Here is a 57,671-nt window from a genome sequence, read left to right as displayed (position 1 = left end):
GTTTCTGCAGTTCTTGGGTGGGGAACTGGAGATACGGAAGCACTTCGTCAGCAAGTAGCAAACGATAAACTTCCATACTTCTCCGCTTCTTATTCGGAAAACTTGAAAGATCTTGAAGAAAGTCCGTATAACTTCTTAACAGCGGCATCTTATTCTGACCAAGGCCGTACGATTGTCAAGTGGATCAAGGAAAATCACGAAGGGGACAATCCGACCCTTGCATTACTATACAATGACACTGCATTCGGGCGTTCTCCAGTTGAAGATATTAAGGCGTATGCAGCTGAAATCGGTGTTGAAGTAGTTGACGAGCAAGTAATCGACGTACAGGCGACAGAAGCGCAATCTCAATTGTTGAACATGGAGAAGAAAAATCCTGATTATGCGATCATCCAACAAACTTGGGCTGCTACTTCCACTATTCTTCGGGATGCCAAAACACTCGATATCGATACGCAATTTTTCGGTTTGAACTGGGCATCCGGTGAAGGAGTTATTGATATTGTAGGCGCGGACATTGCAGAAGGTTACATGGGTATCCTTTCACATGCAATGCCATATGAGGACTTCCCTGGAATGGCTGAAATCGAAGAGTATCTTAAAGGGGAAGGAAAAACGCTAGAAGACATCGACCAAAAGTTCGTACAAGGATGGACTACAGCGAAAATCATGGCTGCCGGTATCGAAGCAGCTGCTAAACAGACGGATGGGGAGCTTGATGGTGAAGCGATCCGTGCCGGTTTGGAAACTTTGACTGACCTAGATCTTGGCGGCCTTGGTGCACCTGTTACTTTCAGTGCTGATAACCACGCAGGTACAGATAAGACTCGCCTTGGAATCGTTAAAAACGGTAAGTGGGAACAGCTCACTGAATACATTAGCCATAATGACTAATTGACATTCGGCGGGATTTCCCGCTTATAAAGGGACTCAGACGGGAGAAGCATCGGATTTTTCCATGCGATTTCCCGTTTGTCCTTTTCTGTAAGGTATCATTCACAAATACAAGAAGTGTATTTGATCGGGGAGGAGAAGTTCGATGCTCCATGTAAATAATATTGAGGCGGTTTATGACAAAATCATTTTAGCGCTTAAAGGGATGTCGCTTCATGTTCCAGAAGGAAAGATTGTTGCGTTGCTGGGGAGTAACGGTGCCGGAAAATCGACGACTTTGAAAGCCATTTCCGGTCTTTTAGCAGGGGAGGGTGGACTGATCACTGATGGGTCCATTGAATTTCTTGGTAAAAATATCGGGAATACGACACCCGATGTCATTGTCCGGAGCGGCATCTTTCTCAGTATGGAAGGAAGACGCGTCTTCAAAGACTTGACGGTTGAGGAAAATCTGATTGCTGGAGCTTATACGCGAAAGGACCGTTCCAACATTAAAAGGGATATCAACCAGATCTATGAGTATTTTCCGAAGTTAAAGATGCTGCAAGGCCGTAAAGCCGGTTTCCTTTCAGGTGGAGAACAGCAAATGTTGGCGATCGGAAGAGGTCTGATGGCTAAGCCGAAGCTCCTTTTGCTGGATGAACCATCCCTTGGAATCGCGCCATTGCTCGTACAGGAAATCTTCCAAAACATTAAGCAGATCAATAAAGAGGAAGGCATGTCCATTCTGGTAGTTGAACAGAATGCCAATGTGGCACTTGGCATTGCCGATTACGGCTACATAATGGAAGGCGGTCGTGTCGTCATGCAGGGCAATGCCGAGGATCTGTTGTCCAATGAAGAAGTTCGTGAACATTACTTGGGAATTGGCAAAGAAGACGAAAAAGATTACCGCAATAGTAAAGTATATAAACGTCGCCAACGGGTCGTCTGGTAATGCTTTGGGGGCTGCTATCCATAGGGGCCAAGTGCAGGAACAGTCGGAAGATTGTTTCTTTACTTGGCGCCTTTTGTTGTTCACACTTCGGGGTTTTATTTTCGTACTAACCATGTTATCCTTATAGAGTGTTAACGTACTAAAGTATTGCATGTAGCATACATAGATAGATGGAAGGGGAAACAGTACGATGAAACGATTTGCATTTGGTCTACTGATGATGGTGGGTATATTAGCACTTATCTCGGCCTGTGGGACGTCCAAGACGGAGGAAGACAAAACTGACTCCACATCTGGAACAACGGACACAGCTACTGAAGGCGAAGATAAGGCTGAGAAAGAAACAATCATTATTGGTATCGATGATAAATTTGCACCAATGGGCTTCCGTGACGAGAAAAACGAAATTGTCGGCTTTGATATCGACTATGCAAGAGCGGCAGCCGAGCATATGGGCATGGAGGCGAAATTCCAGCCAATCGATTGGAAGACGAAGGAAACTGAGTTGGCCAGTGGTCGGATTGATTTGATCTGGAACGGCTATACGATTACAGACGAACGTAAAGAGAAAGTCCTTTTCACAAAACCATATCTGCGTAATGCACAAGTTGTCGCTACGCTTGCGGACAATGAAGAAATTACAAAGTTGGCTGACTTGGATGGCAAAGTGATAGGCCTTCAAGCGCTATCCTCGGCATCTGATGCGCTAAGCGCGGATCCTGTGCATGAAAAAGTGAAGGATATTACAGAATTTGCAGACAACGTCTTAGCATTGACAGATTTGAAAACGGGCCGTGTGGATGCTGTCGTAATTGACGAAGTCGTCATTGACTATTACATGTCGAAGGAAGAAGGCACATTTAAAGTTCTTGAAGAATCCCTCGCTCCTGAAGAGTATGGCGTCGGCGTTAAAAAAGGGAACGAAGAGTTGCTGGAAAGCCTTCAAGCCGCACTCGATGCAATGAATGAAGACGGAACAGCTGCTGAAATTTCAAATAAATGGTTCGGCGAAGATAAAGTTGTAAAATAAGAAGTACAAATAGTGGACAAACAGGATTTCCTAGCGAAACCCTGTTTTGTTTTTGGAGGAAACCTTCATGTCGTTCGAATATCTAAACAATATATTGAAACCGATGCTAGAAGGGGCACAAGTGACCGTTCTCTTGTTCATCATTGCGATTGTCCTTTCCATTCCGTTGGGATTCCTCCTGACCCTTGCCGTACGGAGCAGTTTCAAGCCGCTTTCCTGGTTGGCCAGTACGTATATTTACTTGCTGCGGGGAACTCCGCTACTACTCCAACTCCTGTTTGTCGTATTCGGTTTACCGCTATTGCCGATCGTGGGCGAGTATTTGGTGCTGGATCGGTTTGTGGCGGCTTGCCTAGGTTTCGTCCTGAACTATGCTGCGTATTTTGCAGAGATTTTCAGAGGAGGCCTTCTGGCAATCGACAAAGGGCAATATGAAGCGGCTCAAGTTCTAGGACTCAATAAATGGCAGACGACGACCCGGGTCATCCTGCCGCAAATGTTCCGGATTGCCTTGCCGGCAGTGGCGAATGAATCCGTCACGCTCGTCAAAGATACCGCCTTGCTCTATGCAGTAGCGGTTCCGGAATTATTGCATTTCGCGCAGACTGCGGTCAATCGGGATTTCACCATCGTCCCGTTCTTCATTGCGGGAATCATTTACCTGATGATTACATTGACCTTGACGACATTCTTCAAATGGCTGGAGAAGCGGTTTAAATTTGACTAAAAGGAGTAGGAACCATGGCAATCATTGAAATACGCAATCTGAAAAAGTCATTTGGACCGCTGGAAGTACTGAAGAATATTACATTTGATGTGAATAAAAATGATGTGGTCGCTGTTATTGGACCATCGGGATCTGGAAAGAGTACAATGCTTCGAAGCCTGGTCCACCTGGAGTATGTCAATGGCGGCACCATTAGCGTAGCTGGTGATTATTTGGTGAAAGACGGGGTTTATTCCAAACCGCAAGACATCAAAAAGGTCACGTCTAAGATGGGGATGGTGTTCCAGCATTTTGATCTCTTTCCGCATCTGACGGTGAGGGAAAATCTCGAATTGGCTCCACGATTGACGAAGCGGGAATCTGTGATGGATTTTCAAAAGCGGAGTGCCGAGTTGCTTGCAAAAATTGGGCTGTCCGATAAGGCCACGGTCTATCCATCCAAATTGTCAGGAGGTCAAAAACAGCGGGTTGCCATCGCGCGGGCTTTGATGATGAACCCCGAAATCCTGCTGTTCGATGAGCCGACATCTGCACTTGACCCAGAGTTGACAGGAGAAGTGTTGGAAGTGATGAAGGATCTTGCGAAGGAGCATATGACGATGATTGTCGTCACGCATGAGATGGGCTTCGCACAAGAAGTGGCCAATCGGGCTGTTTTCATGGACGGCGGTGAAATCGTGGAAGCTGGTCATCCTTCAGAATTGTTCACGAAGCCGAAGCATGACCGGACACGGGCATTTTTGAATCGCAGTTTGAAATAGAGGAAGACGCCACTCTTTAGGGAGTGGTTTTTTCATGGTCTAGGAAATTGTAAAACCTTGGCATGTGGATAACCTTCGAATTGGATCTTGTTTCGCGTCTAGCTTCGGACGCTAGTTCATGCAGAATATCGTGAAGGTTCCTTACTTTCTGCAAAGTGCGCAGAAATACGGCAAATCGAACCCTTCGCTGTTCGATTGACAAATAGCCCCCGCTTTTTCACGAAATTGTGAACAACGGGTGTGGATTTTATGAAAAAGGAAAATAGGTGGGTGAAATTTGCCTTGCAGAAGTGGTATATTATTGAATAGGAGCAAGTATCACTGCTTTTTTCAAGCAAGGCTAAGGAGAGGTTATAGATGAATAAAGATGGAGTGCTTTCGGTTAGTGAAAAGCAAAATACGTCCACATTCATAGCCGACATGAAGTCGCTTTTTAAAGCGCCTGTCTTAATCGCTAACGTACTTCCGGTATTCACCGGTTTTTGGTTGGCACTTCATTTCACGGAAACGACGTTCATTTCTCAAATGGACCTTTTTTTATTGACGATCATCGGGAGCACCCTGCTAATGGCTGGAGCGCTTGTCCTTAATAACTGGTACGACGCAGATATCGACAAGGTAATGGCGCGGACCCAGAAGCGACCGACCGTGACGGGGAATATTTCCTTGCAGAGTGTCTTGATTATCGGGATTGCGTTATCGGCAATCGGGATGATCTTATTATTTTTCACGACATTTGAGGCAGCCTTTTACGGGTTTATCGGCTGGTTCACCTATGTCGTGCTCTATACGATGTGGTCGAAACGGAAATATACATTAAATACAGTGATCGGGAGTGTGTCGGGTGCTGTAACGCCATTGATTGGCTGGTCGGCCGTGACCTCGGCGTATCATATCGTGCCGATTATTCTGTTCATTATTTTATTCATCTGGCAAATGCCCCATACGTTTGCCATCGCGATGAAAAAATATGAGGAATATCGCGCTGCGAAGGTGGCCATGCTTCCGGTTGTCCGCGGATTCGATATGACGAAGCGTCAAATGGCTGTCTACGTAGCGTGCCTGCTTCCGCTGCCATTTTATCTCGTATCGCTTGGTATGACGTTCATCATCATCGCGACCGCCTTGAATATCGGGTATCTTGTCATCAGCATCATGGGCTTCTATACGAAGGATAATATGAAGTGGGCCCATTTAAATTTTCTTTACTCGGTCAATTATATGGCGATTCTCTTTCTTACTATGGTAGTCGTCACCATTTTCTAGGCTTCGGAACTTTTGGTTTCGGAGTTTTTTTATCTTTATTCAGCGGAAGACTCTCGGCTTTATGGGTGATCGGATGAATGCGGTTTTATCTCCTGTTCAACGGGTGTTCTCAAACTCCCGCTGAATAAAGATAAAGCCTCCGGCGGATGTCACGGATTTTTAAGGGGAGCTTTTTAAGAGGAAGGCAGTCTAAGTACGCGACGTCCTGTCGCAACGACTGCATGACCGACATCCTGTCGGCCTCAAGCTCGAAAAAATCCGGACGCAATCACGCCAAGGCGTGATTGATTCATAAAAAAACCCCCGCCTCCGAATCAATCACTGATGATGGATTCAGAGCGGGGGCTTCTATTTCACTTCAGTCAATCTTGAATTTATGGATGGCAGAGCGCAAATCATCGACCATTTCGGCCAATTGCCGTGTGAATGCGTTCATTTCTTCAACGGTTTGTAATTGGTTGTCGGTGGATGCGGTGACTTCCTCTACGTACTCCGAGGCCGTTTTGGCGGTGGCAGCCACTTCATCGATAGAGCTTGCGACTTCTTCAGAGCTTGCCGCCATTTCTTCGGAGACGGCGGTCATCTCTTCGATTTCGTTGCTGATTTGATGGACAGCTTGGACGATTTCATCAAACCGCATTCCTAACCGTTCAATGACTTCTGTTCCTTTCAATACATTGTCTTCTCCTTGTTCGGCCGCTTCGACCGCTTCCCGGGTGTGACGCTGGACCATATCGATCAGTTGGTTGATTTTCGCGGCGGATTCAGCTGTTTGTTCGGAAAGCACCCGCACTTCGCTTGCCACGACAGCAAATCCTTTGCCCGCTTCACCTGCGCGGGCGGCTTCAATGGAAGCGTTCAACGCCAGGAGATTCGTCTGCTCTGAAATATCCGTAATCATCTTGGAGATTTGTCCGATCTCCTCTGATTCTTTGGAAAGCAGCTTGATGATTTCCGTCGCTTTATTCGTACCATCTTGAATGTATTCCATCTGTTGAATCGTTTGCTGGACGGCATCATGGCCGTCACTCACTTTTTCTGAAATGAAATCCGTATTTTTTGCCACAGATGCAGAAAGTTCGGCAACACCTTGGATGCCGGCAGACATTTCCGCCACTGCTGATGCACTTTCTTCGGACATGGCCATTTGTGCTTCCGACCCCCTGCCGATTTGCTGGATGGCCGATGCGATATTATGGGACATGCCGTTGACATTGTCGGTCTCCCGGTTTAACTGAACAGATGCAGCATTCACACTCTCGGCGCTGCGGTCTACTTGAACGATCATGCTTTTCATATTTTCCGTCAACCGGACAAATGTGTTTGCCAATGTTCCGATTTCGTCTTTCCGTTTACGATAACGTTCGGGAATCGCTTGCGTAAAGTCACCATTGCCCAGTTGCTCCGCCATGTAGACAATCGCCTTGATCGGCCGGCTGACCGATAGGGAGGTGGTGATGGCCAATCCGATTCCAAGAATCATGATGATCAGGGCAACGATGAAAAATTGGACTTTCAATGTGTATAGGCCCGCGAGCATTTCATCTTCGTAGGCGATTACCCCAATTTTCCATCCGTTATCCAATTGATGAAAACCGAGGAGTTGTGTACCATTTTCGGATTCATAGGATACAATCCCTTCCTCTTGCGCTAACATCGCACTGATAACACGTGATTCTTCCGATTCAATTCCATCGGCTTTTGCCAATTCCACATAATTGATCTGGTCTTTTACCCGTTCGCGAAATTTATGGCCCAGATAGGTTCCCTCTGCATTAATGATGAAGGCATGTCCGTTTTCTCCCATCTTAATATCCTCGATGATTTCACTTAAATAATAGCCGTCGATCCGGGCGAGAAGTAGGGCGTCTTCTCCCGTTGTCGTGTCGATTGGGGTGGCCAGCATGATGACAGGTTCGTTCGTCACGCGGCTAATGATGATTTCCGACATTGTCGTTTCGCCGTTGAAGGCGTCGATGACATAATCACGATCTGATAAGTCGGCTGTTGTGCCATCCAAGTAATGCGAAATTCCATCCGAAGTGATAATGGCAAACGTTAGATAATCATCCGCCTCATCCAGCTTTTGCTGTAAGAAAGCTTGTTGAATGTCCGGATCCATGCTTTCTACTTCCGCATTGGTTGCTAAAGCTTGCAGTTCCACGAAACTACGGTTAAACCGTTCTTCAATGAAATGCGACATGTCTTTCGCCTTTTCCCCCAACGTCACTTCCACTTGTTCGATGACGGCCCGTGAACTGTTCAGATAGGCAAAAAATCCGAAAACCACCGATGCAGTCAATAAGAGGAGAATGATAGACGCTGTCAGTTTAGAGCCTATACTCCTTATACTTTTCTCATTTTGTTTCATCCCTATTGTCCCCCTCCAGTACAAATAACCTAAAAATAGTATGTATATACAACTATTGAACTAATTCAATTATCCCTAATCTTTGCAAAAACTGTCAATGCCATATTGTAGTGAGTTCGTAAAGTTTTATGACAATTTGGAGAAAAAAAGACCCGCATTGCTATGCGAGTCATCAAATGAATTATGATCTTTATGTGAACCGTTCCACCAATTCGTGCATTCGTTCCGCTTCGGTATGCAGTTCCAAGGAGGAATGCATGATGGATGTGATGGCTGCTTTTTGTTCATCGATTGATGCATTGACTTCCTCTGTGGCGGCTGCCGATTCGGTCGCGACACTTGCGATTTGATTGATTGCGCCGACGACGACGAGCCGGTTCGCGTCCATCTCTTGCATATCGGTATCCAGTGAATGCAGGTGGCCGGTGATGTTTTGGATAGATTCCGACAGGTGGTCGAACGCCTCCTTCGCTTCATTGATCGCTTCCACTTGAACATGCGATAACTTCAGCGTATGCGTCATTTGATTTTCCGAGGAAGCGGTATCTCCCTCGATCCGGACGAGCAGATCTCGAACCCGGTTTGTCGCTTCGTTCGTATCTTCGGATAGCTTCCGCACTTCATCCGCAACAACGGCAAACCCTTTTCCATGTTCCCCGGCCCGGGCGGCTTCGATGCTTGCGTTGAGTGCCAATAAATTAGTCTGTTCGGAAATCGATGTGATCGTCTGGACAATCGTTTGGATTTCACCCATCCCATCGGTCAATTGGGAGAAATTTTTCCGAAGCTCTTGGATCACGTCAGTAAATTCCTCGGAGTTGCGTTCCAACTCTTCCACCTTTTCGCTTCCTGTTTTCTGTAAATTGGTCATTGTTGTCATACCGCTGACAATCTCTTCGTATTTTTCGGTCGTATTGGAAATCAAGTCGGAAAGGTTCTCCACTTTTCCGATAGCTGTTTCCGCCTCTTCCGCCTGGATGACGGCACCGTTGGAAATTTCCGCAATGGCATGATGTACTTCATCCGCTGAGGCTGTCGTCTCTTCTGTAATGGCACTCAGCATTTCAGAAGAATTCCGCATCCGGTTAGACGATTCACGCGTATGGCCGACCATCTCATTCAAGCTGGATTTCATTTCATTTACATTCGTAGCAAGGATCCCTAATTCATCCCTTGATAAGATCGGGATGTCCTCTCCTGTCAGCTTCCCTTTGGCGATATCAGATGTCATGGCCATGATCCGCTTGATATAGGAAGTCATTCGTCCCGAGAAGATCCAGAACAGGCCGACCCCGATTACTGTGGCAATGATCATCATGACGATTGAGTTTTTCAGTACATTGACAGCCCCTGCATTGAAGTCCATTTCATATGTACCCGCTGCGATGATCCATCCCCAATGCGGATCTTGTAGACTGTATGTAATTTTAGGTGCCTTGGCGTCAGGATTTGTAGGTGTCGGCCAATCGTACCGGACAAATCCACCATTCGGTTTTTTCGCTTCTGCAATGGACTCCTGCATGAAATAGCGTCCGTCATCCGTTTGGAAGTCGATGACATTCTGTCCGTCCAAACTTGGATGTGCTTCTATGATCCCCTCTTCCGTAACAGCGAAGAAGTAGAAATTCTCCCCGTATTTTGCACGATTGGTAATTGCGCGTTTTCCCTCTAAATCTCGCGGGCCGACAATTAGGTCCCTGGCCCTGTCCTGTGCCTCCTCCAATGTCAGAGTACCCCTCTTCACTTCCGCATCCAGTACCCCGATCATGTCTAAGACCGCATAGGTTCCATTTTGGAGTCCGATTCGGCCGACTTGATCCAACTCCTTTTTGGTGACGATGTAATTCATCACCCCGACGAACAGGATTGGCAGTAAAATAACGATTATAGCCAATCCGACCAATTTGTTTCGTACGGATGTTCTCATATCTATCCCCCCAGAAATATGCAAATAAAAGTAAAATAAATTTGCAATATATATAGAGTATAGTAGAAAAGAACTGAAAAAGAAATCAAATATTTGTGAATTAATTATAAAATAATTAATAAATTCCGTATAACACTTTAGAAAAAGTTCTTCACCACGACAATCCGTTTGAAAATCATTCTACCAATGATCCTTTAACAAGTTTCTTCATTCGTTAAAAATTGACACTGGTGCAGTGAAGATAAATAAAACCATTCGGCTAAACCGCATGTACTGGTGGTTGTCCTTATGGGGTTTCTTGACTTGAAAACAAGCGTGCGATACACTTGGGGGTGTTATGTAGTTGTCCCGGAGGGGCGGCGGCAATACTCTTGAGAACTTGTTGATAAGGGGTTTTATTCATGCCAAAAGCGGATTTTCTCCCTGTCATCCTCGGATCGGATGACAATGCTTATGGAATGGCTAGAGCATTTCACGAGCAATATGGCATCACCAGCATTATTGCGACGAAAGGTCATCTACTTTCGACGATGCATAGTAAAATTGTTGAAAAACGAATCTTTGATAATTTTGATGAACCCAATACGTTTATAAAAAGCCTGATGGAGTTGAAAGACGAGCTGCATGAGCGGGCGGAAAAGCTTCTTTTAATTGCCAGCAATGAAAATTATGTCGAGCTTGCCGTCAGAAGTAAAAAGCATTTGGAACCGCATTATATTTTTCCGTTCGTCGATGAAGAGATGATGGACGATATCATTTTCAAGGAAAATTTTTACGAGATGTGTGAGGAACATGGCTTGGATTACCCTGACACGGTCATGTTCGTCAAGGGCATGGATCCGCATATGGAATTGCCGTTCGATTTCCCGGTTGTTGTTAAACCATCGGATAGCATGCGCTATTTCAACGCCCAATTCGAGGGGAAGAAAAAGGCATACGTCTTACATACGAAAGAACAGTTCGTCAATGCCATCAATACCATCTATTCCTCATCATATGACGGGAAGCTCATCATCCAGGATTATATCCCGGGCGATGATACTGTGATGCGCGTCTTGAATGCGTACTGCGACCGGAATGGGAAGGTGCGGATGATGTGCCTTGGTCGAGTCGTGTTGGAAGATTACACGCCGGTCTTGATCGGAAACTATGTCGGGATTGTCGGAGAATACAACCAGGACATTTACGATCAGTACAAGAAATTCCTTGAAGCGATTGGCTTTACCGGTTATGCGAACATCGATCTGAAATATGACCGCAGGGATGGGAAATATAAAATTTTTGAATTGAACATCCGGCAAGGGCGCAGTAGCTATTTTGTCACGGCGAACGGGTACAATATGGCCAAATATCTCGTGGAGGACCGTGTTTATCATCGGGATAATCCGATCGAATATGGTCGCAATGAAGTGCTCTGGCATACGGTGCCATTGAAATTGCTCGTCAAGTATACGATGGACTATGAATTAAAACAGCAGGTCAAACGGCTGATTCAAGAGAAGAAGACCGCTTCGACTCTCTATTACGACAAAGATCGGAATTTCATCCGTTCGTTGAAGTTATATAATTATTATCGAGATTATTACAAGCGATTCGAGAAGTATTTCAAACGGAAAGAGTAAGTCCGCTTGTCGCAGCGGAGTTTGTGTGCACGGGTATAAGGAGTGATTCCAGGGTGCCAGTATTGGACAAGGCTAATGAGAGGGACGTCAAACGGTATGAGGAATTCATCCGGAATTCCCCATATCGGGCTCTCACGCAAGACCCCAATTGGGCAGACGTCAAAGATGATTGGGGCAATGAACAGGTGTATGTGGAACGGGATGGAGAAATTGTGGCTGCCATGTCCCTTCTCATCCGAAAAGTGCCGGGCGGTTTTTCATTGCTGTATGCGCCGCGTGGACCTGTTTGCGATTTTCATGATGAAGCACTCGTTGCCGAATTATTGAGGGAAGCGGAAGCAGTAGCGAAAAAGCATAAAGCATTCGCACTGAAGATGGATCCCGAAATCTTGTATTCCGAAGAGTTGAATAAGAAGTACTCGGATGCCGGCTACGTCGTCCGAAATGTTGACGCTGATAAGGATGAGCTGATCCAACCGCGTTTGAACATGATCGTCAAGCTGGAAGGCGAAGACGAAGAATCGATCATGATGCGATACAAGAAGAAGACCCGGAACATCATCCGGGGAGCCATCAAAAAAGGGGTGGAAGTGTCTCATTCCCACAGCGATGAATATTTGAAAATCTTCTATGATATTTATAGAACGATGGCAGAACGCAATCAGATCACAATCCGTTCTTATGACTATTTCGTCAAGATGCGCGAGGCGTATGACGGTCTTCGAATCTATTTAGTCAAACATGAGGAAGATTATTTGGCGGGTGCCGTCACAATCAATTATCACGGGAAATTGTACTATCTGTACGCCGGCAGTACGAACGAAAAGCGCAACCTCAACCCGAACCATCTGATGAACTATGAGATGATGAAGTGGGGGATCGAGGAAGGGGCCCAGCAGTACGACCTCGGCGGTGTCTTCATCTTGGACAGCCAACAGGACGGGCTGTACGCCTTCAAAAGCAGCTTTTGTCAAGAGGACGGCGTGACGGAGTATATCGGAGAAATCGATAAGGTATATAAACCGTTCCTCTATAATCTGTTCGTCAAAGTCGTTCCGAAAGTCCAGCAACTGAAGAAAAAAATGAAAAAATGAACCGAAAAAAGCCGCGGAGTGACAGGACTTCCGTGGCTTTTCTTTCACTTGTCCGGTTGTAGCGCTCCGCTTGGAGAGCAGGGGCGTAATTGATTGCCGAACTTTCCCTATGCTATAATTTTTGAAGTGATTGTGAATAAAAAACTATTACAGAAAGTTTGACGGCTACCATGCAAAAGAAAACATTAGGCATCATCGGCGGAGTCGGCCCATTGGCCACGATGTACATAGGCGAAATGATTGTCAGACGGACAGCCGCGGAAAAAGACCAAGACCATGTCAATATGGTCATCACCAACAATACGAATATCCCGGATAGGACGGCTTTCATCCTTGGCGAAAGTGAGGACAATCCGGTTCCTGTCCTCATCTCGGATAGCAGGCGCTTGGAGTCAGCAGGGGCCCAAGTGTTGGCCATCCCTTGCAATACGGCACATTCCTTCTATTCGGAACTCCAGGAAAGCACGGAACTGCCGATCATCAATATGGTATCGGAGACGGCGCGGCGTGCGAAAGAATTGGGCGCCAGTCGTGTCGGTATTTTAGCGACAAGCGGGACGATCACTACGGAAGTCTATCAGCTTGCTTGTGAACGTAATGGTTTGATACCTGTTATCGCTGATCCGAAAATCCAGGAAATCGTCATGTCGGTCATTTACGACGATATTAAAGCTGGTCGGCCGGCGAACCGGGAAAAATGGGACTTGATCGAGCAGGCGTTGAAAGAGGCGGATTGCGACAAAGTGATCCTCGGCTGCACCGAGTTGTCCATCGTCAGAGAGGAATTACAACTTGGGGAAGAATATATCGATTCACTCCTCGTCCTGGCTGAGTCGGCTATTGAAAGATGCGGATATGAAGTGAAACGGTGAACATTCGTGTAAAAAAGACAGCTAGGATATACTGGATTGTATAGAATGAAAGTGGGGATCAGAATGTCCTTCTTGGAAAATTTGGAAGAGAACATCAGAGCGAAATGGAAATTTGAAACCGAAATGCCGATCCAGACAAAGATGATACCAGAAATGCTGGATGGCAAGGATATCGTAGCGGAGTCACCGACGGGATCCGGGAAGACGCTGGCGTATGTGCTTCCGATTTTACAAATGGTCGATGGTGATAAAAAGCAGACACAGGCTTTGATCATGACGCCATCCCAAGAACTGTCCATGCAGATCGTCAACATCATCCGGGAATGGGTGGAAGGGACGAACATCACGGTCACGCAATTAATCGGCGGAGCGAATATGCAGCGCCAAATCGAGCGCTTGAAAAAGAAGCCGACCATCGTCGTCGGAACTCCGGGACGGCTTGCCGAACTGGTCAGGGCCAATCGGCTGAAGATGTATGATATCCGACAGATTATCCTCGATGAAGCCGATCAGCTATTATCCCGCGATCACCGCGTTATTGTCAAAGGGCTTATTGAAGCTGCCCATCCGGATAGACAGGTCGTTGCGGTTTCCGCGACCATCACGGACGAAATTGAAATCGTCGCAAAGCGGTTGATGAAAGAACCGATCCGCCTTCAAGTGACCGCGGATGAAATGCCGAAGCAGGGGAAAGTGGTCCACTCCTATGTGAAGACCGATGTACGGGAAAAAACGGATCTGCTGCGGGGATTGGCCCATTTGAAAGGAATCCGGGCCCTCGCCTTCATGAATAATGTGGACCAGCTTCATATGAAGGAGATGAAACTGCGGCATAATGAGGCACCGATCGGGGTCTTGTATTCGGACATGAAGAAAATGGATCGTCAGAAGACGCTGGAGAGCTTCCGGAAAGGGGAATTCCGGGTCTTGATCGCAACCGATCTTGGTGCCCGCGGTTTGGATATCGAGGGGCTGACCCATGTTATCCATGTCGATGTCCCCCACACGATCGAGCAATATTTGCATCGTTCCGGGAGAACGGGCCGTGCGGGGAGCGACGGGGAAGTATTGACCCTCCTGTCCTATGCGGAAGAGCGCGATTACCGCAAGTTGACGAAAGGGATGAAACCCGTCCAGAAAACATGGTATAAAGGACAACTGATGGAAGGCAATTCGAAAACCGTACAGAAGAATAAAGGGAAATAAAAAAGGCTGTTCCTATGCCGAATTCGATTCGGGCGACAGGAGCAGCCTTTTTATTATGCTTTGCGGGCGACTTAATTGGATGCCGTTTCATCGTCCAAAGCAGTCAAAATGATCGGTTTGTCTTTTGTGACGATGATGGTATGTTCGATTTGCGCGACGTAGGAATTATCTGGTGTTACGAACGTCCATCCATCTCCCAACTCGATAATATGCTCGGCCTTTTCAGAAATGAACGGCTCGACTGCGAGGACCATTCCCTCTTTCAGCAAGGTTTTATCCCAAGCGTCATAATAATTCAGGATATGCTGTGGCTCTTCATGCAACGAGGTGCCGATCCCATGGCCTGTCAGGTTCTTGATGACATGCAAACCGTTGTCTTTCGCTACTCGTTCTACAGCCTTGCCGATCTGATTGAGGCGGGAGCCGGCCTTCACCTTGGTCATCGCGCGGTCGAATGCGCTTTTCGCGACATCACAAAGTTTCTGCTTCTTCTCATCCGGTGTGCCGACGACGAATGAAATGCCGGTATCGGCGAAATAGCCGCCATATGAGCCGGACACATCGATATTGACCAGGTCGCCATCTTGGATGACCCGTGAACCCGGAATGCCGTGTGCGACTTCATTGTTGACACTGATGCATGTATAGCCCGGAAAGTCATATTGGTCAATAGGTGCAGAAATGGCTCCTTTCTCTTTGAAAAGCCGCCCGCCCAGCTCATCGATTTCCTTGGTTGTGACGCCGGGAACGGTCGCTTGCTTCATCTCTTCCCGAATTTCTGCTACAATTTTTCCTATTTTTTTAAGCGATTCGATTTCTCTTTCATTTTTTACGATCATCCTGAACAAATCCTTTCTTCCGTTCATTCATTACCATCCCATACTATAACATATTCCAGGAATCCAAAAGACGGCAAACTTTTGAAATCGGGGATAGATTTTTCCGGTTTGGGATAAGAGAAAAAACGCGTGACCGCAGCGTTGCGGTCCGCGTTTTTATCTTTTTGGAATCGACGTGCCGTATTTTTTTCTTTCCGACATCATTTTGCGAATGATGGGGTAAAGGACAGGTGCCCATTTGATCGCTGTTTTTATTAGTTTTTTCATTGTTCCATCGCCTTCTTCCTTGTACGCTATTGCCTGTATTTTTCCCCGGGCTTCCAAAAGTAAACCTTATTTGAGCACCTTGACGCCTTGGATAATGTTCCAGATCACGATGACGAGGAAAAGAAGTCCGTAGATGGCGACAAACAGGAATGGGGTGATTTGCCAAAATCCAAAACCTCCCATGCCTCCATTCATTGGTTCGTAAAAGGAGAACATGGAAAATGAAAAGAGGATGAAGCCCGCCACGAGCAATACAGTAGGAACGAGATGGGAGACGAGTGAGCGCTTGGCATGCTGCTTCACTTCCCAATCTTCGGAGATGAAATAGACAATCAATGGAAAAAGCAGGGGCGAAAAAAATATACTAAAATAACACAAGGCCGATAATAATTTTTGATTGGTCATAAACGTCCCTCCATCTTGTCTTTACTATACAAGGATTTTCCAGTAGATGAAATCATCTTGCTTACTTCCTCTGAATACTATACACTTGAATAGACAATTGCATGAAAAACCACAAGGGGTGCCGATTGGCTGAGATTGGGCATTGAGTTGTCCTGACCCTTTGAACCTGTAAGATCATTCTTGCGTAGGGATGTGGATGGAAACTGGCATATCAAGATGTCCCGTTCATCCGGGATGTCTTTTTTCATTTCGTAGCTAGTCGTATTTTTTCAATCTCACATCCTCCTACCATTTTTCAAGGAAGGAGGAATTCATTTGTCTAGGAAACGTCTTCAATTTTTATTGGAAGTTGCCATTTTAGGTGCTATCTCTTTTGTGTTGGATCAAATCGGATTTTCATTGCCTCAGGGAGGTTCAATCACTTTGTCAATGTTGCCGATTGTGGTAATGGCTTTTCGCTGGGGATTCGCGGGCGGCATGCTGACCGGATTTTTAAGCGGATTGATCCAAATGATCTCGGCAGGAAAGGTGTATCATCCCGTACAGGCTGCGTTGGATTATTTCGTTGCCTATGCACTCGTCGGGCTCGCGGCAGTGACGCTCGTTTGGCTGCTTCGTGGAAAAGCGGAAGGGAAGAAGGGGAAGATGGTCGCGGCGATTGTCGTGGGTACAGTAATCGGAGGGTTATTCCGTTATCTGATCCATTTCATCGGCGGAATGGTGTTCTTTGGGCAATATGCCGGGGACCAGCCGGTATGGCTATACTCGCTTTTATACAACGGGACGTTCATGATACCGTCCATCATCTTGTCTGCAATTGTCGCCTCGCTTTTATTCACTTCAGCACCGCGCCTATTGCAACGTTCATAAAAAAATCGCCGCTTTCTTCTGAACTGGAAGAGACGGCGATTTTTCATTTCACTATGCTTTTTGTGCCATGGCTTGGTAAATCTTGTCCGTTTCGATGTTTCTGTACCATAAGAATTCCGACTGCCATCGCCGCTGTTAGGAACAGGGCTGCGGCTGAAACGAATAGTTCATCTGTTCCATTTATCACAATGATCCCGATGAAGGTCCAGATATTCACTAAATTCAAAGCCACATCTTTATGATGGTAGAGGAAATGAAAAGCGAATGCTGCAGCAATCGTCAAATAAATGACAGTCCATAGCGGATCACTCAGTCCCCAGCCGGACCATTCCCGGTAAGTCAGTACATAATTGAAATTCATAATCGTCGAGATGAATATCCAACCAACATAGATGGAAATCGGAACTCTGCCCCAAATGGAATTCTCTTTTGGGGGATAGGTGAAATAGAGGGCCAGCAGAAGACCGAGAATAATCACTTTGGCGATAAGCATCGGGATGTAATAACCGTAATGCCATAATAAAATCCAAGCGATATTGAACAGGCAACTCAATATGAAAAGAGATGCGCGAAGTCTGGAAATCGATCGGGAAGAGCTCGGTTTCTTATGAAAGCCATATATCCAAAAACCTAATAAAGCATAAATGAGTATCCAAATGGTAAAAACGTATCCTGCAGGTGTAAAAAGTACGGGTAACCTATATGCAATTTCCCATGTCGTCGTGCCATTCAAAGGCAATATATTAGCAACCGAGTAAACGGCTATCATGCAGACGAGGGAAAAGGTCATTATCATTTTCATCATCGTCTAATCCTCCTACTGTACAGTATACATTCCAAACAGGAAGGCGGAACAGTAAAAGTATGAAGTTTCCGTCACAAATGCAATATTTCTCATATGGAAAATTCATGATATAATAAGTGCAACTTATGTTCCGAGTGTTTTGTTAGAATGTGGAAATTGAAAACGATTTCTTCAGTGGGTGCCGTTTTTTCGTCGCTACACTAGAGATAAATAAGATACAAACGTAAAAAATGTGGCTGGTAGCGGCATACTAATGTAGAATATGCCAGATTCCGGATGTATCTTCGCAAAAGGGTGGATGTCATTGATATTGCTTGAAGGGCGATCTTGTTATTTACGAATATTGACTGAGGAGGACGCTGTTATTTTCACGGCGTTGCTTAGTGCGAACCGGGAGTATTGGTCGGTGTTTGAACCGCGCCATGAGGACAGTTATTTCACGGTATCGGTCCAGCGGGAAAAAATTAGAGAAGCACTATATCAAATGAGGAATAGACGAGAATACAACTTCGGTATCTTTGACGCTGAAACAAGCAGGTTGATCGGCCATATTTCCTTATATAGTATCAAAAGGCTTCCGTTTTCCAGTGGATTTGTCGGATATTCGATCGATGAGGCGGAAACTGGCCGTGGATTAGGGACAGAAGCGCTCGATCTCGTGACAAAATTTGCATTTGAGAAGTTGGCATTGCACCGGATTGAGGCATTTGTGTCCCCACGTAACTCCGGATCTGTCAAAGTGTTGGAGAAGTCGGGCTATACACGGGAAGGGTTGCTGCGCAAACTGCTTTATATCAACGGCGTATGGGAAGATCATTATATGTACGCGATGGTGGAAGATGATTATTGAAAGGGCAAGGCCCCATTTCGAAGATGGGTGATGAAGATAAGAAGCCACTTCCTGTGAGAGGAAGTGGCTTCTGTTATTGTTTGCGCCTTTTAATATTTCCCGGGAAATCGGGAAATTTGTCAGCTCCCGATCAATTCTCGGTTACGGATTGATAGCCATCGACAATAACATCCAGCTGGCCTGTGTCAGGATGGACGACTAGGCCATGGATTGGCACTTTTGTATCCATAAGAGGATGATGGCGTACTGCTTCAACACTTTTTTTGACGCTTTCTGTCACATCGCTGAATCCATGCAGCCAGCTTTTCATATCCACTCCCGAATATTTTAGCGTATGGAAGATTTCAGGATCGATGCCGCGGTTTGTCATATTTTTGGTGATTCGATCTGTGTCGATGGAACTCATACCGCAGTCATGATGTCCGATGATATACACTTCGTCGGCCTGAAGTTCATAGATCGCGACCAGGATGCTCCGCATAATCCCACCGAACGGATGGTTTACGACCGCGCCGGCACTTTTGATGATTTTTGCATCGCCGTTTTTCAAGTTCATCGCTTTCGGCAATAGCTCAGTAAGACGAGTATCCATACAAGTTAAAATAACGATTCGCTTATCGGGAAATTTCGTCGTTGCATACTGCTCATATTTTTTTTCGTTTACGAATGATACATTGAAGTCCAAGATTTCATTTAAAAGTGCCACTTGTCTACACCTACCCCGTTTGGATTTGCTGTCCCTTCATCCATATTAGTCTTGTATTGAAGGGGACAGTGCGCCCGTAATTAGGACATATTATTATCTTGATAAAACAAAAGAGCTGCTGGAAGGCAACTCTTTTATAGTTTAGTATCCGGTTTTGGATCGATTCTTTCTGCATCGGAAGAATCAAGAGCTTTCGCTAAATAATGCATTGTGAATAACGCAGCTAAAAGAAGTACGACCGAATAACCGATAACTGTTGTATACATGAGACCCATGTGAAAAGACTCCTCTCTACAATATAATTATTCGCCACCGCTCTTATTATACAGTAAAGTCCCAGTCTTTTTAAGGTCTTTTTAAAATGTTTTCAGCAATTGTGACGTATTTTAGAAAGCCCAATTTCCGCTGCGGAATATGGGTTCTGCCGTTCCGTCTTGGCGGATGCCGTCAATATCCATCTGGTCTGACCCGATCATGAAATCGACATGGGTGATGCTCTGGTTGAGTCCTTTTTCTTCCAATTGCTCACGGGACATCGTTTTGCCACCTTCGAGACAGAACGCATAGGCACTTCCAATCGCCAGATGATTGGAGGCGTTTTCATCGAATAGTGTGTTATAGAAAAGCAGTCCGGACTCGGAGATTGGTGAATGGTGGGGGACCAGTGCGACTTCGCCAAGATATTTCGCCCCTTCATCCGTATCCACTAAACGTTTCAGGACCTCTTCCCCTTGATCGGCAGTTACCTCTGTAATTTGGCCGTCTTGAAAAGTGATCTTGAAGTTGTCAATGATATTCCCGCCATAGCTGAGCGGCTTCGTACTGGAAACGAACCCGTTGACTCCTGTTTTCAATGGAACAGTGAAGACTTCCTCGGTCGGCATATTTGCCATGAATGGCTGTTCCTGTTCATTGATGCTACCGGCTCCGCACCATAAATGGCCTTCGGGCAACTCGATTGTCAGATCGGTACCCGGCGCACGGTAATGAAGTTTCCTATACCGTTTTTCATTCAAATAATCGACTTTGGCATGCAAGGTCTTGTCATGCTCGATCCAGGCCTGTACGGGATCCTTCTGATCCGCTCGTACGGATTTGAAGATTGCTTCCCAAAGGGCTGGGACCCGGTCGCCTTCCGGAAATTCGGAAAACACTTTGTCCGCCCATGCTTTGGATGGAGCGGCGATGACAGTCCAACTGAATTTGTCGGCTTGCATCAGTTGTCTGAATCGGTCTAACGCTTGTCCTGCTGCTTTTTGCGATTCGGCAATGCGAGCAGGATCAATTCCCTTTAACAAATCAGGGCTTTGGGACGTGATGCTCATGAAAGCGGCTCCTTTTTCCGCAAGTTGCTCCCGCTCCTGCACCTTCCAAGCGGGAAATTCCGAGAAGGACTCCGCAGGGGCTTTTTCGAACCGGATCCGGGAGACGATATCATCGACCCAGTCGACAAATACTTGGCGTGCTCCCGCCTCATAGGCTTTCTCGACGATGAGCCGGACAAATTCGACGGTTTCTGTGGAAGCGTTGATGAGCAAATACTGATTTGGTTGGATATTGACACCTACTTTGACCGCTAACTCCGCATAACGTTCCAACCGGTTTTCAAATGTTGTCATAGTGAAATTGCTCCTCTCTTCATACATAAAATGGCCTACAGACTTTTGAAATTCCCGTCATCAAAGAAATATTAAGAACTTGTGACAGGAGATAAAATTATTATACAACTCTTATGAAAGCATATCTAAAGATAGGTCTAAAAATGCCGAAGTAATAAGAAGAATGGATTACTTGGAGGGGCTATCATGGATTTATCAACAATATTGGGGCTTGTTCTTGGGTTTGTCGCCCTCTTCGTCGGTATGGCAATGAAAGGCGTCACGCCGGACAACCTGTTGAATGTAGCGGCCATTCTGATTATCCTCTTCGGGACGGTAGCGGCAGTGGTCATTGCTTTTCCGATGAGTGAATTGAAGAACGTGCCGAAACTTTTCGGGAAAATTTTCAAAGAACAGAAGCTTACTTCTGATGCAGATATCATTCGGATGTTTTCCGGTTGGGCAGATATTGCACGTCGTGAAGGATTGCTGGCGCTTGAAGCGAAAACGGACGAAATCGATGATCCGTTTTTGAAAAATGGGCTCGGCTTGGCAATTGACGGACAAAATGCGGATTATATCCGGGACGTGCTTACGGAGGAAGTGGACGCGATGGAAGAGCGCCATGCAGCTGGGGCCCTCATCTTTTCCCAAGCGGGGACATACGCACCGACACTTGGGGTACTAGGAGCGGTTGTCGGCTTAATCGCGGCGCTTAAAAACTTGGATGATATTGCCGCCCTTGGTTTAGCTATCTCTGCCGCCTTCATCGCTACTTTGCTCGGGATTTTCACTGGATACGTCCTTTGGCATCCCTTTGCCAATAAGTTGAAGCGGAAATCTAAAGAGGAGGCACGGCAACGGCATATGATGATCGAAGGGATCCTTTCCGTCCTGGAAGGGGAAGCACCACGGGTCATCGAGCAAAAACTAGCTTCATATCTATCTGTCCAAGAGCGTAAGAAACTGGCGAACGCAAATTCCAGCGAGAAAGGGGCTGGCCAGTTTGTCGAAGAGACGTAAGAAGAAATCACATGATGAGCATGGCGTGGATGAATCCTGGCTCCTGCCTTATGCGGACTTATTGACGCTATTACTTGCATTGTTCATCGTTTTATTCGCTTCCAGTTCCATCGATGAAGCGAAGTTCACTCAAATGACGACAGTCTTCAATGAGATTTTCGACGGGGGTAAAGGTGTGATGGAGCAATCAGCGCCGACAACTGTTCCTGTGCCGAAAGATTCCGTCGATGTCAACGAAGAGAACAACTCCTATTTGGAAGATCAACGGTCGCTGGGGGAAATCCAAGATCGTTTGGATAATTATATCGCGGTACATGAATTGGAAAACCAGTTTGAAACGAAGCTGACGGATGAAGGTCTGCTCGTCACGATCCGTGACAGCATCCTTTTTAGCCCAGGGAAAGCTGACCTTAAGCCGGAGTATAGGGGATTGGCGGATGATATCGCGGAATTGCTCGTATTCGATAGGCCACGACAAATTGTCATAACAGGACATACAGACAATTTGCCGATGAACAACGCGGAATTCTCTTCGAACTGGGAATTGAGCGTCATGCGGGCAGTCAACTTCCTGAAAATCCTGATGGAATCAGATAAAATTGATCCGCTTTTACTCAGCGCGAAGGGCTATGGGGAGTATCATCCGATCGCTCCTAACGACACTGCGGAAGGACGCAGTAAAAACCGCCGTGTCGAAGTTTTGATCCAGCCCCTTGTATTGGAAGATGGTTCGGTAGCCAACTAGATAATAGAAAAAGAGTGCAAGGCCAACAATCGGCTTTGCACTCTTTTTTCATTTTCGCATCGATCCGAGCTCAGCGGCGATGGCCTGCATTTCATTCGGTGTTATATTATTCCGTTTCATGACCAGTTGATACATATCATGCAGGTCCTCGTACTGAGAAGTGCTGAAGTTTTCCGCTTTCATTGCGTCCACATTCACCATGCGGAGTTTCTCTTTGATCTGCTCTATCATGAAGGTCACATTTTCTGGTGAAGGTTTTGATAAATCCATCTGCCCTAGCCACCTTTCTTTTGCTTCCACCCAAGTATTCCATTAATCAATTAACGTGTCAATCAGCCTAGACAAAACCTCTTATTTTGCGGATTCTTTCTCTTCTTTGATTTTCGCTTGGAATCGTTTTGTTTCCAACACAATGATGCCAGATAGACCAAGGAGTCCGATCAAGTTCGGGATGGCCATGAGACCGTTCAGGACGTCCGCCAAGGCCCATACGACGCCCAACTTGGCTGTAGCGCCTACAAAGATGAAGAGGACGAAAATGACACGGTACGTAAAGACGGCTTTCGGATTCGGGAAGAGGTATTGGAAGCATTTCTCACCGTAATAACTCCATCCCAATATAGTGGAAGTCGCGAAGAATATGAGACCGATTGATACGATAATCGGACCGGCGCTTCCGAGGAATGTGCCAAACGCTTCAGCCGTCAAGAAGTCGGCTTCGATTCCTTGACCGTCCCATTTTCCAGACATGACGATCGTCAAGCCGGTAATCGTACAAATAACGAGAGTGTCAAACAGAACTTGAGTCATGGAAATTAAAGCTTGGCGTCCCGGTAGATCCGTACGTGCTGCCGCTGCGGCGATCGGGGCCGAGCCTAAACCTGCTTCATTCGAGAATAATCCGCGTGCTACGCCAAATCGAATGACTGCACCGATTGCTCCACCTGCAACCGCTTGCCCGGTGAATGCATCTTTGAAAATTAACGCAAACGCATCAGGCACGAGGTTGAAGTTGGTGACAACAACGATTGCTCCTGCGATAAAATAGAAAAGTGCCATAATCGGCACGAAAAATGCCGTAACTCGTCCAATGGATTTGATTCCACCTAAAATAACTAAAGCGCCGAAAATAACAAGTCCGACACCCGTCGCCCAGTGCGGAACATTGAATGTGCCGCTCATCGCGTCGGCAACCGCTTTGGATTGCGTTCCGTTACCGATTCCGAATGCTGCAAATGCGCCAAAGATGGCGAAGAGGACCCCCAGCCATTTTTGTTTCAATCCATGCTCCAGATAATACATCGGCCCGCCGGCCATTTGACCATTCGCATCTTTTACCCGGTATTTGACGGCTAGGATTGCCTCGCCATACTTGGTCGCCATGCCGAAAAATCCGGCCATCCACATCCAGAAGATGGCTCCGGGTCCCCCGGTTGCCACCGCACCGGCAACCCCTACGATATTCCCGACCCCTACTGTGGCGGCCATCGCCGTCATCAATGCCTGGAATTGGGAAATGTCCCCGTCCACTTGCTTATCATGCTTTCTTGAAAACACTTGTTTTAAGGAATAAGGCAATAACCGTACTTGAATAAAGGCCAGTCTCGCAGTTAAAAAAATACCGGTTCCGACCAACAGAATGAGTAAGGGCGGTCCCCAGATAATGCCTCCTATTTTATCTAAAAATTCTTGTATTGCGTCCATCTCACAATCCCCCTTATTTTTTGCTTGTATGCATTCCCTCGATTATCTTGTGAATTTTATTTGCCCTCACATCCTCTTCCATAATTTTTTTGATTTATTGTTAATGTTAATATTCCGAAAGTAGGGGCCGTTCGTCAAGACATTTTTTTGCGGTTCGTGCAATATTGTTTGTTTTGAGGGGCTGTCGGGTATAATGGAATATGCGAAATAATTGGAACTGGAGGGTTTTCAATGGGCAATGGAAAGTTTGGCAAATTTATTATTTTTGGTGCTCTTGCGGGCGCAGTCATCAGCTTATTTGACCGCAGCACACGGGAGCAAGTAACGAGAAAATCAAAAAAATTACTATCTGATGTCAGCCATTATAGGAAGAATCCGGATGAGTTGAAACAGATGGTCATGGAGAAGAAAGATAAGATCCAAATGGTTTATAATCAACTTTCAGGCGACGCCAATTATTTGAAAACACAAGTGGAAGAGTTGAAGACGCTTACTCCGCAAGTGAAGGAATTGGTTGTGGATACGAAAGAAGCGTTCGTCGAGGCGAAAGATGAATATAAATCCATTGTACAAGATGAAACTGGACCAACCGATCAGTCTGTAAAAAAGTGAGTCGCATGGAAAGGGGTGACGGAAATGTGATGGGACATAAGCGTACCCTTGAACGCAACAATCGGAAGGAAAAGAGAGAAAGAAACGTGAAAAAGTCAGGTGTCATGGGATTTGTTGAAGATATCAAAGATGGTGACTTGGAGAAATTCGATGTCACGACATCCCAAGGGTTCCTTAAAGAATTGATAGTGCGGATCAAGAAAGTCGATGTGACAGGGCTCGCCTCCCAGCTCGCCTTCTTTTTCCTATTGTCACTTTTCCCTCTATTAATCTTTTTAATGACTTTGCTGCCGTTTTTGAATTTGGATCAAGGCGAGGTCTTCCTGTTCATCCGGGAATACGCACCGGAGAGCGTTGCCCAACTCATTGAAAAAACAGTAGGGGAAGTCTTGGATAATCGCCATGGCGGGTTACTATCCATTGGTGCGATAGCTACCATTTGGTCGGCTTCCAAGGGGATGAACGCCCTGACGAAAGCGCTGAATCGATCGTATTTCGCTGCGGAGACGAGATCTTTTTTAGTGGCACGCGGCATGTCCGTCGTTTTTACAATTGCTTTGATTGCGGTTTTGGTCGTGGCCCTCGTTCTTCCGGTATTCGGACAGCAGATTGGGACTCTTGCATTTTCCTATTTTGGCCTGGAAGAAGGATTTTTGAAACTATGGGGTAGTATCAGATGGATTGCACCACCGATTCTCATTTTCCTTGTTTTCGCAGCCGTCTATTGGGTTGTGCCGAACTTGAAAATTCGTTTGAAGAGCGTCATACCTGGTGCGATTTTTTCCACAGTCGGGTGGATTGTGACATCGCTCGCTTTTTCCTTCTATGTAGGGAATTATGGAAACTACTCGAATACGTATGGTAGTATCGGTGCGATTATCGTGCTCATGATGTGGATGTATTTTTCCGCTATCATCCTCATGTTGGGTGGGCAACTCAATGCGGTTATGACAGAACGGAAGCAAGCTCAATTGGCCAAAGAGAAAAGCAATGCCATCACAGGATGAGCATTGCTTTTCTCTTTGGTATCTTCAGTTCATTCCACTTGGTTCAGCATTCGCAGACCGTTCAAAATGACGAGGATGGTGCTGCCTTCATGTCCGATGACACCGAGTGGCAAGTCGACCACTTGCATGAAATTGGAGATGATTAATACGATAATCACTGCAATGGAGAAAAAGACGTTCTGTTTTACAATCCGCTGCATTTTCCGAGATAGTTTTGCGGCGTAGGAAATCCGGGTCAAATCATTCTGCATGAGAACAACATCAGCGGTTTCCAATGCGACATCGGTTCCTTCCCCCATAGCGATGCCCGAAGTTGCGGTTGCTAAAGCGGGGGCATCGTTAATGCCGTCACCGACCATGCCGACATATTTATGTTCTGCCAGCAATTCCTTCAATTTCTCGACCTTCATTTCAGGCAAACATTCTGCGACGAAGGATTCGATGCCGGCTTCTTTTGCAATTGCGGCTGCCGTTTTCTCATTATCCCCGGTCAGCATGATCGTGTGGATTCCCGCATTTTTTAAATGCTGGATCGCTTCCACTGCTTCTTTGCGCAATGTATCTTTGAAAGCAGCGGCTGCCATGATTCCTTGTTCATCTTTCAGGAAAATGACTGTTTTCCCTTCATTCAATAAATCGGTAGCCGCACCCTGACGGAAAGCATACGCCAAGTCCGGGCCGATGAACCTTGGATTTCCGACCCGCAGCTCCTGGTCATCCATATATGCTTTTATCCCGTGGCCGGGCACGTCTTCCATCCGGATATGCCGTTCGTAATCAACCCCTTGCTCAGTGGCGTATTTCGTTATAGCCAACGCGAGCGGGTGGTTCGACTGGGATTCGATACTGGCAAAGATGGACAGCGCCTCGTTTTCTTCCACCCCATCACGAACGAGGAAATCCGTTACGACAGGCGTTCCGTTTGTCAGTGTCCCTGTTTTGTCAAAGGCGATTGCGTTCAAGGTGCCCAAATGTTCCAAATGGACTCCCCCTTTAAAGAGGACTCCGCGTTTCGCTCCATTCGATACGGCAGCCAATGTTGCCGGCATGATTGAAGCGACTAAAGCACAAGGGGACGCAACGACCAGAAGTACGATCGCGCGGTATATGGTCGTCGTCCAGTCCCACCCGAAGAGAAAATGGGGAAGGAACATCATGACAAAAACGGTGATCAACACGACCTTGACATACGTGCCTTCGAAACGTTCGATGAATTGCTGCGATGGTGATTTTTCACTTTGGGCGCTCTGAACCATATTGATGATTTTTTGGAAGAGTGTTTCCGAACTCGGTTTTGTCATTTTCATCCGGATGGCGCCGCTTAGATTGACGGTGCCAGCGAAAAGTTCGTCCCCGTTTTGCTTTTCCACAGGGATGGACTCCCCGTTGATGGCAGACATGTCGATGGAGGTCAATCCGCTGAGAATTTTCCCATCCACCGGTATCCGTTCACCGGGCCGCACAGCCAATATGGAACCGAGGGACAGGGAAGAGGTGGGGACTTTCACTTCGCTTCCGTCCTCCTGAACAAGCCAAGCTTCTTCAGGCTGCAACTCCATCAGTGCGGAAATTTCCTTATGGCTTTTATTCAAAGTGTAAGTTTCCAAAGCACCGCTCAATGCGAAAATGAAAATCAGGATGGCCCCTTCCGCCCAATAGCCGATGATGGCAGAGCCGATCGCCGCAAAAACCATTAACATTTCCACATTCAATTCTTTGTTCTTGACCGTTTCCTCAATGCCTTCCTTCGCCTTGGCAAATCCACCGATCAAAAACGCAATTATATACAAAGCGACAGAGCCGCTTTCAACTCCATTTTTTCCGATCACCCAGGCTAGAACGATTAAAACTCCAGAAATGATGGCAGCAATCAACTCGATATGGGCCCTCCAATTGATCGGTTCCCCCTTCTCCCGGCGCTCAGCGTAGTTTATCATTTGATCCCTCCTAATTGAGAATGAGATTCACTTTCATATACCATAATAAATAACAAAAACAGGTCATGAAGCGGTTGAGAAGCAATAAAATATAATCAATATAAGATTAGAATAATTATTAATTGAATTATAGCATGCTCAAAAAGGGAAGAGTACTATTATGCTTCCCGTTTAGCAAACTATTTACGCCTCAGTTAGAAAGAGATAGATTGAGGCGAGGATCAGGTGGAAATAGGAGGAGAAGGTTATCCCGCTTTCGTCAGAATGTGCGAGTTTCCCAACCCGAATTTCAAATAAAAAACCCTCTAATGGAAATTTCCATTAAAGGGTCTATAGTGGTTAGCTGAATACTTTCTCTTTATACTGTGCGAGTTTTTCAAGTGAGGTTTTATCCACGTCTGCGTGGAGGCTGTTGCCGTGTGAATCCATTGTGACGACCGCTGTGAAGCCTTCCACTCGCAAGTGCCACATCGCTTCCGGGATACCGAATTGGAGAAGGTCGACGCCTTCGACTTCTTTGATGCAGTCCGCATAATATTGCGCAGCGCCTCCGATGGCATTCAAGTAGACGCCGCCGTGTTCTTCCAATGCTGCGAGTGTTTTCGGTCCCATGCCACCTTTACCGATGACGGCGCGGATTCCAAATTTCTTCATGATGTCGCCTTGGTACGGCTCTTCGCGGATGGAGGTCGTCGGGCCCGCGGCTTTGATTTCATAGCTGCCGTCTTCGTTTTTCAAGACAACTGGGCCGCAATGGTAAATGATTTGACCGTCTAAATCCACGGGTGCCTCGTTTTCGGATAGATGCTTATGGATGGCGTCGCGACCCGTATAGATGCGGCCGCTAATTTTCACGACATCTCCCACTTTCAAGTCGCGGATTTGTGCTTCCGTGATCGGCGCTGTCAATTCGACAGTGCGGGAAGATTGGCTTGCCACAGCGGGTGCCGCTTCTTGGTCGAACGCGATTTTCTCCCCGTCATTGTAATGCCATCTTGTGATTCCACCTGTTTGGGCGTCAATGTCGACGGCCATGCGGCGGTAAGCCCAACAGTTATAGGCGACCGAGACGTAGAAACTTGCTGGAATCCGGTGCATGACACCGATTTTACAACCGAGCAGTGTCGCTTCACCGCCGAATCCCATTGTTCCGATGCCTAGCGTATTCGCTGTGTGCAAAATATAGTCTTCCAATTCCGCAAGCTGTTCATTCGGATTAATATCATCCACTTCACGGAATAGTTGTTCCTTTGCTAGATCGTATCCGGAAGAACGGTCTCCGCCAATTCCGACTCCGATGAAGCCCGCGGAGCAGCCTTGCCCTTGAGCCTGGTACACGGAGTGCAAGATGCATTTCCGGATGCCGTCCAAGTCGCGGCCTGCACGGCCCAACCCTTCCAATTCCGTTGGCAAGCTGTATTGGATGTTTTTATTTTCACAGCCGCCGCCTTTCAGGATGAGTTTCACTTCAATATGATCTTCTTCCCATTGTTCGAACTTGAAGACCGGCAGTCCGATTCCGAGATTGTCTCCGCTATTGTCGCCGGTGAGGGAATCGACGGAATTCGGGCGGAGTTTCCCGTCCTTAGTCGCTTGGACGATGGCGCGTTTGATAGCCGCTTTGATTTCAAGTTGATTGACGTTGATAGGAGTTTTGATCTTAAATGTTGGCAAACCAGTATCCTGACAGATTGGTGATAGTTTTTCATCCGCCATATTGATATTTTTCGCAATTGTATCCAAGCTCATTGCAGCCCGCGTGCCCGCGTCTTCCTGCTCTTTGGCAGCACGGATTTTCCGTCTGACATCTTTCGGTAGATTCGTTGACGTTTCGCAAATGAGGTCATACATGCTTTTTTCGATTGTTTCTATGTACATCTCTATTTCCCCCTAGTGAAATTCACTTATCTGTTTTGATTTTATCCATTTTCTCTTCGAGATCATCGATCATCCCGATCAACCGGTCGATTTCCTCCAAGTCGGTCGTTTCGGGTTCGATTTGATCGAGCGTGATGAGGAATTGTTGAAGCCTGCTTTTTACTTCCTCGATCTGGTTATTCGTTGGTGGGTTGGCCATCCTAACACCTCTTTTCATCGTCTTCATGGTATACGAAAAAGGTTATTATTTCAATGGACTCCAATAGAACTTTCGAATCAATTGAAAATTCAGCTTAACAGAATGTTTACAAAATAAAAATAATGTGTTACGATACAAACAATCCATTAGAAAAGGAGGGCAAGAGTAGAGACGAATCGAATCCTGATGAAAAAGGAGGGGATCCGTAAACGTCTGAAGTAGCAGTACTTCAAGACAACTACGAACAATGCCAATGAAATTGAATAGCGAAGGTAATTTGATAACGTAAAGACCCGGCCATTCTGAGACAGATATGGACCGGGTCTTTTTTACTTTCTAAGTTCGTATGTTTCCACCACTTCAATGGAATCAATGACGGATTGGACCATCGAACAGTTTTTCTTCGTCAAGTCCATTGCTCTCGGCATTTTGGCCTCATTGACTTCTGCCCCGCTGATGATGAAGTGAATATGGACTTTTTCCAGTCTGTCTGCAATATCTTTATTGCGGACGACTTCTTTCACTTCAATTGTAATATGCTCGGCAGGCATCCGCATTTTCTCCAACACTTTCCGCAGAACCCCTCCGCTACAGACGGCGAGCGAGGAAACTAATAATTGATAAGGTCTGAATCCGTACTCCTCATTGCCTGATATTGTCAGCATTCCAAATGATGTCGATGTTTCGAACGCATTTTCAGTCATTTCGAATTTCATCATCCACCACCTCCTTTGCTGAATTATACCTTAATCGGTTAGGAGAGTGGAAACGATGGATTCGAACTCACCAAAAATGCGTATTCACATTTTCGTATTCCAACACGAGATCATCCAAGGAACGGAACGTATAGCCTGCTTTTTTCGCATCTTGGATGAAGGAAGGAAGAGCCTGCTCGTTATCGGGGGAGACGGTGTGCATCAGTATGACAGCACCGGGATGGAGTTGCTTCATCAGTTCATTGTACGCATAGTCGCGGCCACGTGGTTTATCGGCATGCCAATCGATAAAAGCGACAGACCAGAAAATATGCCGGTAACCGAGCTCGTTCCCTTTCGCCAAGAGCTTTTCATTAAAAACTCCTTCAGGTGGCCGCGCGTAGACGGTCCGTTTCATTCCGGTCAATTCGCGGAGCAGATCATCGAACTTCGTCCACTCTTCCTCCATCCGCTTCTCGGACAGATTGGCCATGTTCGGGTGGTCATACGAATGATTTCCGATACCATGCCCCTCTGTGATCATCCTCTTCACAAGAGGTGTAGCGCTTTTTAAATAATGGCCCGTCAGGAAAAAGGTTGCCGGGACTTCTTCTTTTTTCAACGTATCCAGAATACTTTCTGTATAGCCGTTTTCATAACCATTATCAAACGTCAAATAAGCAACCTTTTCTTCGGATTTTCCTTTATAGATCGCTCCATGTTTATTCAAGAGCGCATCCAAAGTGGCACCCGCATTTGGTGGAATGCCGTCGGTGGCTTTTTTGAATCCCCAGTGAAATTCTTCCGCTTTAGCTGAGAATGGATTCAGAAGTAGACCGCTCAATGCGATGACAACAGCCAATAGGATACCTATTCCGTGGCTTTTCAACATGAAAAAACGCACCCTTCCTTTTTACGTCTAGCTCCGGGGTGTCAGAGAATCGAACAGCGAAATGTTCGATTTGCCGGTTTCTGCGCTTTTTGCAGAAATAAAGGCACCTCGGCGGCTTTTGTCGGTAGGATGCGCATTTGTATTTCATTTATACATTATTTTTGCATGAGGTTTTGGAGGGCGCTTGTAAGCGTTGGGAATTTGAATGTAAAACCGTTTTTTTGGAGAACTTCTGGCAGGACATGCTGCCCTTCCAAGACAAGGGCGCTTTTCTTCCCGAGCGCCAATTTTATGGCAAATGAAGGGGCAGGCAGCCAATGGGGCCGTTTCAATGTTTCGCCGATCGTTCTGCCGAAATCATCCATACTTTCGGGATTCGGGGAAGTGATATTGACGGGTCCCCGGATTTCCTCGTGGGTAATTGAGAATACAATTGAACGAGCGACATCCGCTACATGGATCCAGGAAAGCCACTGTTTGCCGGATCCGACTCTTCCGCCTGCAAACAACCGATAAGGCAAGACCATGAGTGGAAGAGCCCCTTCTTCTTTTCCTAAGACGACACCAAATCTTGTAAACACCACTCGAACGCCAATCTCTTCCACACTTTCTGCTTTCTTCTCCCAATCCATCACAGTCCGTCCAAGGAAGTCATAGGCCACTTCTTCAGATTGTTCTGTGTAGACGGCGGTTTCCGAGGCTGGATAAATTCCGATAGCGCTTGCATTGACTAAGACGGTTGGTCTTTTTGGCAAAGCATGGATGATCCGCAGCAATTCATCGGTTGCTGTCATTCTGCTGTCATAGATCCTGTGTTGGTGCTCTTGTGTCCAACGTCCTCCATTGATGGACACGCCGGCGAGATTGATGAAGGCATCAGCCGTTCCAATTTTCTTTTCCGGGAAAGCTTCGCCGTGCAGCCACTCGACGTATGAGAGCCGCCCATCCGACTTCCGTGCTCGTCTCGTCAAAATGATCACTTCGTGGCCTTCCTGTAATAAAAGCCGGGTCACTTCCGCTCCGATGAATCCCGAACCGCCTGCAATGACGATCTTCATTTCCTTCCCTCCAAATCCCTAGTTAAGTGAATGATAGTGATAGAACATGTATACTAATAGAAAGTGGGGAGGTCTTGATTCATGCCTGTTATTACGAAAATAACACAACAGAAGAAAGATGGCGAGCGTTACAATATTTTCCTCGATGAGAAATATGCTTTCAGTGTACATGAAACCGTTCTTGTGAAATTCGGCTTAACGAAAGGCATGTCCCTCGAAGAATGGTCCATCGATGATATGATGTACGAAGATGAGATCCGAAAAGCATTCAACAGGGCGTTGCACTTTCTCGGCTTCCGGATGCGCAGCGAACACGAAGTAAAGACGAAGCTGTTGGATGCTGGCTACGGTGAGGCGGTCGTAATGGAAGCAATCGTGAAGTTGAAAAACCTTGGCTTTTTGAATGACGAGTCTTTTTCGGAAGCGTTATTGCAGACACAAGTGAAAACTTCCAATAAAGGCCCGCGGGCTATCCGACAAGAGCTGCAAAAGAAAGGGATCAAGAAAGAATTGCAGGAAAAAGTGCTGGATGGCTATTCTGAGGAAGAACAGATCCAAATCGCGACGAAGCTGGCGATAAAGGCGGCGGAAGCGAACCGTTCGATCACCCCCTCCCAACTAAAGCAAAAAATCCAAAACGCTTTGCTCCGCAAAGGGTATTCATTTGATATTATTAAGCAAGCACTAGCCCAAGTCGATTTTGAGAGGGAAGAGGATGAGTGGGAAACGATCCTGGAATCGGTCGGCGAGAAAGCGTGGCGAAGGCATAGTTCAAAATATAGCGGTAGGGAGCGGCGGAACCGAGTGAAGCAGACTATGTATCAAAAAGGAATTCCGCTCGAACTGATAGATCGATTCATTGAGAAGAAGGAGCTTGAAGAAGATGGAGAACAATAAAAACTATAGTGAAATGACCGAACATGAATTGCGTACGGAAATTGCCAACTTACGCGAAAAAGCAAGGAAGGCTGAGCAGTTGGGGATGATCAACGAATTCGCCGTCCACCAACGGAAAGTCGTAATGGCCCAATCTTATCTAGTCGACCTCGACACGATTAAGCCGGGAGAGATTTATCGGATTGAAGGCGATGAAGGGGTTTATTTCCATGTCGATTATTTGAAAGGCCGCTTCGCTTGGGGCTACCGCTTAGGCGGCGAGCAAGCAGTCGAGGCATTGCCAGTGGCGATGTTGAAATCCGTGAAGGATGGGAAATGACGGCGGCTTTTATATAGAATGAACAAATGATTTGTTATTTTCGACTCTAGTTGCTTGGAGTGCAAGGCGGCGACTCCTGCGGGGTGAAGCGCGAATGGCGAGACCCCGCAGGAAAAGCCGTTACGCAGAACGGCTTTTGCGCCAAAAAGCGAAGCGTTTGGCAGCAGCCTTTATTTCCATAAAAATGTAGTTGGGAAATGAAGGATGCCTTAATTTCTGTAAAGTGCGCAGAAATACGGCAAATCGAACCCTTCGCTGTTCGATTGGCTCACCCGCGCCCCGCGGAAAGCGTCCGCCTGCTCCTGTCGCTACACTTTCGTCGCAAACAAAATTTGGAACGGAGAGCAACGGTTGGTTGGTCCACCTCTTTAGTTCGTTTTATATAGTTTGAAACAAAGAAAAGGCTATGGCAGAGACCGTAGCCTTTTCAGGAGTTAGGAACGAATTTCAGTTTCTTCATCAACTTGTCCTCGGAGAAAATCCAGCCCGTATAGGAATTGACAATAGTTAGGTCTTCGTCTATATGCACTACCGCGACGAATGGATAGTAGCCTTTGCTCCGGTAGCGCAGATCGATTAGGCGCACTTCGCATAAGTCTCCGATGTTTGCGATCGACCATCGATAAATGGAGGAGAAAGATACGAAAGCCTTGATGTTTTCATCTTTCATTGCCGCTTCAATTTGTGGCGATTCGGGCATCGGGATCCTTTCGAACCGATCATATATCGTAACCGATCGCCCATAAGCGCGTCCTACATAATGATGGGTTTCCGAAGAAGCCGCGACCCGCCATTGGAAGAACCGGATCGTTGGCGCAATGATCACTTCCGTTGCGTCGGGTACTGTATGCAGCACCGCTTGCTTTACAGCGGATTTCGTTGCAAACCGCAGGAGATAATAAAGAAAGACGACAGCATACAGTGTCAATATGGTAGTGACCGGATCGGCTCCAAGCCACCATGTCACCAAGGCGACGGCATGCAACCCGAAAATAACGGGATCGAACGTGTTGATCACTCCGATGGCGACCCACATTTGGGAAAACGGACGCAACGCTTGCGTTCCGTAGGAGTTGAAAATGTCAACGAAGACATGCAGGAAGACAGCAAGGAACGTCCATGCCCATAAATGGATGAAGACCGCATCCGGAATCAGAAATGATAACAGGATGGAAATGACGAGCGGCCAAACAAGCACTGCGGGAATCGAGTGGGTGATGCCACGGTGATGGCGTATATAAACGGCGTTATTTCGCAGTTTTAATATTGTATCGATATCGGGTATCAATGAGCCGATCAGGACACCTGCAGCAACCGCGCTCCATGTTGACGTATCTGCTGCCACGACCGGATCGGCAAGGGCGAGTCCGCCTAATGCCACCCCCATGACAACATGCGTTCCAGTGTCCAAAACAATCACTCCTTTCGCTTGCAGTCAGGACAAGCGTGGAATCGATAATCTTAGTATGTCACTTAATGCAATTATATACTTAAATACCCGGTAACGGTCAACGTTAAGCATTATTGGCAAGGAGGAAATTATGCAAGTTTTTGAACAAAAAGACATATTTCGACAATCTCTTTTATCTTGGTACCATCATGAAAAAAGGGAGATGCCTTGGAGGAAAACAAAAAATCCTTATTACATATGGGTTTCCGAAGTGATGCTGCAGCAAACACGGGTGGAAACGGTCATCCCTTATTATGAACGATTCATCCGAGCGTATCCTACAATGGAAGAACTGGCGAATGCGGAGGAAGAGGAACTGTTGAAAATGTGGGAAGGACTCGGATATTACTCGCGTGCCCGCAACCTGCAAGCGGGAGTGAGAGAGGTTCTGGAGAAATATGGAGGAGAAGTGCCGGCAACCCGCAAGGAGATCTCCACTTTAAAGGGAGTGGGTCCTTATACTGCGGGTGCGGTGTTGAGCATCGCTTATGGAGTTCCCGAGCATGCGGTCGATGGGAACGTCATGCGCGTCCTCTCCCGTATTTTATTAATAGAAGACGATATCGCCTTGCCCAAAACGAGGAAAGTGTTTGAAGGAGTCGTTATGGATTTAATCGATCAAGAAGACCCTTCTTCCTTCAATCAAGCGCTTATGGAATTGGGAGCCACGATTTGCATACCGAGGCCAAGATGCCTTCTTTGCCCAGTGCGCGATTTCTGCGCGGCATTCCAGGAAGGCCGGCAGGAAGAGCTGCCGGTCAAATCGAAAAAAACGAAAACGCAGATCATCCCCCTCACTGCATTCGCATTACAAAATGAAAATGGCGAGTGGCTGTTACGCAAACGCCCTGAAAAAGGATTGCTCGCGAATATGTGGGAATTTCCTATGATTGAGAACGAGGATGGACTGAAACCGGCTGATTTACTGCAAAAGTCGATGAGCCTGGATGCGGGTGAGTTGAAGGGACTGCTTTCATTCAAACATATCTTTTCCCATATTACATGGGAGGTCGAGAGTTATCAGGGGAGGATACGCCTTAGCGGATCGGCTCCCGAAGGTTATCAGTTTTTCTCCGCTGAGGAAGTACAGCAATTGCCGAAAGCAAAACCGGTCATTAAAATTTGGGAAGCCATTCAAGGCGGATAATTAAAAGTGGAAGGTTTTTACTGAATAAAACAATCATCTCTGCACATTCTATTGACCACGGAGGTGAATATCCATGACAAAAAAACCGAACTTCACTGATGCGCAGCAAGTACGTAAACAAAACCAACTTTCCGCGCAGCCGAATGCAATGAAGGAGGAATTTGCTTCTGAAACTGATGTGAATCAGGTGAGACAGCAAAACCAACAATCGGAAGCGAACAAGCAAAAAGCTTCCGGCAATGCAAACCAATTCGGAACAAAGTAAGTGTAGGTGGATGGTCATCACCGGCCGGCGGGAGCTAAAGCTTCCGCCGGTTTCTTTTTAGGGCAGGGCCGAATCATTTTAAATTTCCCCGTTCTGCTGATATAATGAATGGATAACGTAATCCAAAACTTTCCGGCGGTAACATTGTGTGGGGTGTCGGCCAGCAGAGGCCCGCAGTCCAAGTCGATTTTTCGACGGAACAGACTGCGTGATCAGCATCCAGCGAGCCTCTGGCTTGACGGAACGAAGGTGGGGAGTAGCATGGCGATTGCACCTGTAGGGGAAACGATACAAGTACATAGCTATAAGCATAATGGCAGCATCCACCGTGTCTGGCAGGAGACATTAGTCTTAAAGGGCACGCGAAACATCGTCATTGGCGGAAATGAACGTACGCTCGTGACGGAAGCGGATGGCCGGACATGGCTGACGCGGGAGCCTTCTATCTGCTATTTCCATGCGGAACATTGGTTCAATATCATTTGCATGTTAAGAGAAGATGGCGTGTATTACTACGTCAATATGAGCTCGCCATTCGTCTACGATAACTTGTCGCTGAAATACATCGATTATGATCTGGATGTAAAAGTGTTCCCGGATATGAGTTATATTATCTTGGATGAAGATGAATATGCGGACCATAAAAAAGAAATGGGGTATCCCGATGTGATCGATCAGATTCTGCAGCGGAATCTGGATACGCTCATCCGGTGGATCGAACAGCGCAGGGGGCCATTTGCCCCCGATTTCATCGACGTGTGGACTTCGCGCTATCATTTTTATAAACAGGTTCAAAACAATAAGTGAAAAGCCTGACTGCGCATCGACGCGGCGGGCTTTTTTCGATAGGAGGCATGTCATTTGGGTGACAGCATTAGGAGATACCTGAAATTCGTCAAGCCTTATAACTGGCAGATCATTTTGACGATCGTCATTGGAATTGTGAAATTTGCCATCCCGCTTTTCATCCCATTGCTGATGAAGATTGTCATCGATGATATCATCGGTTCGGATACTCTGACGAAGGAAGAGATGACCCGGCAATTAATTTACTGGCTCGGCGGGACGATGGTGATCTTTTTCATCCTCCGTCCGCCTGTCGAATACTATCGGCAGTATTATGCCCAGTATGTAAGCAATAAAATCTTATATGATATCCGGCAGGAACTGTACGGCCATCTGCAAAAACTGAGCTTACGGTATTATTCCAATACACGTGCAGGAGAAGTGATCTCACGCGTCATTAATGACGTGGAACAGACAAAGAACTTTGTTATGATCGGCCTCATGAATGTATGGCTGGATTTGGCCACAATTGTAATTGCAATCATCATCATGTTGACGATGGATGTGCCGCTGACGATTGTGACTTTGCTCGCCTTTCCGTTTTACGCGTTCAGCGTCAAACATTTCTTTGGAAAATTGCGGGAGTTGACCCGTAAACGCTCCCAAGCGCTGGCGAATGTCCAAAGTTATCTTCATGAACGGGTGGCCGGTGTCAGTGTCATTAAAAGTTTTGCATTGGAAGAGAAGGAGAAAGGGCGGTTTGATGAGACGAATAGCGGTTTTTTGGAAAAGGCGATTGACCATACGAAATGGAATGCCAAAGCTTTCGCTGTCGTGAATACGATCACCGATGTCGCTCCCCTTCTTGTCATCGCTTACGCCGGCTACCAAGTCATCAATGAACACCTGTCTGTCGGGATGATGGTCGCCTTCATCGCCTATATCGAACGGTTATATAATCCGCTGCGGCGCCTCGTCAATTCCTCTACTACGCTGACACAGTCCTTCGCATCGATGGACCGCGTATTTGAATTGATGGAGGAACAGTATGATATTACCGATAAGGAAAATGCCAAAGACCTGCCGCCATTGGCAGGAAAGGTTGAATTTGACAAGGTAAGTTTCGCATACGAAGAGGAAGGGCATACCGTATTGAATGATATTGACTTCTTTGTCAATCCAGGGGAAACAGTTGCCTTCGTCGGCATGAGCGGCGGAGGGAAATCGACCATTGTCAGTCTCATCCCAAGGTTTTATGATGTATCGGGCGGAGCGGTCCGGATTGACGGCCATGATGTGCGTGATGTGAAGATTAAATCATTGCGCGACCAGATCGGCATCGTCATGCAGGACACGATTCTATTCAGCGATTCTGTTGAGAGCAATATTTTGATGGGGAAACCCGATGCGACCCACGAAGAAGTCATCGCGGCGGCAAAAGCGGCGAACGCCCATGATTTCATCGAATCTTTGCCGGAAGGATACGACACAAAAGTCGGGGAGCGGGGAGTTAAATTATCGGGCGGCCAAAAGCAACGGATCGCCATCGCCCGCGTTTTCCTGAAAAACCCGCCGCTTTTGATTCTGGACGAAGCGACATCCGCCCTTGATTTGGAAAGTGAAGCACTGATCCAAGATTCTCTCGATCAGCTCGTCCACGACCGGACGACGCTCATTGTCGCTCACCGGTTATCGACGATCACCCATGCAGACAAAATATTTGTAATCGATGGCGGGCAACTGAAGGAAAGCGGGACCCATGAAGAACTGATGAGTCAGGAAGGAATTTATCATAGTTTGTTCCAAGTACAGATGCTTGGGGATTGATTTAATAATAAAGAAATTTTCAAAAAACGACAAAAATCGCTGCAGGATGACATTATTGTCCGCAGTGATTTTTCGTTTTGCAGTTTAAATGGGTAATCCATTTATAAAAGTGGAAAAGCGCTTTAATACGCTACTAAATTAACGCATTGACTGAATACTGCTAGTCTACTAAAATGTATTGCCTTTGTGATAAATGATTGTATAATAGTGAATACCTTTAGAAATAATTAAAAAAATCAAGAAAAGGTGATTTGATGGATGGAAGAAGAACGGTCCTCCAAGTGAATGATTTACAAACGACCTTTTTCACAGATTCAGGAGAAATTCCCGCAGTGGATCATATCGATTTTCATCTGAAGGAAGGGGAAGTTCTTGGTATCGTGGGGGAGTCGGGTTGCGGAAAAAGTGTCACTTCCTTATCCATCATGGGTCTTGTCCCGAAACCGCCAGGAAAAATTGTCGGCGGTGAAATTCTGTATGGAGATAAGGATTTGTTGAAATTGAGCGAGAAGCAAATGAGGCAAATCCGGGGCAATGAAATCGCGATGATTTTCCAGGAACCGATGACTTCGTTGAATCCTCTTTTCACAATCGGAAACCAGATGACGGAAGCGATCCGGATCCATGAGAAGGGCTTGTCTAAAAAGAAAGCGGTTACACGCGCAATTGAGATGCTGAACTTGGTTGGATTGCCGAGGGCGGCCGAGCTCGTGAATGACTATCCTCATCAATTATCAGGCGGGATGAGGCAACGGGTCATGATTGCGATGGCGCTCGTCTGCAACCCGAAGGTACTGATAGCTGATGAGCCGACAACGGCATTGGACGTCACGATCCAAGCGCAGATTATGAAATTGATGAACGAACTGAATACGAGGCTCGGAACGGCTGTCCTTCTCATCACGCATGACCTCGGTGTCGTGGCAGAGACGTGCGAACGAGTCATCGTCATGTATGCAGGCCAAATTATCGAGGAAGCACCGGTCAAGAAATTGTTTGAACATCCTCAACATCCATATACGAAAGGGCTAATCCAGTCGGTTCCGGACATGCGGTATAAGAAAGATCGATTATACTCCATCCCCGGGAATGTCCCGAGGCCTGGATCGATTCGGCATGGCTGCAGGTTTGCTGCGAGATGTGAATTTGCATTCGATCGTTGTTTGAAGGAGAATCCTGCCCTGTATGATACTTCGGATGATCATCAGACGCGTTGTTTCTTGTACGACAGAGAGGGGGCAGGGATGGATGGTAACAAAACCCTTGTTAAAAGTTGATGGATTGAAAAAGTATTTCCCGGTCCGGAAAGGGCTTCTCGCCCGAACTATGGGAGAAGTGAAAGCGGTCGATAATGTCTCTTTTTATGTGAATGAGGGCGAAACGCTCGGCATTGTCGGAGAATCAGGATGCGGTAAATCGACGACAGGGCGCATGCTCATGCGCCTGCTGGAACCGACCGATGGCAAGGTGGAGTTCGAGGGGAAAGACCTCACTTCATTGACAACTGAGGAGATGCGGAAAATGCGACGGGATATCCAAATGGTATTTCAGGATCCTTACGCATCCCTTAATCCACGACATACGGTCGGCAAGATCCTTGAGGAGCCGCTCATTGTCCATGGAATTGGGAATCCGAAAGAACGGAAGCGCAAAGTGAATGAGTTTTTGGAAATCGTCGGTTTGAGTGAATACCATGCGAAAAGGTATCCACATCAATTTAGCGGCGGTCAACGGCAACGGATTGGTATCGCGCGTGCCCTTATGACGAATCCGAAACTGATTATAGCGGACGAGCCTGTATCGGCATTGGACGTTTCCATTCAGGCGCAGGTCCTGAACTTAATGCAGGATCTTCAAAAAGAGTTCAATTTGACTTATATTTTCATTGCACATGACTTGGGGGTCGTCCGCCATATAAGCGATCGGGTCGGTGTAATGTACCTAGGTAAAATTGTGGAAATCGCAGATAGTGAACAGCTTTATTCCGAACCGCTTCATCCTTATACGCAGGCGCTTCTGTCCGCGGTTCCCGTACCTGATCCGGAATTCAAGAAGGAACAGATATTGTTGGAAGGGGATATCCCGAATCCGGCAAATCCACCGACAGGGTGCACGTTCCACACGCGTTGCCCACATCGTATGGACATTTGTATGAAAGCGGTTCCAAGTTTGAAGGAACATAAGACTGGTCATTCTGTCGCCTGTCACCTATACGGTGATTCGGCCGACGTTTGATATAAATCAGATGGAGGGGTCAAAATGAGGAAAAACAAATTTTGGTTATTTGCCCTGATGCTCATCCTTGCTCTATCGACTGCCTTGGCGGCATGTTCGAATAGCGGGACGACAGAGCCGGAAAAAGAGGGCAACAGCGGCGAAGAGACAAAGGGAAATGAAGACACGGGCAATGAGAACGTAAATAAGACATTGGTCTTCGGTCGTGGTGGAGATTCTACATCACTTGATCCGTCGAGAACGACAGAAGGGGAAACTTTCAAAGTCACTAAAAATGTTTACGAAACGCTATTGAACTTCGGTGAACAAGATACATCCATCCAACCGGGTCTCGCAACAGAGTGGGAGCCAAGTGAAGATGGACTGACGTACACGTTCAAATTGCGTGAAGGCGTCAAATTCCATGATGGCACCGACTTTAATGCGGAAGCGGTCGTGAAAAACTTCGAACGATGGGCTAATGGGGATGCTGATACGTTCCCGTATTACAACACTATGTTCGGAGGATTCAAGGGCGATGAGGGCCATATCATCGAATCGGTCACAGCCGACGGTGACTACACAGTTGTCTTCAAGTTGACGCGTGCACAGGCTCCATTCCTGAAAAATATCGCGATGGATATGTTTGCGATTGCAAGCCCGACAGCTTTCGAACAAGGCGATGACCAGTTTGAAAGAAATCCGGTTGGTACAGGACCATTCAAGTTCGTTGAATGGAGACCAAATGAAACAATCACAATTGAAAGATTCGAAGATTACTGGCAAGAAGGGCTGCCTAAGCTCGACAAAGTCATCTTCCGTTCGATTCCGGACAACTCCGCACGTTTAAACGAGCTATTGTCTGGAGGGATTGACTTGGCTGATGGCATCAACCCATCAGATGGTGAAAGAATTGAAAACGAGGAAAACCTGCAATTGTTTGAACGTCCATCCATGAACATCGGATATTTGGGCATGACGGTTACTCGTCCTCCTTTCGACAAGAAGGAAGTTCGCCAGGCGCTGAATTATGCGATCGACAAACAATCCATCATCGATTCGTTCTTTGAGGGCCGTGCGGATATCGCGAAAAACCCGATGCCGCCATCCATTTCCGGTTATAACGATGATATTGAGCCATACGAATACAATCCTGAAAAGGCAAAAGAACTACTTGCGGAAGCAGGTCTTGCAGACGGCTTCGAAATGGAACTTTGGGCAATGCCAGTTCCGCGTCCATACATGCCAGATGGTATGAAAGTGGCGGAAGTCATTCAGAAAAACCTCTCAGACATTGGCATAACAGCAAAAATCGTTTCCCACGAGTGGGGAACTTATCTGGACTTGGCAAGTAAAGGGGATGCCGATGCTTTCATGCTCGGTTGGACAGGGGACAACGGAGACCCGGATAACTTCATATATGCCCTTCTAGATGAAGATAATATCGGCAGCAACAACTATACGTACTATAAAAATGATGAGCTTCATGACATTCTGATAGAGGCACAAACCGAAGTCGATGAAGAGAAACGTATTGAATTGTATAAGAAAGCGCAAGAAATCATTCGTGAAGAAGCGCCTTGGGTACCACTTGCACACTCGACGCCATTACTTGGAGGCGTGAAGGAATTAACAGGGTTAAAACCTCATCCGACAGGATCTGATCTACTGTCAAATGTAGAATTCAAGTGATAAAGGGGAAGGGAGAGGTCGGAAGGATTTCTCCCTTTTACCTTTCAATGGAGTTACATAGTCAATTGGAATTCAGTGTTGGAGAGGTGAAACTATGATCAGTTATATTGGGAAGCGGTTGCTGCAACTAATTCCGGTACTCCTCGGAATGACCTTTGTCGTTTTCATGATTATCCGAGCGATTCCGGGAAATCCGGCTCAGATCATACTGGGGCAGCAAGCGACGAAAGAGGCGGTTGAAGCGCTGACTGTCAAGCTCGGCCTCGATACCCCTTGGTATATCCAATATTTCAAGTACCTCGGGGGCATCTTAACGGGTGATCTTGGGGAATCGATGAGGACCCGTATGCCCGTTGCGGATGAGATTTGGCCCTATTTGGCGGCAACTATTGAGCTTACATTCTTTGCGATCATCATTGCAGTAGTAATTGGTATCAATGCCGGAATCATCTCTGCGTGGTTCCAAAATTCCTGGTTTGATTATGGAGCGATGATTTTTGCTTTGGTCGGGGTATCCATGCCGATTTTCTGGCTCGGTCTCATGGGTCAGTGGGTATTCGCATTAGAGCTTTCCTGGCTGCCAGTAACGGGAAGGGAGCAGGTGAGGGATCCGGTAAACGCCATCACCAATCTCTATGTGTTGGATACGATTTTACAAGGCCGTTTCGACCAGACATGGGTAGTGCTCAAGCATCTCATTTTGCCGGGGGTAGCCTTGGCGACGATACCAATGGCCATTATTGCGCGGATGACTAGATCAAGCATGCTTGAAGTGATGCGTTCCGATTACGTCAGGACCGCGCGCGCGAAAGGGCAAAAAATGTTCTGGGTCGTTTATAAGCATGCGCTTAAAAATGCGGTCATTCCTGTATTAACGGTTGTTGGATTGCAGACGGGAATGCTATTGGGCGGAGCAATCTTGACAGAAACAATTTTCGCGTGGCCGGGAATCGGTCGCTATATTTACGATGCTATCGGGTACCGGGATTATCCGGTCATTCAATCCGGTATTCTCATCGTGGCATTCATATTCGTCATGATTAATCTGATCGTCGACCTATTGTATGGCTTGATTGATCCAAGGATTAAATACGACTAAGGAAAGGGGGGAGTGTCTATGACCGAGTTGACTCCAAAAGTGGACGGAATTGCGGAAGCGAAAATTAGCAGCAAATCTGTCGGACCGTGGAGCGAAGCATGGAACGGTTTTAAAAAAAGTAAAGTCGCCGTCGTTGGAGCCGGCATTGTCATCTTTTTCATACTGGTTGCCCTTTTTGGACCGCTTGTAGCGAAAGAGGGAATTAATGAACAGCTTGCGGCTGACCGCCTCCTTCCTCCTTCGTCCGAGTATTGGCTGGGGACGGATGATTTGGGAAGGGATATTTTATCCCGCATTATTCATGGTGCGCGGATATCATTGTGGATCGGGTTTTTCTCGGTAGTCGGGTCGGTTGTGGTCGGAAGCGTGTTAGGGATCATCGCCGGCTATTACGGCCGCTGGGTGGATACGATTATTTCCAGATTCTTTGATATCATGTTAGCCTTCCCTTCCATTTTACTGGCGATTGCCATTGTTGCCGTCCTTGGCCCGAATTTGCAAAATGCTTTGATTGCCATAGCGGTCATCAACGTTCCGAACTTCGGGCGATTGATCCGGTCCAAAGTGTTGAGCATTAAAGAGGATGAATATATTACCGCGGCCAAAGGGATCGGTATGAGGGACGCGAGAATCCTGTTTTCCCATATTCTGCCGAACTCCATGGCGCCTGTCATCGTCCAAGGGACACTGGCGATCGCGACAGCTATACTGGAAGCGGCGGCACTCGGATTTCTAGGCCTCGGAGCACAAGCACCGGACCCGGAGTGGGGGAAAATGTTGGCCGATTCGAAAAACTATTTGCAAACGGCTCCGTGGACGATGGTGTTCCCGGGTCTGGCCATCATGCTGACCGTTCTCGGATTCAACTTGATGGGGGATGGGTTGCGGGACGCACTAGATCCGCGTATGAAGAATTAGGATAGGATATAGAAGAGCAGAGGGGATGATAGAAATCCTGCCTCTGCTTTTTGTTTTGGATTGACAAGGGCGTGCGAATTGTCATGGCAATCCGGAAAACTGTCATGGAAAATGTGCAAACTGTCATGGCTCCAGCGTCAACTGTCATGGGGCGGCTGAACTGTCATGGCAAATCGGAAAACTGTCATGGGAAATGTGCGAACTGTCATGGCCCTGGCGGTAACTGTCATAGAGCGACTGAACCGTCATGGCAAACCGGAAAACTGTCATGGCAAAAGTGCGAACTGTCATGGCTCCGGCCTCAACTGTCATGGGGCGGCTGAATTGTCATGGCAAACCGGCAAACTGTCATGGCAAATGTGCGAACTGTAATGGCTCCAGTGGCAACTGTCATGGGGCGGCGGAACTGTCATGGCAAATCGGAAAACTGTCATGGAAAATGTGCAAACTGTCATGGCTCCAGCGTCAACTGTCATGGGGCGGCTGAACTGTCATGGCAAATCGGCAAACTGTCATGGAAAATGTGCGAACTGTCATGGCCCTGGCGGTAACTGTAATGGGGCGGCGGAACTGTCATGGCAATCCGGCAAACTGTCATGGCAAAAGTGCGGACTATCATGTCCCCAGCATCAACTGTCACGGGGTGGCTGAACTGTCACGGCAATCCATCGTACTGTCCTGCCCAGAACTAAAAAATGCTGTTGGCATCTATTTCGCCAACAGCATTTTCGATATCAATACACTTCTTCATCCCACTCGATTTCTGACTCCCTATGATGATGCTTTTGATAGGACACGATCAGCTTGTCGAGATGTTCCAACTGTTCTTCGTAATTCAGGATGGCCGACAGGATATGGAGAAGATGATATGCCGAGAATTCTTCTTCCTCCTGCGTGATGGCAATCTCCTTTGCGAAGATTTCCATGACTTCATGACGTTGGATGTATTCCTCATTTGGCACGACACTTGTGCGGTCGGACTTCAATTTGCCGACAAATTTCAAGTGCAGCTGCTCATGGTATGTGAGAAGCGCATCCAGCCGTTCTTGGATCATCATTCTGAAATGCTCAGGCAGATTGATCAGTTCATTTTCGTACTGATGCAACCGTTTCAGCACATCATAACTGCTTCGGGAGGTGGCAAGCATCTGCCGGTAAATGACCAATTTCCGGCCTTTTTCCCTAGTGTTCTTCTTGAAATAGCTTCGCTCTTCTTTGAACAATAAATAAAACTGATCGACCTGTGTCAGGCGTTCTTTTAACTTATTGAGCGATTTCTTTGTCGCGATATGCTCGGAAACTTGCCTTCCTGCCAAACGGGTCCACCTGATGATTTCGTCCTGTGTCTGATGGATCGACTGGAAAAGTTTCGTCTCATATTTAGGAGGCATGAACACCAAGTTGACGATGAATGCCGCAAGCACCCCGATGACAATCGTGATGAATCGTTGCATGGCAAATATTAAGAAGTCTTCACCTTGTATCTCCATAATGGCAATCATCATTACGAGCGCCAACGAGATGTTTTTTTCGAGCCCCAACTTCAGCATGATCAAGATAATGATCATCGCAGCGAGCCCGATGATGAGCAGCTGGTGGCCGAATAGCAGGACAAACAGGATGGCGACGGTTGCTCCGATGATATTTCCTTGTATTTGTTCAACGATGGTCAAATACGAGCGGTATATTGATGGTTGAATGGCGAAAATCGCCGCAATCCCGGCAAAAACGGGGTGGGATAAATGAAGTGTTTCCGCTATGAACAGAGCGAATACGATGGCAACACCCGTTTTGAAGATGCGGGCACCTAGTTTCATGCAATTATTCCTTTCCGAAAAGGTTTCATTCTCAACCGTACTTTCATCTAGATAGTAAATCCCTATTTTCTGTTACTTTACCGTGTTCCTGCGGAATGGTCAATCGGTCAATAGGCGGCTTAACTCGCTGAACGAACGGTCGACTGCCAGTAAAGTATCCTGGATATCCTGTTCCGTATGGGCTGTCGTCAAGAACCATGCTTCGTATTTGGATGGAGCGAGATTGATCCCGTTTTTCAACATCAATTTGAAGAACTTCCCGAATACGTCTCCATCCGTTGCCTCGGCTTGTTCATAGTTCTCCACTTTCACATCGGTGAAGTATAAAGTAAGCGCGCCGCCCAAGCGGTTTGTTGTCAGCGTAATCCCGTGTTTGCGTGCGGATTCCAAAATCCCGTCTTCCAATAAAGCCCCTAGGCGATCCATTTCCGCGTACACTCCAGGTTCCTGCAATACTTCCAAGCAGGCAATGCCCGCTTGGATCGAGGCCGGATTCCCTGCCATCGTCCCGGCTTGGTAAGCGGGGCCGAGCGGAGCAACTTGCTCCATGATCTCTTTTTTGCCACCATATGCCCCGATTGGGAGACCGCCTCCGATGATTTTTCCGAGCGCCGTCAAATCCGGCGTCAAGCCGAGCATATCCTGGGCTCCGCCATAATGGAAGCGGAATGCCGTGATGACTTCGTCGTAAACGATCAATGCGCCATGATCGGCCGCCAGTTCATGGACCAATGGAAGGAAGCCTTCATTCGGCTCGACAATCCCGAAGTTGCCTACGATCGGCTCGACAAGAACGCATGCAATCTCGTCTCCCCATTTTTCCATCGCTTCCCGATAAGCTGCTGGATCATTGAACGGTATCGTGATCACTTCCTCGGCGATTGAGGACGGGACCCCTGCTGAATCGGGCGTACCAAGTGTGGCGGGGCCGGATCCTGCCGCAACTAAGACAAGGTCGGAATGGCCGTGGTAGCATCCGGCAAACTTCATGATCTTCGTCCGCCCCGTATAAGCGCGTGCCACACGGATCGTCGTCATGACCGCCTCCGTCCCCGAATTGACGAAGCGCACTTTATCCATGCCGGGCATCGCTTCTTTCAACATTTTTGCGAATTTCACTTCGTGGGCTGTCGGAGTCCCGTATAAGATGCCCGTTTGCGCTGCTTTCGTGATTGCTTCCGTAATATGCGGGTGGGCGTGGCCTGTGATGATCGGTCCATACGCCGCCAGATAATCAATGTATTTATTGCCGTCGACGTCCCAGAAATAGGCGCCCTCCGCCCGTTCCATGACGGTCGGAGCACCTCCTCCGACAGCACGATAACTGCGGGAAGGACTGTTCACCCCGCCTACGATATGCTCACATGCTTCTGTATAGACCTGTTCTGAAATTGTTCGATTCATTTCAATTGCCTCCATTCATTTCGACCTTTATTGTAAACAAAATCAGGACGATACGCCAAAGAATTGAAAGTGGCGTAGTTGTCCGGTACGATTGTAAGTACAATGATGATAATGGAGGAATGCTTCATGACGACTTTAGAAGGAATGCAGGCACCTGTTTTCTCGTTGCCTAACGAAAAAGGCGAGACGGTTTCATTGAAAGACTTTGCAGGCGAAAAATATGTCATCCTTTATTTTTATCCGAAAGACTCGACGCCTGGTTGTACGACGCAAGCTTGTGATTTCCGGGATGCCCATGAGCAGTTCGGTGAATTGAATGCGGTCATTCTTGGGGTAAGTCCTGACAATGAGTCATCCCATCAAAAATTCATCGGCAAGCACGGACTTCCGTTTTCCTTGCTCGTGGATGCAGACCATGAAGTGGCTGAACAGTACGGAGTCTGGAAAATGAAGAAAATGTTCGGCAAGGAGTTTATGGGAATCGAGCGCTCCACTTTCTTGATTGACCCGACTGGGACGGTTGTGAAAGAGTGGCGCAAGGTGAAAGTGAAGGGGCATATTGAAGACGCGTTGGCGACGCTGGAACAGTTGATCAATTCATAAGGGGTCCTGGGGGTTTATTAGATGAATGTTGTATTTATGTTTCCAATCAAAGATCATCAGAAAGAGAATCTATTACATCGTTTTCCGCAAGTCGACTTTCATTTTGAGCAGTCGGATGAGGCCATCGCCCAAGCGGAAATCATCGTTACATATGGCAGCGATGTTACGATCCCGGTTTTAGAGAAGGCCAAGTCCCTTGAGTGGCTGATGGTGGCCTCCGCGGGGATTGAGAAATTGCCGCTATCCTATATCGCGGAGCGTGGCCTGCTGATGACGAACGCAAAAGGGATCCACAAAATCCCGATGGCGGAGTCGGTGCTCGCGTACATGCTGGCAGTTCGTCGATCTTTGTTCCTCATGTACGACCGCCAGAAAAAGAAAGAGTGGAATAAAAGAGTCTACTCGCGTGAGTTGAGGGGATCTACTGCCTTGATACTCGGACCGGGCACCATCGGAGGCGAAATCGGGCGGTTGCTTCAGGCGTTCGGCGTGCGGACCATTGGCTGTAACCGATCCGGAAAGGAAAGCGAGTGGATGGAGGAGACCATCGTTTTCGATCGATTATCGGAACGGCTGGGAGAAGCCGATTTTGTCATCTCCATTTTACCGAGCACTCCGGAGACACGTGGGCTGCTGACGAAAGAACATTTCCGGGAAATGAAAGAAACAGCGGTATTCATGAATTTTGGGCGCGGGGATTTGTTTGACGAAGCCGATTTGATCGAGGCGTTGAAGTCAGGGGAGATTGGCCAGGCCGTCCTCGATGTATTTGAGACGGAGCCATTGCCGGAAGAAAGTGAGTTATGGACTCTTCCAAATTGCTTCATTTCTCCGCATGCATCCAGCTTTTCGGGGAAGTATGTGGAACGGTCCCTTGAAATATTCGAAGCTAATCTGGAAAAATGGCTGCAAGGCGATCGAAATTTACTCAATATCACTGATCCGCTCAAGGGATATTGACCTAATAATAAGCACTTCAGTTGACAGATACCCTATTTCTTAAGTAAACTAATAATAATCATTATAAAGAAATAATCTTTCTGGATTGGGGTGTTTGGCCATGTCTGAAGTGCTTTTGCAAGACGCGCTGGACACATTAAAAACGACCGGCGTTAGAATTACTCCACAAAGACATGCGATTTTAGAATATCTGATTTCATCCGAAGCGCATCCAACCGCGGATGAAATATATAAAGCGCTAGAACAAGATTTTCCTAGTATGAGCGTAGCGACCGTTTATAATAATCTTCGGGTATTCCGTAATGCGGGACTTATCAAAGAGCTTACGTATGGGGATTCATCCAGTCGGTTCGATTTTGTGACACATGATCACTATCATATTATTTGCGAACATTGTGGGAAAATTGTGGATTTTCATCATCCGGGTCTGGAAGAGGTGGAGCATTTCGCTTCCCATGTGACCGGTTTTAAAGTGAATACGCATCGTCTGGAAGTCTATGGTACTTGCCCGTCGTGTGCGGAGGGCAGTGGTACTGTCCAATAAAGAAGCGTCCAACCCTTTATGGGAAGGACGTTTTTTTAATGCCAGAAATCTGGCGGATCGATACCTAACGAAAATGTAAGATACCCTTACAAATTGTTCGTTGAATCAATGGATGATTTTTCTCCCGCTCTGTATCCTTAACATACAGAAGCAAATAACGACGTGGGGGAATTATGATGGAGATTGTATTACAAGCTACGGGCGTGCAAAAAATGTATGGAACGAAAACGAATATAGTTTCTGTTTTAAAAGGTATTGATCTCACCATCTATAAAGGTGAATTCGTTGGTATCATGGGTCCATCGGGAGCCGGGAAGACCACTTTGCTCAATGTGTTAGCGACCATTGATAAGCCTACTTCGGGAAGCATTCAGATTAATTGGAGAGAAATTACGGAAATGAATGACGAACAGTTGTCCGAATTTAGGAGAACAAAATTGGGGTTCATTTTTCAAGATTACAATCTTTTGGATTCCCTTACGATGCGGGAAAATATATTGCTACCGTTGGCGTTTTCCAATCGCTCCGCATATAACATTGACCAGAAAGTTGAAGAAGTTTCTTCCGTATTAGGCATCCAAGCTATATTGGATAAATACCCTTATCAAACTTCGGGCGGCCAGAAACAACGTACGGCGGCAGCTAGGGCGATCATCCATAACCCGTCATTGGTATTGGCGGATGAACCGACTGGTGCATTGGATTCAAAATCTTCCATGGCTTTATTGACCGCTTTCAATGTCATGAACAGGGATTATGAAACGACCATCTTGATGGTTACGCATGATGCGTTGGCAGCCAGCTATTGTGATCGGGTTGTTTTTATCAAGGACGGCAGCTTATTCACAGAATTGGTGAAGGGCGATAAGGATCGAAATCGGTTTTTCGACCAATTGATCACGACCTTGTCATCCATGGGAGGCGGCAGCTATGACATTGGTTGATTTGGTCAAAAAAAATCTGAAGCATAACTTTGGCAGGTATTTCATTTACATCGCTTCTCTCACTTTTAGTGTATTAATTTATTTTACGTTTGTTTCGCTTCAGTATAATGAGCAAATAGTCGATGCGTTTGGCAGGGAAGATAAGATGGGACCGCTTTTGACCGGGGCGTCTGTCTTGTTGCTCGTCTTTATTGCCACTTTTATCTGGTATTCCAATTCGTTTTTTATTAAAAAGCGCAAGCAGGAAATTGGTCTGTATTTATTAGTGGGCGGTAAAAAATCGGAAATTGGCTGGATGCTGTTTTATGAAAACCTTTTGTTAAGCTTGTTATCCTTAGGAATCGGGATTGGGTTAGGGCAAGTGTTTTCCATGTTTTTCAGCATGATAGTAGTAAAGGTTATGGGGTTTGAGCTAGTTGTCCATTTTACATTTAACACGACTGCCATTATACAAACCGTTTTTGTCTTTATACTCATTATGCTATTCGCTTCGTTTCAAGGATATTGGATTGCTCATCGTTTTCAGCTGATTGACTTGTTTCAAGCGAAGAACAGGGTGCAATCGGTGATTAAACCATCCTTTCTATTAGCTCTATTGGCGTTCGTTTTGATCGGTTTTAGTTACTGGAATCTCCTGCATGCGTATGAATCCCAAAGCTGGGAAGTCCATTTCGGACGTAACTTGATCGGCATCCTTCTTTTTCTAGTGGCGGGTTCGTATTTTTTATTTCAATCGGCCAGTGGTTTCTTCGTCACCATCCTGCAGAACAAAAAAGGGATGTATTATAGATGGAAGAATCTGATTACGTTCACTCAATTAAAAAGCAGGTTGAGGAGTAATGCAATTATTTTAACGGTCATTTCCGTGTTGAACGGTGTGACGCTTGTCGCATTTGGGTTTGCTTACACGATGTATTACAACACGTTGCAAACGTTGGAGGACAACATTCCATTCAGTTATCAGTTTGAAGTTTCGTCCGTATCGTTAAATGAAGAAATGTCAGCGGTCCTATCTCAAAACAAGGACCATTCCGTGGTGTTAGATGAAACTTTCGAGTATGTCATGGTGCCAGGACAATCTGATGATCTGGAAAACCTTCCGGGCGGCTATCATTATTATGAACAGCGGTTCGCGGTCATTCCAGTCAGCACCTATAATCGACTCGCTGACGGTTTGGACCGTGAGAAAGTTACGACACTTGGCAGAGAGCAAACGATTATGCTAGGTCGCAATTTCATCGGTTCCCAACAGAAGACAGAGAACGTTGGTCGCAGGCTCCCATTATTGGCGAACGGGAAGGAATTGCATCTTGAAGTGGTGGACAATAAAATAGAATCCCTATTTAATTACGACGTTCAACCATCCGTCCTTATTGTGAATGATGATGTATATCAACAAATGCAAGGGGAAATAGCCCCTATTAGGACCCGTGTCGTCAATGTCGCCCATCAGGGAGGATCCGCCTTGTTAACGGAGCAGCTCAGAGCGGTTCATGACAAAAGGATAGGGAATGAGCAGGAGTTATATGAGCCGCATTTCAGATTGTATAGTTTTTCGGAAAACTATGCTCTTGCCCAATCCATTTATGGACTCCTCATATTCGTTTTTGGCTTTTTAGGTCTTGTCTTTTTGGCGGCAACGGGCAGTGTAATTCACTTTAAATTGTTGACTGAAGCAACGGAAGATCGGTCGAGGTATAAAATCCTTCGTAACCTTGGATTGAGTAGAAAAAACGTGAAAAGGTTGATTGCCAGACAAACCTTCATCCTATTTCTCTTGCCGCTCCTTGTCGGCATCGGACATAGTTCTGTTATCCTTGGAGCTTTATCCCGGGTGATGGCCGTCAACTTCGTCACACCTGTCGTGATATGCACGGTTATCTATACTTTGCTCTATGGCGGGTATTATATAATGACACTGGCTTCGATGAATAAACTGGTGAATACGTAAAAACGAGGGAGCAGCGGCTCTCCTCGTTTTTATTTTACAATGGAAAGGTAATCTAACCCTTTGGGAAAGTGGATGGTCACCGTTGTATAAGAGTGTTCTTGGGATGAAATCGATAATTCATGTCCCAATTTGTTCGTTAACTTCTTCGCTAGATACAGACCGATGCCGGTTGATTTTTGATGAACTCTTCCATTGGAGCCGGTGAACCCTAATTGAAAGACGCGCGGGAGATCGGCTTGCGATATTCCGATGCCATGGTCTGTAATGATCAATCGGGCTTCCTTGTCATCCGCTTCGGAATGTATGGAGACCGTTCCTCCGTCAGCGGAATATTTCAATGAATTGGAGAGGATTTCTGAAAGGACATATCGTAACCATTTCGGATCAGTTTCCACTGGGATGGTTTCAACCTGGAAATCAACTTTGATTTTTCGTCGTATGAATTCCTTGGCATGTTGTTTCACAACGGAGCGGATTACCTTGTCCAAATCGGTTTGTGAGATGAAGAAATCTTGGGTGAAATGATCCGATTTAGCAAAGTAGAGGGCTTGTTCGACATTCCGTTCAATGCGGGAAATTTCTTCTTGAATATTTTGCATGTCAGCATGGGAAGACTGTTCAAGAACCAATTTGCAAACGGCAATAGGTGTTTTAATTTCGTGAAACCAAGAGGTCATGAATTCCAGTGACTCTTTTTTCTCTTGGGTAATGGCAACCATTTTTTGTTGATGCTGATTATTGATGGTCTGAAGCCATTGGGTATATAAGAATTGCTCGTATGTATGAGGCTCTCCGATTCCATCGGGAATAAAAACCCCATCAAACCAGCGGGACGTCATTTTTGAAAAATATGCAGTTATAGAATAATAATCGATCGCTAAGTGAAGCAGGAAGAAACCGAGAGCGATAATATGGATATAGACCATATTGGAAAAATGGATAGGAATCGCCGGCTCCACGTATAGCAAAATCGTTAGGAATGTCATGAATAACACATATAGGGCGATGATCCGTTTTTGAAAAGATAAATAGTGATAGAAGGATCTGATCATACAAGCATATACCCCTGACCTTTTTTCGTCTGGATATAGTCGTCGAGACCGTAATCACTTAATTTTCGACGCAGACGATTGATGTTGACTGTAAGTGTATTGTCATCGACAAAGCTTTCATCTTCCCATAAAGCAGTCATGAGTTCTTCGCGTTGGACAATTTGCAGTTTATGCTCAATGAGGACACACAGAATCTTAAATTCATTTTTCGTCAGCTCAATTTCCTGGTCGCCAATGGAAACGACGGCTTTCTTCAGATGAAGTGTCATGTCCCGGTGAGTGAGAATATCCATTTCAATCTGCTGATGGTACGTATAAGATCTTCGCAGAAGGGCGTGTACTTTAGTGAGCAGCATTTCCATCGAAAAGGGCTTTTGGATAAAATCGTCTCCGCCCATGTTCAGCGCCATCATCATATCCATCATTTCAGTTCGCGAAGAGAGAAAAATGATGGGGATGTTAGAGTGTCTGCGAATCCGTTCGCACCAATAAAAGCCATTATAGTAGGGCAGGTTAATATCCAAAATGATGAGGTGAGGTTGTGTGTGAAGAAACACTTCCTCCACTTTCTGAAAATCGTCAATTAAATGGGCAACATATCCCCATTTACGTAATTCTTTGGCAACCAACTCACTGATTTTCTTTTCATCTTCCACAATTAAAATGGTGAACATCAATTTCACGTCCTATATAGAAGGTAACTAAATTGTATCATAGGCTGGATTGGTGGATAGTGAAGTGACGAAAATGTAAGATGATTTCTGGGGACAGAGAGCAAAAACTTTAAGTGCAAAGGAAGGGACGGTCTCGAAATGATAAAAAGCCCTTGGAAATCCGTTTAGAATTCCCAAGGGCTCGCATAGTAATCTCACGAAACTTAGTATATGTTGCGTGAGAAGACGGGAGGTAATTGCTTCCTCCTATTTATTTGACTTTACTTTTATCGTTTGATTTTTCGGGACGGTTATACGCTTCGTCGAACTCCTTACCTTCGAGTGAAGGGTCCAAGGTAAGCGGCTCGCGGCAATGCCCGCACATATCGACGCGGCCCAACATTTTGGTCTGTCTGCCGCAATTCGGGCAGGTGATTTGGACCGCCCGGGTGGACAACATACCGATCCAAGCGTAGACAATCGTACTCCCGATGATGGCAAGCATTCCAAGAACCATGAAGAGCAACATGATAATTTCATTGTTTTTAAAGAAGATTCCAATGTACATAATGACAACGCCGATGAATATTAGCGATAAGGCAAACGACCGTATCCGGTTTATCTTATTTTTATAAGGTTTCAACTAGCCTTCCTCCTTACATCTATCCTCAATTACTATAGCATAAAATTCGATCGCTCCGTTATTTATCTTTATTCAGCAAGTGCAAGCGCCCGCTGAATAAAGATAAAGCCTTTGGCGAATAAGAATTACTAGCACTGATAATGCCAAAGGACGTGGCGTTTTTGTTGGCCGACGAATCGCTCGATTCAAAATCTGGACGCAATTACGCCAATCCGTAATTGAATATTAACTCGTGTGGAAGGATTTTTTGAGAGAATCGTCGAAACATTAACGGCAAGGAGGTGTGGTAGTGGAACAGGTGCTAAGGTCAATCTATCAGGAACGGGCAAGTTCTCCAGATACGCTAGGAGTCATCCTTGTGGAGAAGCGGATGCCCGGAGATCCGGTTACCGATACATTTGACGCGATACTTCTTATCATTACTGCAAATGAAGACATCCCGATTTACACAAAACATTACACAGACGGCCATGAAAAAGCCGCCATGCACGTCATCAGTGAAAAACAACTCCAGAAATGGGTTTTGGTCGGATCCAAACGGAAAGTGGTCGATTGGCTGTTTTACGGAAAAGTCTATTTTGACCGGAACGAATACGTAGAACAGTTGAAGACTGCTTTGCACTCCTACCCTTCCTATGGACGGCATATCAAAATGGGACTGGAGCTTTCAAAATTAGTTAGAGGCTATATGGAAGGCAAAACATATTTCGAACAAGGAAATCACCTGGACGCCTACCACCATGTTGTTCAATCCCTTCATCACCTCGCCAGATTGGCTGTGATCGAGGAAGGTTCATTCCCTGAGGTTACGGTATGGTCCCAGGTGAAAAAGATTGACCCATCGATTTATAAGCTATATGAAGAATTGATCATGAGCGAAGAACCTTTGGAAAAACGGCTGGAGCTCTTATTCTTGGCCAGCGAGTTTTTCATCCATAACCGTACAATGGATGGATCCCGTCACATTCGGAGCGTCATGGCGACGAAGCAGCGGTGGACGATTCAAGAACTCCATGAGAATGAAGAACTTGAAATGTACTCCATCAATCTGGAAGTGTTTATCGAATTCTTGATCGAAAAAGGATTGATCCATGTAATCGAAACGGATTCAAAAAATGATTTCATCTTCCACAGGGAATATAGTGTGAACCGGGAGAGGCTGGAACAATAGAGGAAAGAGCCGGTTGTTTCAGTGCGGTTGGTAAAATTGCTGAACGAATCATTACTACATGTAATCCTCCGCTTTAGAGAGTGGAGGATTTCTTGTTGCATAGGAACTTATACAATTTAGGCTTGGGGATCGCTATCAAAAAATAGACGTGTTTACGGCCAGTCAATCGAACAGCGAAGTGTTCGATTTGCCTTAATTTCTGCGTCCTTTGCAGAAATTAAGGCACAGTTCTCGAGCTGTGTATCTTGTCGTAAGCTAAGCGGGGTCCCGCTCTTTAGTTGCTGAAATCATTTTTTTAATTTATTTTAGAAATCATATTGACATTATTTAAGATAGCATGTTAGTATAGTAAACGTCGCTTGGGAGAGAAAACGAGAAACAAACCGAAAAAACTTTTTCGGAAAACTTCTTGACTCTGAAAGGCAACGATGTTAAATTAGAGAAGTCGCTTTTGAAGGCGACGAAATGAACCTTGAAAACTGAACAGCAAAACGTCAACAAATAAAGTCCGGAAGCCG

At 46.3% G+C, this 57,671-nt stretch carries 56 protein-coding genes and 1 riboswitch (1 of these 57 running past the window's edge); of the genes, 35 read left to right on the top strand and 21 right to left on the bottom strand.

Annotated features, from left to right (window positions below):
- From MKY41_RS14255 to cyoE, 6 genes are all read left to right on the top strand, one after another.
- Nucleotides 1–894 carry the 3' portion of an ABC transporter substrate-binding protein gene (locus tag MKY41_RS14255; RefSeq protein WP_340745765.1) on the top strand. It extends 381 nt beyond the left edge of the window, so only the last 894 of its 1,275 coding nucleotides appear in the window; its start codon lies beyond the left edge, outside the window; it ends in the stop codon at nucleotides 892–894.
- 145 nt (nucleotides 895–1,039) lie between these two features.
- A complete protein-coding gene (locus MKY41_RS14250; RefSeq protein WP_340745764.1) occupies nucleotides 1,040–1,831 on the top strand; it encodes an ABC transporter ATP-binding protein in 792 nt (263 codons plus the stop codon).
- 190 nt (nucleotides 1,832–2,021) lie between these two features.
- Complete coding sequence (locus MKY41_RS14245; RefSeq protein WP_340745763.1) at nucleotides 2,022–2,861, top strand: amino acid ABC transporter substrate-binding protein; 840 nt, start codon at nucleotides 2,022–2,024, stop codon at nucleotides 2,859–2,861.
- A gap of 67 nt (nucleotides 2,862–2,928) precedes the next feature.
- Nucleotides 2,929–3,588, top strand: coding sequence for an amino acid ABC transporter permease (locus MKY41_RS14240; protein WP_340745762.1), 660 nt, complete (start codon nucleotides 2,929–2,931; stop codon nucleotides 3,586–3,588).
- Nucleotides 3,589–3,602: 14 nt separating this feature from the next.
- A complete protein-coding gene (locus MKY41_RS14235; protein ID WP_340745761.1) occupies nucleotides 3,603–4,349 on the top strand; it encodes an amino acid ABC transporter ATP-binding protein in 747 nt (248 codons plus the stop codon).
- Between the two features lie 357 nt (nucleotides 4,350–4,706).
- Nucleotides 4,707–5,615 carry a heme o synthase gene (cyoE, locus tag MKY41_RS14230; protein WP_340745760.1) on the top strand — a complete coding sequence of 303 codons (909 nt, stop codon included), beginning with the start codon at nucleotides 4,707–4,709 and terminating at the stop codon, nucleotides 5,613–5,615.
- Nucleotides 5,616–5,973: 358 nt separating this feature from the next.
- Here the strand turns inward: cyoE and MKY41_RS14225 are convergent, their stop codons facing one another.
- Together MKY41_RS14225 and MKY41_RS14220 are read right to left on the bottom strand one after the other, a co-directional pair.
- Nucleotides 5,974–7,986, bottom strand: coding sequence for a methyl-accepting chemotaxis protein (locus MKY41_RS14225; protein WP_340745759.1), 2,013 nt, complete (start codon nucleotides 7,984–7,986; stop codon nucleotides 5,974–5,976).
- A 190-nt stretch (nucleotides 7,987–8,176) separates the two neighbouring features.
- Nucleotides 8,177–9,913 carry a methyl-accepting chemotaxis protein gene (locus tag MKY41_RS14220; protein ID WP_340745758.1) on the bottom strand — a complete coding sequence of 579 codons (1,737 nt, stop codon included), beginning with the start codon at nucleotides 9,911–9,913 and terminating at the stop codon, nucleotides 8,177–8,179.
- A 401-nt stretch (nucleotides 9,914–10,314) separates the two neighbouring features.
- On the opposite strand from MKY41_RS14220, the gene MKY41_RS14215 reads away from it, so the two are divergent.
- The 4 genes from MKY41_RS14215 to MKY41_RS14200 all read left to right on the top strand — a co-directional run bounded on the left by MKY41_RS14215 (nucleotide 10,315) and on the right by MKY41_RS14200 (nucleotide 14,707).
- A complete protein-coding gene (locus tag MKY41_RS14215) occupies nucleotides 10,315–11,535 on the top strand; it encodes a carboxylate--amine ligase (RefSeq protein ID WP_340745757.1) in 1,221 nt (406 codons plus the stop codon).
- 53 nt (nucleotides 11,536–11,588) lie between these two features.
- Nucleotides 11,589–12,629: a lipid II:glycine glycyltransferase FemX gene (locus tag MKY41_RS14210; protein WP_340745756.1), complete on the top strand. Its 1,041-nt coding sequence runs from the start codon at nucleotides 11,589–11,591 to the stop codon at nucleotides 12,627–12,629.
- A 170-nt stretch (nucleotides 12,630–12,799) separates the two neighbouring features.
- The gene (locus MKY41_RS14205) at nucleotides 12,800–13,501 is read left to right on the top strand and encodes an aspartate/glutamate racemase family protein (RefSeq protein WP_340745755.1); all 702 of its coding nucleotides are present in this window, start codon (nucleotides 12,800–12,802) and stop codon (nucleotides 13,499–13,501) included.
- 63 nt (nucleotides 13,502–13,564) lie between these two features.
- Nucleotides 13,565–14,707, top strand: a complete 1,143-nt coding sequence (locus MKY41_RS14200) for a DEAD/DEAH box helicase (RefSeq protein ID WP_340745754.1) — start codon at nucleotides 13,565–13,567, stop codon at nucleotides 14,705–14,707.
- Nucleotides 14,708–14,778: 71 nt separating this feature from the next.
- Here MKY41_RS14200 and map read toward each other — a convergent pair whose 3' ends face one another.
- Both map and MKY41_RS14185 read right to left on the bottom strand, forming a co-directional pair.
- Nucleotides 14,779–15,546, bottom strand: coding sequence for a type I methionyl aminopeptidase (map, locus tag MKY41_RS14195; RefSeq protein ID WP_340746460.1), 768 nt, complete (start codon nucleotides 15,544–15,546; stop codon nucleotides 14,779–14,781).
- A 333-nt stretch (nucleotides 15,547–15,879) separates the two neighbouring features.
- Nucleotides 15,880–16,218 carry a DUF4870 domain-containing protein gene (locus tag MKY41_RS14185; RefSeq protein ID WP_340745752.1) on the bottom strand — a complete coding sequence of 113 codons (339 nt, stop codon included), beginning with the start codon at nucleotides 16,216–16,218 and terminating at the stop codon, nucleotides 15,880–15,882.
- Between the two features lie 104 nt (nucleotides 16,219–16,322).
- Nucleotides 16,323–16,426: riboswitch (TPP riboswitch) on the top strand.
- A gap of 107 nt (nucleotides 16,427–16,533) precedes the next feature.
- Here MKY41_RS14185 and thiT point away from each other — a divergent pair.
- Complete coding sequence (gene thiT / locus MKY41_RS14180; RefSeq protein WP_340745751.1) at nucleotides 16,534–17,088, top strand: energy-coupled thiamine transporter ThiT; 555 nt, start codon at nucleotides 16,534–16,536, stop codon at nucleotides 17,086–17,088.
- A 43-nt stretch (nucleotides 17,089–17,131) separates the two neighbouring features.
- Here the strand turns inward: thiT and MKY41_RS14175 are convergent, their stop codons facing one another.
- Entirely contained in the window at nucleotides 17,132–17,893 is a 762-nt protein-coding gene (locus tag MKY41_RS14175; protein WP_340745750.1) for a tryptophan-rich sensory protein, read from the bottom strand.
- 304 nt (nucleotides 17,894–18,197) lie between these two features.
- Between MKY41_RS14175 and MKY41_RS14170 the strand changes: the two genes are divergently transcribed.
- Nucleotides 18,198–18,743: a GNAT family N-acetyltransferase gene (locus MKY41_RS14170; RefSeq protein ID WP_340745749.1), complete on the top strand. Its 546-nt coding sequence runs from the start codon at nucleotides 18,198–18,200 to the stop codon at nucleotides 18,741–18,743.
- A gap of 130 nt (nucleotides 18,744–18,873) precedes the next feature.
- On the opposite strand, the gene MKY41_RS14165 is transcribed toward MKY41_RS14170, so the two are convergent.
- Complete coding sequence (locus MKY41_RS14165) at nucleotides 18,874–19,449, bottom strand: beta-class carbonic anhydrase (RefSeq protein ID WP_340745748.1); 576 nt, start codon at nucleotides 19,447–19,449, stop codon at nucleotides 18,874–18,876.
- A 386-nt stretch (nucleotides 19,450–19,835) separates the two neighbouring features.
- Complete coding sequence (locus MKY41_RS14160) at nucleotides 19,836–21,068, bottom strand: aminopeptidase (RefSeq protein WP_340745747.1); 1,233 nt, start codon at nucleotides 21,066–21,068, stop codon at nucleotides 19,836–19,838.
- A 186-nt stretch (nucleotides 21,069–21,254) separates the two neighbouring features.
- Between MKY41_RS14160 and motA the strand changes: the two genes are divergently transcribed.
- On the top strand, nucleotides 21,255–22,070 hold the full coding sequence (gene motA, locus MKY41_RS14155) for a flagellar motor stator protein MotA (protein ID WP_340745746.1): 816 nt from the start codon (nucleotides 21,255–21,257) through the stop codon (nucleotides 22,068–22,070).
- Nucleotides 22,054–22,815 carry a flagellar motor protein MotB gene (motB, locus tag MKY41_RS14150; protein WP_340745745.1) on the top strand — a complete coding sequence of 254 codons (762 nt, stop codon included), beginning with the start codon at nucleotides 22,054–22,056 and terminating at the stop codon, nucleotides 22,813–22,815. The genes motA and motB overlap by 17 nt, the downstream gene beginning before the upstream one ends.
- Before the next feature lie 48 nt (nucleotides 22,816–22,863).
- Here motB and MKY41_RS14145 read toward each other — a convergent pair whose 3' ends face one another.
- Together MKY41_RS14145 and MKY41_RS14140 are read right to left on the bottom strand one after the other, a co-directional pair.
- Nucleotides 22,864–23,085, bottom strand: a complete 222-nt coding sequence (locus MKY41_RS14145; RefSeq protein ID WP_340745744.1) for a DUF1128 domain-containing protein — start codon at nucleotides 23,083–23,085, stop codon at nucleotides 22,864–22,866.
- A gap of 81 nt (nucleotides 23,086–23,166) precedes the next feature.
- Nucleotides 23,167–24,519, bottom strand: a complete 1,353-nt coding sequence (locus MKY41_RS14140; RefSeq protein WP_340745743.1) for an alanine/glycine:cation symporter family protein — start codon at nucleotides 24,517–24,519, stop codon at nucleotides 23,167–23,169.
- Between the two features lie 231 nt (nucleotides 24,520–24,750).
- On the opposite strand from MKY41_RS14140, the gene MKY41_RS14135 reads away from it, so the two are divergent.
- Complete coding sequence (locus MKY41_RS14135) at nucleotides 24,751–25,131, top strand: YtxH domain-containing protein (RefSeq protein ID WP_340745742.1); 381 nt, start codon at nucleotides 24,751–24,753, stop codon at nucleotides 25,129–25,131.
- 104 nt (nucleotides 25,132–25,235) lie between these two features.
- On the top strand, nucleotides 25,236–26,138 hold the full coding sequence (locus tag MKY41_RS14130; RefSeq protein ID WP_445683350.1) for a YihY/virulence factor BrkB family protein: 903 nt from the start codon (nucleotides 25,236–25,238) through the stop codon (nucleotides 26,136–26,138).
- 29 nt (nucleotides 26,139–26,167) lie between these two features.
- Here the strand turns inward: MKY41_RS14130 and MKY41_RS14125 are convergent, their stop codons facing one another.
- The 6 genes from MKY41_RS14125 to MKY41_RS14100 all read right to left on the bottom strand — a co-directional run bounded on the left by MKY41_RS14125 (nucleotide 26,168) and on the right by MKY41_RS14100 (nucleotide 32,797).
- Nucleotides 26,168–28,075 (bottom strand): heavy metal translocating P-type ATPase, encoded by a 1,908-nt coding sequence (locus tag MKY41_RS14125; RefSeq protein WP_340745740.1) that lies wholly within the window; start codon nucleotides 28,073–28,075, stop codon nucleotides 26,168–26,170.
- 339 nt (nucleotides 28,076–28,414) lie between these two features.
- Nucleotides 28,415–29,953, bottom strand: a complete 1,539-nt coding sequence (locus MKY41_RS14120) for a fumarate hydratase (RefSeq protein ID WP_340745739.1) — start codon at nucleotides 29,951–29,953, stop codon at nucleotides 28,415–28,417.
- Between the two features lie 22 nt (nucleotides 29,954–29,975).
- Complete coding sequence (locus MKY41_RS14115; protein ID WP_340745738.1) at nucleotides 29,976–30,152, bottom strand: SE1561 family protein; 177 nt, start codon at nucleotides 30,150–30,152, stop codon at nucleotides 29,976–29,978.
- A gap of 329 nt (nucleotides 30,153–30,481) precedes the next feature.
- Entirely contained in the window at nucleotides 30,482–30,868 is a 387-nt protein-coding gene (locus MKY41_RS14110) for an OsmC family protein (RefSeq protein WP_340746459.1), read from the bottom strand.
- 67 nt (nucleotides 30,869–30,935) lie between these two features.
- Nucleotides 30,936–31,739 carry a polysaccharide deacetylase family protein gene (locus MKY41_RS14105; RefSeq protein WP_340745737.1) on the bottom strand — a complete coding sequence of 268 codons (804 nt, stop codon included), beginning with the start codon at nucleotides 31,737–31,739 and terminating at the stop codon, nucleotides 30,936–30,938.
- A 155-nt stretch (nucleotides 31,740–31,894) separates the two neighbouring features.
- Nucleotides 31,895–32,797, bottom strand: coding sequence for a TIGR01777 family oxidoreductase (locus tag MKY41_RS14100; RefSeq protein WP_340745736.1), 903 nt, complete (start codon nucleotides 32,795–32,797; stop codon nucleotides 31,895–31,897).
- An 81-nt stretch (nucleotides 32,798–32,878) separates the two neighbouring features.
- Between MKY41_RS14100 and recX the strand changes: the two genes are divergently transcribed.
- Together recX and MKY41_RS14090 are read left to right on the top strand one after the other, a co-directional pair.
- Entirely contained in the window at nucleotides 32,879–33,694 is an 816-nt protein-coding gene (gene recX / locus MKY41_RS14095) for a recombination regulator RecX (protein WP_340745735.1), read from the top strand.
- Entirely contained in the window at nucleotides 33,681–34,013 is a 333-nt protein-coding gene (locus MKY41_RS14090; protein ID WP_340745734.1) for a YfhH family protein, read from the top strand. Before recX ends, MKY41_RS14090 begins: the two co-directional genes overlap by 14 nt.
- Before the next feature lie 427 nt (nucleotides 34,014–34,440).
- Here the strand turns inward: MKY41_RS14090 and MKY41_RS14085 are convergent, their stop codons facing one another.
- The gene (locus MKY41_RS14085) at nucleotides 34,441–35,424 is read right to left on the bottom strand and encodes a metal-dependent hydrolase (RefSeq protein WP_340745733.1); all 984 of its coding nucleotides are present in this window, start codon (nucleotides 35,422–35,424) and stop codon (nucleotides 34,441–34,443) included.
- A 130-nt stretch (nucleotides 35,425–35,554) separates the two neighbouring features.
- Here MKY41_RS14085 and mutY point away from each other — a divergent pair, with 130 nt between their 5' ends.
- From mutY to MKY41_RS14030, 11 genes are all read left to right on the top strand, one after another.
- On the top strand, nucleotides 35,555–36,610 hold the full coding sequence (gene mutY / locus MKY41_RS14080) for an A/G-specific adenine glycosylase (protein WP_340745732.1): 1,056 nt from the start codon (nucleotides 35,555–35,557) through the stop codon (nucleotides 36,608–36,610).
- A 73-nt stretch (nucleotides 36,611–36,683) separates the two neighbouring features.
- Complete coding sequence (locus tag MKY41_RS14075) at nucleotides 36,684–36,875, top strand: gamma-type small acid-soluble spore protein (RefSeq protein WP_340745731.1); 192 nt, start codon at nucleotides 36,684–36,686, stop codon at nucleotides 36,873–36,875.
- Nucleotides 36,876–37,136: 261 nt separating this feature from the next.
- Nucleotides 37,137–37,682, top strand: a complete 546-nt coding sequence (gene ntdP, locus MKY41_RS14070; RefSeq protein WP_340745730.1) for a nucleoside tri-diphosphate phosphatase — start codon at nucleotides 37,137–37,139, stop codon at nucleotides 37,680–37,682.
- Between the two features lie 54 nt (nucleotides 37,683–37,736).
- On the top strand, nucleotides 37,737–39,488 hold the full coding sequence (locus tag MKY41_RS14065) for an ABC transporter ATP-binding protein (protein WP_340745729.1): 1,752 nt from the start codon (nucleotides 37,737–37,739) through the stop codon (nucleotides 39,486–39,488).
- A 254-nt stretch (nucleotides 39,489–39,742) separates the two neighbouring features.
- A complete protein-coding gene (locus MKY41_RS14060; RefSeq protein WP_340745728.1) occupies nucleotides 39,743–40,765 on the top strand; it encodes an ABC transporter ATP-binding protein in 1,023 nt (340 codons plus the stop codon).
- Nucleotides 40,737–41,723, top strand: a complete 987-nt coding sequence (locus tag MKY41_RS14055; protein ID WP_340745727.1) for an ABC transporter ATP-binding protein — start codon at nucleotides 40,737–40,739, stop codon at nucleotides 41,721–41,723. Before MKY41_RS14060 ends, MKY41_RS14055 begins: the two co-directional genes overlap by 29 nt.
- Nucleotides 41,724–41,747: 24 nt before the next feature.
- Nucleotides 41,748–43,394 (top strand): ABC transporter substrate-binding protein, encoded by a 1,647-nt coding sequence (locus MKY41_RS14050; protein ID WP_340745726.1) that lies wholly within the window; start codon nucleotides 41,748–41,750, stop codon nucleotides 43,392–43,394.
- Nucleotides 43,395–43,488: 94 nt separating this feature from the next.
- Nucleotides 43,489–44,493, top strand: a complete 1,005-nt coding sequence (locus MKY41_RS14045; protein ID WP_340745725.1) for an ABC transporter permease — start codon at nucleotides 43,489–43,491, stop codon at nucleotides 44,491–44,493.
- An 18-nt stretch (nucleotides 44,494–44,511) separates the two neighbouring features.
- Nucleotides 44,512–45,411, top strand: a complete 900-nt coding sequence (locus MKY41_RS14040; protein WP_340745724.1) for an ABC transporter permease — start codon at nucleotides 44,512–44,514, stop codon at nucleotides 45,409–45,411.
- Between the two features lie 83 nt (nucleotides 45,412–45,494).
- Nucleotides 45,495–45,734, top strand: coding sequence for a hypothetical protein (locus tag MKY41_RS14035; RefSeq protein ID WP_340745723.1), 240 nt, complete (start codon nucleotides 45,495–45,497; stop codon nucleotides 45,732–45,734).
- 6 nt (nucleotides 45,735–45,740) lie between these two features.
- Nucleotides 45,741–45,962 carry a hypothetical protein gene (locus MKY41_RS14030; protein ID WP_340745722.1) on the top strand — a complete coding sequence of 74 codons (222 nt, stop codon included), beginning with the start codon at nucleotides 45,741–45,743 and terminating at the stop codon, nucleotides 45,960–45,962.
- A gap of 183 nt (nucleotides 45,963–46,145) precedes the next feature.
- Here MKY41_RS14030 and MKY41_RS14025 read toward each other — a convergent pair whose 3' ends face one another.
- Together MKY41_RS14025 and MKY41_RS14020 are read right to left on the bottom strand one after the other, a co-directional pair.
- Entirely contained in the window at nucleotides 46,146–47,228 is a 1,083-nt protein-coding gene (locus tag MKY41_RS14025; RefSeq protein WP_340745721.1) for an FUSC family protein, read from the bottom strand.
- Between the two features lie 99 nt (nucleotides 47,229–47,327).
- Nucleotides 47,328–48,632: a glutamate-1-semialdehyde 2,1-aminomutase gene (locus MKY41_RS14020; protein WP_340745720.1), complete on the bottom strand. Its 1,305-nt coding sequence runs from the start codon at nucleotides 48,630–48,632 to the stop codon at nucleotides 47,328–47,330.
- 126 nt (nucleotides 48,633–48,758) lie between these two features.
- Between MKY41_RS14020 and bcp the strand changes: the two genes are divergently transcribed.
- From bcp to MKY41_RS13995, 5 genes are all read left to right on the top strand, one after another.
- Entirely contained in the window at nucleotides 48,759–49,235 is a 477-nt protein-coding gene (gene bcp / locus MKY41_RS14015; protein ID WP_340745719.1) for a thioredoxin-dependent thiol peroxidase, read from the top strand.
- Between the two features lie 21 nt (nucleotides 49,236–49,256).
- Nucleotides 49,257–50,195, top strand: coding sequence for a D-2-hydroxyacid dehydrogenase (locus MKY41_RS14010; RefSeq protein WP_340745718.1), 939 nt, complete (start codon nucleotides 49,257–49,259; stop codon nucleotides 50,193–50,195).
- Nucleotides 50,196–50,295: 100 nt separating this feature from the next.
- The gene (perR, locus tag MKY41_RS14005) at nucleotides 50,296–50,739 is read left to right on the top strand and encodes a peroxide-responsive transcriptional repressor PerR (RefSeq protein ID WP_340745717.1); all 444 of its coding nucleotides are present in this window, start codon (nucleotides 50,296–50,298) and stop codon (nucleotides 50,737–50,739) included.
- A 176-nt stretch (nucleotides 50,740–50,915) separates the two neighbouring features.
- Entirely contained in the window at nucleotides 50,916–51,683 is a 768-nt protein-coding gene (locus MKY41_RS14000; protein ID WP_340745716.1) for an ABC transporter ATP-binding protein, read from the top strand.
- On the top strand, nucleotides 51,670–53,634 hold the full coding sequence (locus tag MKY41_RS13995; RefSeq protein WP_340745715.1) for an FtsX-like permease family protein: 1,965 nt from the start codon (nucleotides 51,670–51,672) through the stop codon (nucleotides 53,632–53,634). The genes MKY41_RS14000 and MKY41_RS13995 overlap by 14 nt, the downstream gene beginning before the upstream one ends.
- A 29-nt stretch (nucleotides 53,635–53,663) precedes the next feature.
- On the opposite strand, the gene MKY41_RS13990 is transcribed toward MKY41_RS13995, so the two are convergent.
- The 3 genes from MKY41_RS13990 to MKY41_RS13980 form a co-directional block, all read right to left on the bottom strand.
- Nucleotides 53,664–54,686, bottom strand: a complete 1,023-nt coding sequence (locus MKY41_RS13990; RefSeq protein WP_340745714.1) for a sensor histidine kinase — start codon at nucleotides 54,684–54,686, stop codon at nucleotides 53,664–53,666.
- Nucleotides 54,683–55,360 (bottom strand): response regulator transcription factor, encoded by a 678-nt coding sequence (locus MKY41_RS13985; RefSeq protein WP_340745713.1) that lies wholly within the window; start codon nucleotides 55,358–55,360, stop codon nucleotides 54,683–54,685. Before MKY41_RS13985 ends, MKY41_RS13990 begins: the two co-directional genes overlap by 4 nt.
- Before the next feature lie 250 nt (nucleotides 55,361–55,610).
- The gene (locus tag MKY41_RS13980) at nucleotides 55,611–55,982 is read right to left on the bottom strand and encodes a YgzB family protein (protein ID WP_340745712.1); all 372 of its coding nucleotides are present in this window, start codon (nucleotides 55,980–55,982) and stop codon (nucleotides 55,611–55,613) included.
- Nucleotides 55,983–56,271: 289 nt separating this feature from the next.
- Here MKY41_RS13980 and MKY41_RS13975 point away from each other — a divergent pair, with 289 nt between their 5' ends.
- Complete coding sequence (locus MKY41_RS13975) at nucleotides 56,272–57,153, top strand: nucleotidyltransferase-like protein (protein WP_340745711.1); 882 nt, start codon at nucleotides 56,272–56,274, stop codon at nucleotides 57,151–57,153.
- Nucleotides 57,154–57,671: the final 518 nt, after the last annotated feature.

The sequence above is a fragment of the Sporosarcina sp. FSL W7-1349 genome (genome assembly GCF_038003045.1).
In the GTDB taxonomy this organism is placed as follows: domain Bacteria; phylum Bacillota; class Bacilli; order Bacillales_A; family Planococcaceae; genus Sporosarcina.
This window is presented reverse-complemented; position numbering and strand designations above follow the sequence as displayed.

Excerpts from the sequence above, each read along its gene's own strand:
- MKY41_RS14035 (WP_340745723.1), top strand. The coding sequence starts at position 45,495 with ATGGCAATCCGGAAAACTGTCATGGAAAATGTGCAAACTGTCATGGCT.
- MKY41_RS14225 (WP_340745759.1), bottom strand. The coding sequence starts at position 7,986 with ATGAAACAAAATGAGAAAAGTATAAGGAGTATAGGCTCTAAACTGACA.
- MKY41_RS14115 (WP_340745738.1), bottom strand. The coding sequence starts at position 30,152 with ATGGCCAACCCACCAACGAATAACCAGATCGAGGAAGTAAAAAGCAGG.
- MKY41_RS14125 (WP_340745740.1), bottom strand. The coding sequence starts at position 28,075 with ATGATAAACTACGCTGAGCGCCGGGAGAAGGGGGAACCGATCAATTGG.
- MKY41_RS14175 (WP_340745750.1), bottom strand. The coding sequence starts at position 17,893 with ATGATGAAAATGATAATGACCTTTTCCCTCGTCTGCATGATAGCCGTT.
- MKY41_RS13990 (WP_340745714.1), bottom strand. The coding sequence starts at position 54,686 with ATGATCAGATCCTTCTATCACTATTTATCTTTTCAAAAACGGATCATC.
- mutY (WP_340745732.1), top strand. The coding sequence starts at position 35,555 with ATGCAAGTTTTTGAACAAAAAGACATATTTCGACAATCTCTTTTATCT.
- MKY41_RS14240 (WP_340745762.1), top strand. The coding sequence starts at position 2,929 with ATGTCGTTCGAATATCTAAACAATATATTGAAACCGATGCTAGAAGGG.
- MKY41_RS14200 (WP_340745754.1), top strand. The coding sequence starts at position 13,565 with ATGTCCTTCTTGGAAAATTTGGAAGAGAACATCAGAGCGAAATGGAAA.
- MKY41_RS14020 (WP_340745720.1), bottom strand. The coding sequence starts at position 48,632 with ATGAATCGAACAATTTCAGAACAGGTCTATACAGAAGCATGTGAGCAT.
- MKY41_RS14105 (WP_340745737.1), bottom strand. The coding sequence starts at position 31,739 with ATGTTGAAAAGCCACGGAATAGGTATCCTATTGGCTGTTGTCATCGCA.
- bcp (WP_340745719.1), top strand. The coding sequence starts at position 48,759 with ATGACGACTTTAGAAGGAATGCAGGCACCTGTTTTCTCGTTGCCTAAC.
- MKY41_RS14025 (WP_340745721.1), bottom strand. The coding sequence starts at position 47,228 with ATGAAACTAGGTGCCCGCATCTTCAAAACGGGTGTTGCCATCGTATTC.
- MKY41_RS14040 (WP_340745724.1), top strand. The coding sequence starts at position 44,512 with ATGACCGAGTTGACTCCAAAAGTGGACGGAATTGCGGAAGCGAAAATT.
- ntdP (WP_340745730.1), top strand. The coding sequence starts at position 37,137 with ATGGCGATTGCACCTGTAGGGGAAACGATACAAGTACATAGCTATAAG.
- MKY41_RS14140 (WP_340745743.1), bottom strand. The coding sequence starts at position 24,519 with ATGGACGCAATACAAGAATTTTTAGATAAAATAGGAGGCATTATCTGG.
- MKY41_RS14250 (WP_340745764.1), top strand. The coding sequence starts at position 1,040 with ATGCTCCATGTAAATAATATTGAGGCGGTTTATGACAAAATCATTTTA.
- MKY41_RS14185 (WP_340745752.1), bottom strand. The coding sequence starts at position 16,218 with ATGACCAATCAAAAATTATTATCGGCCTTGTGTTATTTTAGTATATTT.
- map (WP_340746460.1), bottom strand. The coding sequence starts at position 15,546 with ATGATCGTAAAAAATGAAAGAGAAATCGAATCGCTTAAAAAAATAGGA.
- MKY41_RS14235 (WP_340745761.1), top strand. The coding sequence starts at position 3,603 with ATGGCAATCATTGAAATACGCAATCTGAAAAAGTCATTTGGACCGCTG.
- MKY41_RS14130 (WP_445683350.1), top strand. The coding sequence starts at position 25,236 with ATGGGATTTGTTGAAGATATCAAAGATGGTGACTTGGAGAAATTCGAT.
- MKY41_RS14075 (WP_340745731.1), top strand. The coding sequence starts at position 36,684 with ATGACAAAAAAACCGAACTTCACTGATGCGCAGCAAGTACGTAAACAA.
- MKY41_RS14160 (WP_340745747.1), bottom strand. The coding sequence starts at position 21,068 with ATGACAACATTTGAAAACCGGTTGGAACGTTATGCGGAGTTAGCGGTC.
- MKY41_RS14215 (WP_340745757.1), top strand. The coding sequence starts at position 10,315 with ATGCCAAAAGCGGATTTTCTCCCTGTCATCCTCGGATCGGATGACAAT.
- MKY41_RS14055 (WP_340745727.1), top strand. The coding sequence starts at position 40,737 with ATGGTAACAAAACCCTTGTTAAAAGTTGATGGATTGAAAAAGTATTTC.
- MKY41_RS14205 (WP_340745755.1), top strand. The coding sequence starts at position 12,800 with ATGCAAAAGAAAACATTAGGCATCATCGGCGGAGTCGGCCCATTGGCC.
- MKY41_RS14030 (WP_340745722.1), top strand. The coding sequence starts at position 45,741 with ATGGCAAACCGGCAAACTGTCATGGCAAATGTGCGAACTGTAATGGCT.
- MKY41_RS14100 (WP_340745736.1), bottom strand. The coding sequence starts at position 32,797 with ATGAAGATCGTCATTGCAGGCGGTTCGGGATTCATCGGAGCGGAAGTG.
- MKY41_RS14060 (WP_340745728.1), top strand. The coding sequence starts at position 39,743 with ATGGATGGAAGAAGAACGGTCCTCCAAGTGAATGATTTACAAACGACC.
- MKY41_RS14010 (WP_340745718.1), top strand. The coding sequence starts at position 49,257 with ATGAATGTTGTATTTATGTTTCCAATCAAAGATCATCAGAAAGAGAAT.
- MKY41_RS14045 (WP_340745725.1), top strand. The coding sequence starts at position 43,489 with ATGATCAGTTATATTGGGAAGCGGTTGCTGCAACTAATTCCGGTACTC.
- MKY41_RS14145 (WP_340745744.1), bottom strand. The coding sequence starts at position 23,085 with ATGGATTTATCAAAACCTTCACCAGAAAATGTGACCTTCATGATAGAG.
- MKY41_RS14050 (WP_340745726.1), top strand. The coding sequence starts at position 41,748 with ATGAGGAAAAACAAATTTTGGTTATTTGCCCTGATGCTCATCCTTGCT.
- motA (WP_340745746.1), top strand. The coding sequence starts at position 21,255 with ATGGATTTATCAACAATATTGGGGCTTGTTCTTGGGTTTGTCGCCCTC.
- MKY41_RS14110 (WP_340746459.1), bottom strand. The coding sequence starts at position 30,868 with ATGAAATTCGAAATGACTGAAAATGCGTTCGAAACATCGACATCATTT.
- perR (WP_340745717.1), top strand. The coding sequence starts at position 50,296 with ATGTCTGAAGTGCTTTTGCAAGACGCGCTGGACACATTAAAAACGACC.
- MKY41_RS14000 (WP_340745716.1), top strand. The coding sequence starts at position 50,916 with ATGGAGATTGTATTACAAGCTACGGGCGTGCAAAAAATGTATGGAACG.
- MKY41_RS14220 (WP_340745758.1), bottom strand. The coding sequence starts at position 9,913 with ATGAGAACATCCGTACGAAACAAATTGGTCGGATTGGCTATAATCGTT.
- MKY41_RS14120 (WP_340745739.1), bottom strand. The coding sequence starts at position 29,953 with ATGTACATAGAAACAATCGAAAAAAGCATGTATGACCTCATTTGCGAA.
- MKY41_RS13985 (WP_340745713.1), bottom strand. The coding sequence starts at position 55,360 with ATGTTCACCATTTTAATTGTGGAAGATGAAAAGAAAATCAGTGAGTTG.
- recX (WP_340745735.1), top strand. The coding sequence starts at position 32,879 with ATGCCTGTTATTACGAAAATAACACAACAGAAGAAAGATGGCGAGCGT.
- MKY41_RS13995 (WP_340745715.1), top strand. The coding sequence starts at position 51,670 with ATGACATTGGTTGATTTGGTCAAAAAAAATCTGAAGCATAACTTTGGC.
- MKY41_RS14135 (WP_340745742.1), top strand. The coding sequence starts at position 24,751 with ATGGGCAATGGAAAGTTTGGCAAATTTATTATTTTTGGTGCTCTTGCG.
- MKY41_RS14090 (WP_340745734.1), top strand. The coding sequence starts at position 33,681 with ATGGAGAACAATAAAAACTATAGTGAAATGACCGAACATGAATTGCGT.
- MKY41_RS14245 (WP_340745763.1), top strand. The coding sequence starts at position 2,022 with ATGAAACGATTTGCATTTGGTCTACTGATGATGGTGGGTATATTAGCA.
- cyoE (WP_340745760.1), top strand. The coding sequence starts at position 4,707 with ATGAATAAAGATGGAGTGCTTTCGGTTAGTGAAAAGCAAAATACGTCC.